We start from the raw sequence: 49,317 nt of genomic DNA on the forward strand, positions 1-49,317 counted from the left end.
GGCGCGGCGGGCGGGCGGTCCCGGCGCGCACGGCACCGGAGACCTCCCCCGAGGCGGGGGCGTCCGCGTCTCTCCGCCCGAGCGCGGACGCCGCTCTCCCGCCCCCCGGCACCCTGCGGCCGCGGCCGACCGCCTCCGACGCCTCGGCGGCACGCGAGGCCGCGCGCCCGGCCGGCGGGCGGCGCCGACCGCGCACCGGCGGGCGGACCGTCCACGTGCAGATCGGCCGACTGGAGGTCAACGCCGCGCCTCCGCCCGGCCCCGGCCGCGCCGACGGCGGCGGGCCGCGGCGGCCGACACGGCCCGCACCCACGCTGAGCCTCGCGGACTACCTGGCGAACAGCGAGCGGAGGAACTGAGGGGATGAGCAACGCACTCGCGATCGCCACGGTCACCAAGGCGCTCGCCCTGCTGATCGAGAGCAACCTGCAACCCGAGATCGACATGCACGTGACGGTGAAGACCGAGCGCCCACCGGCGGAGATCACCGACGACCCCACCATCACCGTCTTCCTCTACCAGGTCGCGCCGAACACCTCACAGCGCAACAACGACCTGCCCACGCGCGCCTCGGACGGCACCCTGCTCAGGCGGCCCGCGGCGGCCCTGGACCTCCACTACCTGATCAGCGCCTACGGGAACGAGGCCGAGCTGGTCGGACAGCGACTCATCGGCTGCGTGGTGCGCACCCTCCACGAGATCCCGGTGCTGCCGAAGGACGTGATCGAGACGGCCGCGCAGTTCCCGTACCTGGCGGGCAGCGACCTGGCGGAGGCCGTCCAGAAGGTGCGCTTCGCGCCCATCCAGATGGACGTCGACGAGACCTCGAAGCTGTGGGGGATGCTCCACCAGACGCCGTACTCGCTGTCGGTCGCCTACCAGGGCTCCCTGGTGCTGATCGACGGACGCGAGCGGCCCGTGCCGCCCAAGCCCGTGGAGCGGTACACGGTGCGCGTGGCGCCCTTCGGCGCCCCGGGCGCGCCGGAGAGGCCAGGGCTGCCGGGCGCCGCGGACCGGACGGCGCGGGCCTCCGGGGCGGGGGCGCCCGCCGCGGCCGAGCGGGCCTCCGGCGCCGCCGCACGGCAGGTGACCGCCCGGGCGAGCCGGACGAGCGGCATGGCCGCCAAGACGGCCGAACCGGCGCCCGCTTCGGCTTCCGGTTCGGCGCCGTCGGCGGAGACGGGCGCCGCGGCTCCCGCGAGGAGGACGACCGCGGGCAGACGGCGGACCACGGCCAAGTCCACCGCCTCACGGTCCCGCCCGCGCAAGGCGCCCGGCACCTCCGCGTCCGGCGGCGGCACATCGAGCGGCGGGGGCGGCAAGGGCGGCAAGGACGACGGGGAGGGCTGAGCCGCGGTGACCACGACGGGGGGAGGCGAGCGCATGGACGGCACGTCCGAGGAGACCGACACGGGCACGGGCACGGCCGAGGGGGCGGCGCTGACCGCCGCCATGCGGTCCGTCCTGGCGCGCGTCGACGCCCACGCCGCCCGCGCCCGCCTGGGAACCGGAGGAGCGGAGGAGCCCGCCGACACCCCCGGCACCGCGGACGCCCCCGAACCCGCCGCACTCGACGCGCTCGTCCGGTGCTTCGGGCTGAGCCCCTTCGAACGCGAACTGGTCCTGCTGCTGGCCGCCGCCGAGCTGGAGCCGACCACCAACAGCCGCTGCGCCGCGGCCGGCGGCGACCCGGAGCGGGCGTACCCCACCTTCTCGCTCGCGCTCGCCGCGCTGACCGAGCCCCACTGGAGCGCGCTCACCCCCGTCGCCCCGCTGCGCCGCTGGCGGCTGGTCGAACTCGACGACGAGACCCGGCTGACCACCACCCGCGTCCGCCTGGACGAGCGCATCCTCCACTTCCTCGTCGGCTCCCCGTACCTCGACGCGCGCCTGCACGGCATGCTGACCCGGGCTCCCGTACCGGAGAAGCTGCCGCCCTCGTACGACCGCGCCGCGGACCGGATCGCCGCGCGCTGGACGGAGGCGGAGCCCGGCACCCCGCCGCGGGTGGAGCTCGTCGGCGGCGACCGGCGCAGCCGCCACGACATCGCCGCCACCGCCGCCCACCGCACCGGGCTGGGCCTCTACGTCCTGAGGGCCGAGGACCTGCCCACCGACCACACCGAACGCGACCGGCTCACCCGGCTCTGGCAGCGCGAGGCGATCCTGCTGCCGGCCGCGCTCCTGCTGGAGATCGGCGACCCGGACCGCGAACAGAGCGCCGCGGCGGACGCCCTCGCCGCCGCCACCGCCGTGCCGCTGGTGGTCTCCGGCGCCGACCCCCGAAGCACCGAGGAGGCCGAGCGCGTCACCGTGCCGGCGCTGGGCGACGAGGAGCAGTTCGCCCTGTGGGCCGACGCCCTCGCCGGTGTACCGGGCATCGAAGGGAGGCAACTGCGCGGACTGGTCGCGCAGTTCACACTGCCGCCGCACGTCGTCCACGCCGCCGCGGCCACCGTGCGCCGCGGGGCCGGGGAAGGAACGGACGCCTCCGAGCTGGTCTGGCGGGCCGGACTGGCCGAGGCCCGCATCGGCCTGGACGAACTGGGCCGCCGCATCGAGCCGGAGGCCGGCTGGGACGATCTGGTCCTCCCCGAACGCCAGGCGCGCGTCCTGCGCGAGATCGTCGCCCACGTACGGCAGCGCGGCACCGTCCACCAGGAGTGGGGCTTCGCCCGCACCCTGCGTCGCGGCCTGGGCGTCACGGCCCTGTTCGCGGGGGGCTCCGGCACCGGCAAGACGCTGGCCGCCGAGGTGATGGCCCGCGAACTGGGGCTCGACCTGTTCGTCATCGACCTGTCGCAGGTGGTCTCCAAGTACATCGGCGAGACCGAGAAGAACCTGCGCAAGGTCTTCGACGCGGCCGAACGCGGCGGCGCCCTGCTGCTGTTCGACGAGGCCGACGCCCTGTTCGGCAAGCGCAGCGAGGTCAAGGACAGCCACGACCGCTACGCCAACCTCGAAGTCTCCTACCTGCTGATGCGGATGGAGGCGTACCGGGGCCTGGCGATCCTCACCACCAACATGAAGAAGGCCCTCGACACGGCCTTCCTGCGTCGCATCCGCTTCGTCGTCGACTTCCCCTTCCCGGGCGAGGCCGAACGCGCCGAGATCTGGCGCCGGGTGCTGCCCGAACGCGCCCCGACCAAGGGCGTCGACCCCGAGCGGCTGGCGCAACTGACGGTCGCGGGCGGCTCGATCCGCAACATCGCGCTCTCCGCCGCCTTCCTGGCCGCGGAGGAGGGCGACGCGTTGCAGATGAGGCACATGCTCGCCGCGGCGCGCACCGAGTACCTGAAGCTGGAACGCTCCCTGACGCCCTCGGAGGTCCGCGGATGGGTCTGAACGAGGCACCGCGCGACACGACGCGCGACACGACGGTCCGGGTGGACATCGGCGAGCTGGTGCTCGACGGTTTCGACGCCCGGATGGACCCCGAGCGGGTCACGGCGGCGTTCACGGCCGAGCTGACCCGGCTGGTGCGCGAGCGCGGCGTACCGCTCGCGGCGGACGGCGAGGGACACGCGCTGGAAACGCTGTCGGGTCTGCCGCCGCTGCCCGCCACCACCTCCCCGGCCCGTCTCGGCGAGGCGCTCGCGCGCGCGGTCCACGCGGGGCTGTCGGGGCGCGGCGAGTCGGGTCCCGCGGACGGTGGGAGGCGCCGATGAGCTCGCGCACCGCGTCACAGGACCCCCGCTCCACCCGGGACGCCCAGCGCCGCAAGCGCAAGGAGCGCTCGGCCAAGTCCCCCGTGCCGGAGCCGAAGGACATCGTCGGCGGCGCCGGCCAACCGCTCGACCCGAGCGTCCGCCGCGAACTGGAGGAGCGGCTCGGCCACGACCTCGGCCGCGTACGCCTCCACATCGACCGGGACGCCGCCGCCCTCACCGACATGCTCGGCGCGGACGCCGTCGCCGTCGGCCAGGACGTCTTCTTCCGCGAGGGCGCCTACCGTCCGCACACGGCCGACGGCATGCGCCTGCTCGCCCACGAACTGCTCCACACCGTCCAGAACCCCGAGGGCCTGGGCGCCCTCCGCGTCGGCCGCGACCTGGGCGCGGTGAGCCTGCCGCAGCAGGCGGTGGAGCGCGAGGCGGAGACGGCGGCGCAGGAGTCCGCACGCGAGGGCGAACCGGCCGCGGCGGCCGAGCGCGTCGAGGAGGGGCGGGCCACCCCGGGCTGGCTCCGCTACGCCACGGTCGACGCCGACCGCCGGCGGCTGGAACTGGTCGACCCGGCGACGCTGACGGACCGCCTGGCCAACGGCGTCCTGCGCTCGCTGCGCGGCGACCCGGAGGACCGCTCCAAGCGTGTGCGCACACACCTCGCCCGCTTCTCGGACCGGATGCGGGAAGCCGTTCTCGACAGGCTGGAACCGCGGCTGCTCTCCTCGGAGTTCGACCGGTTGATCGAACTGGTCGAGGAGGTCGAGGAGAGCGGACTGCCGGAACCGGGCGCCCTCGACGCCCCCGAGGCCGTCCCGGACGTCACGGAACGGCCGGCGGACGAACGGGAGGACGAACGCCCCCGCGACGATCGACGGACGGACGAGGAGCAGCGGGGCGAGGAACGGCCTCCCCGAGAGGAGGAGGCCGCGCCGGAGCCGCCGGATCGGCGACAGGACCGCGAGAACGGCGGCGCGGCACGGCCCGGAGCACGGCGACCCGCCGGGGGCCCGGGACGGCCCGCGGCGGACACGCGGACGTCGGAACCGAGCGGCGGACGGGACACGGCGGCCGGGGGCGGGGCCGCCCGGCCCCGGCAGACCCCACCATCCGCGCAGTCCGGGCAACAGGCCCGGAACGGCACCGGTGACCGCGCCGAGAGCCCCGACGTCGGCGGCGCCCCGGCGGCGAGCAAGGAGGAGTCCGCGGCGAAGAACCGCCCCGGAGCGGTGGAACCCCTGGTCACGGGGCAGCGGCCGGAACAGGCGGACAAGCGCGGGAAGGACGACGACAAGCGGGCCGGCGTGGAACCCGGTCCGCTGCTGAGGACCGCCGACCCCGGCGGCCGCAGCACGCTCGCGGAGAAGCGCCCCCAGGACGAGGCGGCACTCGCGGAGGACGAGCCGATCGGTCCGGAATCCGGCCCGGACGGCGAACTCGGGGCGCTCGACGGCGTGGAGGACGAACGGGCCGCCGACCGGGACAGCGCCTGGAACATCGAGCTCAAGCCCGAGGACTTCCTCCCCGGCACCGACCTCGACGTCTCCGGGGTGCCGACCGCCGACGAGATCGTGCCCGGCTCGGCCCCGGGCCGGCGGATGCCGAGCTTCCCCGAGCCGCCCGTCACCAAGGCGGAGCAGGTGCAGGCCCGACGTGACCAGGAGGACGAGGAGGAGGCCGCGTCGGAGGACGGCGAACCCGCCGAGTCGGCGCCCGCCGACGGCGCCGCCTCCGACTCCCCGGCCGCCCGTACCGAGGCGGAGAACCGGACACCGCGCGACCTCCGCACCGGGACGTCGGTCGAGCAGGAGGTCGGCTCGCGGCCCTCGTCCTCCGACACCGCCGCCGACCGCGTCGACGCGCCCGAGCCCGAGCCCGCGGCGGGCGACGGCGCGCGGCGGGAGGAGCGGCAGGCCGCACCGGAGGAGGCCGCGGAAAGCACCCCGGAAAACGCCCCGGAAGACACCGCCACCGACCGGGCGGCGGACCGGGAGCCGGAGACGGCCGGCACGGGCACCTCGGAGGGACGGGCACCGGCGTCCGGGGCCTCCGGCCCGTCCGGAACCGCCCCCGCCGACACCGCTCCCGCGTCCCCGTCCCCGGCGCCGAGCGCGGACACCTCCGGCCCGTCCCGGCAACCGGGCGGCGACACGGACACGGCCGGACCGGGACCGGCGACGGACATCCCGGCCGAGGCGTCCCCGGCCCGGGACACCCATGTCTCGGGCGCGGGAAGCCGGAACGACTCCACCGCCGGGAGCGGACCGGAAGGGGGGACGGGGTCCCGGCAGCGGCAGGGGGAACCGGCCTCCGCGCCCGCTCCCCGGCCCGCGTCCGCTCCCACGCCGTCGTCCGGCTCCCGCCCCTCACGCTCCGTCAAGGGCGGCGGCGGCACCCGGAGCGCCTCGGGAAGCGGCGGAGGGGGAGGCGGCGCACGTCCCGCCGCCTCGTCGCCGCCGAAGAACGAGCCGCCCGCCCCCAACCTCTCGCAGGTGACCCCGGAAGCCGGGCTGTCCACCGCGGCGAGGCTCAAACCGCACCGCGCCCTCGAAGCGCTCGGCGGGGTGAACGGCGCGGTCGACAGGACCGTCGGCGACGAGCACCGGACGCTCCAGGACGCGCCGCCGACGATGGAACGGCCCGCCGGCGCGCCGCAGACCCTCCACGGAGCGCCGAAGACCTCGGCCCCGGGGCGGTACTCCGGCGACCCGGCCGCCCAGGTCGACGCCCCGGAGAAGGAGAAGGCCGAGGTCACGGGCGACAAGGCCCCGGAGGGCGAGATCCCCGGGGAGAACATCGAGGAACCCGGCACCCTCCAGGGCCTGCTGGCGGGCGGAGCCCAACTCGTCGTGGGGGCGATCAACGGCGTCGCCGACTTCTTGGGGGCCGACGAGGACGTCATCGACTCCGAGGCCGTGACCCGGTGGATTCTCGACCTGCCCACCGAGGACGAGATGCTCGCCCAGGCGAACGTCGGCACGGCACCCGGAGTCGGCCTCCAGGGCGAGACGAACGGGCGCGCCGACGAGCAGGGCGGTGAACTCGACGGCAAGGGCAGGGAACTCCACGCGTCCGGCCGCGACGACGCCGGGCGTCCCCTGGGCGAGGACCAGATCTACCCCGACGTGCCCGGGGAGACGCTGAAGGCGAAGGTCCCGGGCGCCAAGGGACAGGGCGGTCCCGGCGGGGGCGGCGCCCCGTCCGTGGGCGGACGCATCCCACCGGAGGCCGTGTCCGCGGTGGCGGAACACGAGCGCGGACCGCAGATCCAGGCCGCGTTCGCCGACGGACAGAAGCAGATGTCCGACAAGCGGCAGGCCAAGGACCGGGACTTCCGGGAGTCCCAGGAGCGCCACCGGCAGCAGGTCCGCGGCGAGGTCGAGAGCAACACCCGCACCCAGGCCGCCGAACGCCGGAAGACCAAGGCCGAGGTGGAGGCCTCCCGCGAGCAGTGGCGCAAGGAACAGGACGACGAACTCGACTCCCTCGGCACGAAGAAGACCGAGAAGATCGAGAAGATCCGCAAGGACGTCAAGGACAAGGAGGAGCAGACCGACAAGGACGCCGAGGAGCACCGGAAGAAGAAGCAGGAGGACATCGGCAAGGAGAAGGACAAGGCCGAGAACGACGCCAGGCAGAAGCGCGACACGGCCAAGAACGACTCCGGCAACTGGCTCACCAAGGCGTTCAACTGGATCCGCGACAAGCTCATCGAGCTGAAGAACGCGATCGTCGGCTTCTTCCGAGCCGCCCGCGAGGCGGTCACCAGCCTGATCCGGGACTTCAAGGGCACCGTCATCCGCTGGATCGAGGCGGCCCGACAGTTCATCATCGACAAGTTCAAGGAGTTCACCGAGGCCCTGATCCAGCTGGGCAGGGCCTTCCTCGACGCGATCGTCGAGATCGCGGGCAGGCTGCGCGCCCTCATCATCCGCATCCGAGACGCCGCGATCGCCCTGGTCAACCGGCTCGCAGACGAGCTCAAGCGAATCGTCGGCGAACTCCTCGACCGGATCGGCAAGATCCTCAGCGGCATCCTCGACGCGCTGCGCGAAGGGCTGCGCAGGGCGGTGGAGGCGGTCAAGGGCCTGCTCAAGGGGATCATGGACTTCGCCATGGGCCTGCTCAACGCCCTGGGCGAGTGGGCGATGATCGCGGCCGACATCCTCTCCGACCCGGGGGGCTGGCTCAGCGGCGCCAAGGCATCGGCGGAGGACGGCGCCAAGAACCACCTGTTCCGGGAAGTCACCTCGGCGATCAAGAACTGGTTCAACGAGAAGATCCAGGAGATCCTCGGTCTTCCCAAGGCGATCTTCGACAAGCTGGTCAGCGGAGGCGTCAGCAGGGAGCAGATGGCCAAGGAGGCGTGGGACGCCGCGCTTCCCCAACTCCCGATCATCATCGGCGAGATCGTCGTCACCAAGATCATCGCCAAGCTCATCCCCGGCGCGGGCTGGGTGATGGCGATCATCGACGCGCTCAAGGCCGCCTGGGGCGCGCTGAGCGAGATCCTGCGGGCCTTCGGCGCCTTCATGGACTACCTCAAGGCCGTCAAGGGCGGCAACGCCGGCGTCCTCTTCGCCAAGGCCGTGGCCTCGGGCGTGGTGGCGTTGCTGGAACTGGCCTACCAGGCGCTGCTCAGCGGCATCGGCAAATACGTGAGCAAGGTCGGCGACCGGCTGAAGGGCCTCGCGGCCAACCTCGGGAAGAAGTCCGGCCCCAGGGACGAGAGCCCCAGGAACGAGAGGAAGCCGCAGCCGACGGACCGGCCCCGGGACGACCGGGGGGACCGACCGGACAAGAGGGAAGAGACAGAGAAGGCGCGACAGCAGGTACGCCGGGCGAACGCCGCCATGTCCCGGCGCCCGCGGGCGGCCCGTCCGCCCCGACCGTCCCGCCCGCAACCCCGCCCCACTCGGCGACGCGCCCCGGCCGCGCCGCAGCCCCGCCGCGACACCCGTGGCCCGGAGACGCGCCGCCCCGACGACCGCACGCGCACGGATCAGCCCGACCGCCGCACCCAGGACGCCGACCGGGACCAGGCCCGAACCCCCGCGCGCCGCGAGACGGAGGGCACCAGGCCCACCTCGCGCCCACGCCGCACGTCGCCGGAGAGCCGCGCCGCGAACCGCGCACGGCAGACGGTGAAGGCCGCCCAGAACCGCATCCGCAGGGCCAAGCGGGCCCTCGACCGCAAGGACCGCGACGGCCGCCTCGACCGCTCCCTGGACAACAACGCCCGCCGCATGCGCGACGCCTACCGCCGCCGCCGCGACCTCCTGCGCGACCAGCAGAAGCGCCGCCAGGAGCAGAAGCGCCAACTCCGCGACCAGCGCCGGAAGAAGGAGCAGTCCACATATGCGAAGAACGATCGACTGGACGAGGTCATCCCTCGTATTCGCCGAATCTTGAAGAGCCGACTGGAGCCCGGAATCGAAGAGGGAGCCCATCTTCGGCTTCTTTCCGGGCTTCGAAACTGGTATCGGCTCACCGACCTGGAGAAAGAGGGAGGGGAGGAATTCGAGATCTATGCCACCCTCAACCCCAGACGCAGTGTCATCAGAGGCGTGAACCAGGCGGTGAGGGACTACCTGAAGTTCCACAAGTTGCCGGTTCCGGTGGTCGATCCATTCCCTCTCAACGGGGTCAGGCCGGCTGTGGTCACCAGAGCGATGTACATCAACAAGAAGTATGCCGAAGAATATGGGAGGAAGCCCAGTAATCAGTATACCGAGGGGTGGGACTACCTGACGCAGAACAAGATGGTTCCCGGGGTTCCGCAATGGGATCGCATGCATCTGATACCGCGAGAGGTGGGTGGGGCGGCAAAGACGTCCAACTTCGTCCCCGCCTTGAATTCGGTCAATGCGCCCTTCTATCACGAAATCGAGAAGCATGCGGCAAATGCTTTTGGTCAGAACTCCACCGACAACCCTCCTGCTCTGGGGTGGTACACGGTCAGACTAAAGCGGTACAAGGGGGCAAGTAGTATCACCTATCCGCACGGGAATACGTATCCGGAGGGATTTCCGGAGCATTTGAACGCCGAATGGGGGATGTACCGGAGGAAGGGTAACGGAGGGACTGGCGAGAAGCATTCGGACTGGATCAAAGGCCCTGCGGTGATGAGTAGGTCGTTGAACTTCGCGCCGCCACCGCCGCCAAGTTTTGTCGGTCCTCTTGCGGCGCCGGTGCGGATCAACGTCGCTTCCCGGGCGGATGTCAGGGACGCCCTCGACAGGGCGGGGGTCTCCTACGTGAATGCGGTTATGAAGTTGAGGCCCTTTAAGGACTTTGACGACATGAAGAGGAAGATGGCGGGATTCAGGACGAAGGCCGGGAAGCCCTTGAACAGCTTTGAGGCGACGATGAGGAGACTGCGCCAGCGCGCCCTCTACGGCTACTTCGTTTTCTGAGATCTATATTCCGGTGGGATGGAGGAAGGCCCTCGCATGCAAGGTCTCAAACTCGGTGAGAAGCGACATGCGGAATCGCTCAGGGAAATCTGTCAAAGTCCTTTCTTTGATGTGGAATGCGGTAGTTCGGAGTACTTGGGAAAGGAGCCGTCGGAACTTCTTCCGCTGAGTCGTCACAACAGCAGGTGGGTCGGGGTTGTTTTTGATGAAAATCTTCTGGAGTGTGCACTGAGGTTCACTGATATGAGTGCCCGGTGGGAGACGATCGGCAGGGGCGGAAGTCCTCGGATCCGTGGCGAATTCAACCTGCTCCATCTGGAGGAGGTCCTCGGGCAGCCGGAAGGTCCCGCCGCGTTCCCGGGAGCCACGGAGTTTCAGAGGAGTTTCCTGTCGGAGTTGCGTGTCATCGACCACACGCCGCGGTCCGGGGCGGGAATGCTGACGTACATCAGATTGCAACCGGGTAAGTCTCCGTTGGAAATCTGGTACAGCGACATCGCGGATATCGGGGAAGAACCCTACCCGCCCGGTTTCGTCAAGATGGACATCACCTACTGCCAGTATCTCGATTCGTTGGTCGTCACCAAGGGGACTTACGGCTGGCAGTATCTGTACACAGACGTATCGCTGCGGAGAGGCGGCTTTCAGGAGACGGTGGATTATTTGCAGGGGATGCTTCAAGTGTTCCCGGAGCTTTTCCCTCGCTATGAATATGCACCGTTTCGCGCGCGCTTGGAGGCTCGCTTGTGACCCGGTACGCCGACATTCCCAAGCCCATCCGCTCCGGCATCGTCATCGTCGATCCCGAGCGCGGGACGCCGCAGCGCATCATCGTGCTGCAGTTCAACCCCGACACCCTCGAACGCAGCCTGAGCCCCCAGGCCGCGGGCGGGAGCGGTGACGCCGGGGGCGGGGGGAGCGGGGGAGACCGGAACGAGGCCCTGCGGCTCAAGGGGCCGGCGCAGGAGACGTGGAAGTTCACCGCCGAACTCGACGCCACCGACCAGTTCGAGGTGGCGGCGCCCGACGGCATCCACCCGCAACTCGCCACCCTCGAAATGCTGGTGCAGCCGACGACGGCGCAGCTGCGGGACGCCACGAAGCTGGCCAAGAAGGGCACCATCGAGATCTCGCCGATCGAAATGCCGCTGACCCTGTTCACCTGGGGCAGCAAGCGCGTGATGCCCGTGCGGCTGACCGAGCTGTCCATCAACGAGTCCGCCTTCGACGTGCATCTGAATCCGATACGGGCCTCTTTGAGCATCGGCATGAAGGTGCTGACGGTGAGCGATCTGCCCGCCGGACACCGCGGGGCCGAGCTGTACCTCGCGCACCTCGCGCAGAAGGAACGCCTCGCCGGCACCGCCCGGGCGGGGACCCTCGCGGCGCTCGGGCTCACCGGGGCCGACATCGGAACGGGGAGGGTGTAGTCGCCGCCATGACCGAGTCGTACGAGAGCCCGCTGGACGGAGCGCCGGGGTCGCACCCGTACCCGAGGACGAGTCGCTACCACGACGCCGAGATCGGGGTGCACCGCATGCCCGACGGCACCGAAGTGCGGTACGCCAAGCGGCGGTTGCTGCCCCCGCTGCCCGCGGACCCCGACGAGGACACCGTCGTCCACACCGTGAGCAGCGGCGAGCGTCCCGACCAGCTCGCCCAGCGCTACTTCGGCGACCCCTCCCAGTGGTGGCGGATCGCCGACGCCAACCCCGTCCTCGACCCGCGCGAGCTGACCGCCGAGCCGGGGCGGAAGATCGACATTCCGCTGCCCGGCGGCTACCCCCACGGTGGCGCACATGGCCGATGAGCACGTCGGCGGCGGGCCGATCCACTTCACCCTGCGCATGGGGCCCAAGCTCACCCGTCCCGTGCCCCAGGCGGTGAGCGAGGCGCTGCTGTCCGCGCAGATCACCAGCACCGCGGGCGAACGCTCCGGTTTCCAGTTGGCGTTCGACCTCACCAAGAAGGGCGAGATCACCAGGAACCTCTTACCGGAGGGGTTCTTCGACCCGCGCACCCGCGTCATCGTCACGACGACCGTCAAGGGCACGCCCACCGTCCTCCTCGACGGCCTGATCGTCCGGCAGGAGGTCGGGGCGAGCAACCAGCCCGGCCAGACGACGCTGACCGTCACCGGCGAGGACCTGTCGCTCCTCATGGACCTGGAGGAGCGGACGGACCGCTACCCCAACCTGCCGCCCAGCGACCGCGTCCGGCGCATCCTCGCCAAGTACGCCGACTACGGCATCCACCCGGACGTCAAGAACGAGCAGATCCTCCAACAACCCCGCGCGGAGCGCCGCGTGGACTACCAGACCGGCACGGACCTGGCCTACGTCAACGAACTGGCCCGCGCCAACGGCTACGTCTTCTACCTCGAACCCGGCCCGACCCCGGGCCACTCCATCGCCTACTGGGGACCGCAGCGCCGGGTCGGTCTGCCCCAGCACGCGCTCAACGTCAACATGGACGTCCACTCCACCGTCGACCAGCTCACCTTCGCCTACGACGGTGCCGCCCGCGAGGAGCCGCAGGCCCACTGGCAGGACCCGCGCACGCGCGAGTCGACCCTGATCCCCCAGCCCGACATCAGCCCGCTGCGTCCCCCGCTGGGAAAGCGCGCGAGTCCGGCGCTCAAGCGCCGTCGGCTGTCCGGCACCGCCAAGAAGGACGAGGCGCAGGCCAGGGCCGAGGCCCTCGCGCGGGCCGCGACGTCCGCCGACGCGGTCTCCGGCTCCGGGCACCTCGACGTCAACCGCCACGGCTACGTACTGCGCCCGCGCGAACTCGTCGGGGTGCGCGGCGCGGGCGTGACGTACGACGGCGAGTACTACGTCACCTCCGTCACCCACAACCTCACGCCCGGCTCGTACCAGCAGAACTTCACGCTCTCGCGCGAAGGACTGGTCGCGCGCCGCGACACCGTCCGCCCGTAGGAGCCACCCCGCGGCGGCCCCGGAAGACCGCCACGGAAGACCACAGAGATCGACAGAGATCGACCAGGAGCAGTCCGCATGGCGCCAGCACCGAACAACCGCTTCCTCGGCAAGTTCAGAGGCCGGGTGGCGGACAACGACGATCCGCTGCGGATCGGCCGGATCACCGCCCACGTTCCCGACGTGCTCGGCGACGAGGCGTCGACCTGGGCCATGCCCTGCTTCCCCTTCACGGGCACGCGGGCCGGCCAGTACGTGGTCCCGGCCGAAGGGGCGGGCGTGTGGATCGAGTTCGAGCAGGGCGACCCGAGCTTCCCGATCTGGACGGGCTGCTGGTACGGCGAGGAGCGGGAGCTGCCGGACCACGCCCGTGCCGGGGCCCGGGCGGGCGCCGAGCCGGTGGTGATCGAGACGCGGGGCCACCACAGGATCGTCCTCTCCGACGACCCGGAGACCGGAATCCTGCTCCAGGCGCCGGGCCCCGACGAGAACACGCCGGGTCCGCACATCCGGATCACCCGGGACGGGATCCACATCGACAACGGTCAGGGGGCGTCGATCTCGGTGGCCGGCGACCGGGTCGACGTCAACCGGGGCCGACTGATCGTGCCCACCAAACGCTGACCAGGACGGGGGAGAAGAGTCTTGTCCGGAAAAGTCGTCCACGCGGGCACCGCGATCGGCTGCCCGCACGGTGGACGGGCGAGCGCCGCCGGCGAGCCGACCACCGGCGCGCGCGGCGTGCTGGTCGACGGCCTGCCGGCCGCCACCGGCGCGTCCGTCCACACCGTCACCGGCTGCCGCCACACCGTCGACGGGGTGCCGGTGCCGTGCACCACCATCCGCTGGACACCGGCGCCCGGGGGAGTGCTCGTCGACGGCTCGCCGCTGCTGTCGGAGGGCACGCCGGGGCTGTGCTTCACGGCCGGTCTGGTGCCGCAGGGCCCCGCGGTCGTCACGCCCACGGCGATGGAAGGGGTGAGCTGCGGATGAGGACCAGGACGGTGCGCAGGGACATCGCCTTCCCGTTCCGCGTCGACCGGCGCGGGCGGACCGCGCACGCGGCGTACGACGAGCACGTGCGCGACCTGATCGAGCAACTGCTGTTCACCAGCCCCGGCGAGCGCGTGATGCGTCCCGACTTCGGCTGCGGGCTGCTCGACCTGGTGTTCACGCCCAACAGCCCCGAGGTGGCCTCCGCCGTGGAGCTGTCGGTGCAGGCGTCCCTCCAGCGGTGGCTGGGCGAACTGATCGAGGTGGAGGACCTGGACGTGGTGAGCGAGGAGAACGTCGTCCGCGTCCATCTGCGCTACGTGGTGCGGGCCACCGCGAGCCGGCGCGACGAGGTGTTCGAGGGGAGGGGCGCGGCATGAGCGGCGCCACGGAAGCGACGCCCCCGCGCGCGGGCGGCAGGCGTGACAGGGTGCGGGCGGCCCGGCTGAACGGCGTGGACGCGGTCGAGGTCGGCGACGACGGCCTCACCCTGACCGTCACCTTCCTCGGCAAGGCCCCGCACGGGCTGTGCCCGGAGAACGTCCGCATCGACGGCGGTCGGCGCGTCACCGGCATCGAGGCCGTCGCCGTGGAGGTCGAGCGCGAGGAGGACCCCGAACTCGACGACCGGCTGTACGTCACGTTGGACCGCACGGGGGACACCGGCCGCTACCGGCTGGCGATCGTCGACACCGACCCCTACGGGCGTCCCGGCACCGAGCCCTTCCCCGGTTTCGACCAGCGCTACCACGCGGCCGAGTTCACCTTCCACCCCGACTGCCCCTCGCCCTTCGACTGCGGGGGCGACTGCGGCGGGGGCTGCGGAGGCGACTGCGGGGACTGCGGAGGCGACGGGAGAGCGCACCTGCCCGAGACCTTCCGGCCCGCGCCCGTCGTCGACTACACCGCCCGCGACTACGACACCCTGCGCCGGCTCGTCCTGGACCGGCTGGCCCTGACGGCTCCCGACTGGGTCGAACGCAACCCGGCCGACCTGGGCACCACCCTGGTCGAACTGCTGGCGTACACCGCCGACCAGATCGGCCACCAGCAGGACGCGGTCGCCACCGAGGCGTACCTGGACACCGCGCGCCGCCGCGTCTCCGTGCGCCGCCACGTGCGGCTCGTCGACTATCCGATGCACGACGGCTGCAACGCCCGCGCGCTCGTCACCGTCGAGGTGACCCGACCGCTGACGCTGCCCGCCGGGACGTACCGCTTCGCCGCCGTCGACGTGCGCACCCTCGGCCCGCGCGACCGGCCCCGCACCGGCACCGTCGTCGACGACGGCGATCTGGCCGTGCTGGAGGAGCGCGGCTCGGTGGAGGTCTTCGAACCGGTCGGCGACGCGCCGCTGCGGCTGCGGCCCGAGCACAACACCATCCGCTTCTGGACCTGGGACGGCGAGCAGTGCCTGCTGCCCAAGGGGGTCACGTCCGCCACCCTGCGCGACGAGTGGGCCGACGAGAAGTGCGAGGAACGCGCCCTGGACCTGCGGCCCGGCGATCTGCTGGTGCTGGAGGAGGTCAAGGGGCGGCGCTCCGGAACCCCCGGGGACGCCGACCCCACCCGCCGGCAGGCCGTGCGCCTGACGTCCGTCACCCCGGCCGTCGACCGGCTGTGCGACCAGCCGGTGCTGGAGGTGACCTGGGACCGCGCGGACGCGCTCGCCTTCCCGCTGTGCCTGACCACGCTCGGCGGCCACGACTGCGCACCGGTGGAGGACGTCGGCGTGGCGCGCGGCAACGTGGTCCTCGTCGACCACGGCCGGTCCCTCACCTCCCGCGGTCGGCCGCCCGAGCGGATCACCGTGCCGCCGGAGCCCGCCACCGTCCCCGCCTGCGACCCGCCCGCCTTCGGCTGCCGGTCCACCGGGGACGCGGACGAGGGCAACCGGCCCGGCCGGCTCCTCCTGGACCGGATCGAACAGACCCGCCACGGGCGGCTGTTGACGCCCGGCCACGTCCGCGAGCTGTTCGCGGTCGTCGGCGAGGACGCGGTGCGACGCGCCGGGATCGGGGTCGAGACGTCCGGCAGGCGGCGGGAGAAGGTGGTCCCGGGCACGGCCTACGAGCAGACCGCCGCCCTGGAGACCCTGCTCGCCCGGTCCGTCTACCCCGGCATCGCCCCGCGCTTCCGTCCGCGGCTCCACCGCTTCCCCGTCACCCAGGCCGCGCCGTTCCCCGACCCGCGCCACGTCGCGGCCGGGCAGGCCGAACGGCTCGCCGCCATCCCCGGACGGGTGCGGCGGCGGCTGGTGGAGCTGTGGCGCGGCGCCCGCGACCGCGACGGGCTGGACGAGCGGGAGATCGCCGAACTGGCCGTGCTGTTCGGACTCGGGACGCTGGAGCGGCTGGAGCTGCGCCGCCACCCGGTGCGCGCCCTGCGCGAGCTGCTGCACCGCGGCGACCGGCTGCTCGCGGCCAAGCTCCGCCGCCTGGAGGTGCTGACGGCGCGGGCCCGCGCCGGGCGCGTCCTGGACGGGCGCACCGCCTGGGAGATCGCGCACGACTGGGGCCCGCCGTACGCGGCCGGACTGCACCCGGACGAGCCGGAGCTGTCCGGGCCCGCCGCCGCCCTCGCCCCCGACCCCCGCGCGGCGCTCCCGGCCGTACGGCTGGTCGGGCGCGGCGCCGGCGACGGTGACGAGGAGATGGACGAGGAGGTGTGGGAGCCGCGCCGCGACCTCCTCGACAGCGGCCCCCGCGACCGCCACTTCGTCGGCGAACTGGAGGACGACGGGCGGCTCGCGCTCCGCTTCGGCGACGGACACCACGGCGCCCGGCCCGAACCGGGCTCGGTCCTGGAGGTCCACTACCGACTGGGCGGCGGCCCGGCGGGCAACGTCGGCGCCGAGGCCATCAACCACCTGGTGCTCCGCCGGGACGGACGGGACGTCGACGCGGGAGAGCCGATGCCGGTGGCCGGGGTCCGCAACCCGCTGCCCGCCGTCGGCGGCACCGCACCGGAACCCGTCGAACGGGTGCGCCGCCTCGCCCCGCTCGACCTCCAACGGGTGCGGCTGCGCGCCGTCACCGCCGAGGACTACGCCGAGTTGGCCTCCGCGCTGCCGGGCGTGCGGCGCGCGGCGGCCGAGATCCGCTGGACGGGCAGCGTGCAGGAGGCGCACGTGGCCGTCGACGCCGACGGCACCGGCCGGGCGCCCGCCGAACTGCTCGACGCGGTGGCGCACGCGCTGGAGAAGTACCGGCGCGTCGGCCACGACCTGGTGGTCGGGCCCGCCCGGACGGTGCCGCTGGACATCGCGGTGGAGGTGTGCGCGGCGCCGGGCCGGCAGCACGGGCGGATCCTGGCCGAACTCCACGGGGCGCTGGGCAACCGACGCCTGCCCGGCGGCCGGCTCGGCTTCTTCCATCCGGACGCGCTCGGCTTCGGCGAACCGGTGCGGCTGAGCCGCCTGGTGGCGGTGGCGGCGGCCGTGCCGGGCGTGGAGAGCGTACGGGTCACCAGGCTGCGCCGCCTGTTCGCCGACGCCTCCACCGACGCCCCCACCGACGCCCCCGCCCACACGGACCCGCTCGACGACTCGGCACGGGAGGACGGCGTGCTGCGGCTCGGCCCGCTGGAGATCGCCCAATGCGACAACGACCCGGAGCGGCCCGAGAACGGGCGGCTCACCGTGACCCTCGGAGGCGTGCGATGACCGGCGAGCGGAACCGCGGCGGCTGCTCCTGCGGCTGCGGGGGCGGCCGATCCCACGACGAGCGCCGCGCCCCCCGCGCCCTCCACAATCCGCCGGGCCGGTCCGCGCTGGACTACCGGGTGGGCGAGTACGGCTCCTTCCTGGCGGCCATGCTCGACCGGCTGGCCTCGCCCGCCCACCCCGCCCTGCGCGGGCTGACGGCCCGGACCCCCGACGACCCGTCGATCGCGCTGCTGGACGCCTGGGCCGTCCTCGGCGACCTGCTGACCTTCCACTCCGAGCGGATCGCCGACGAGGGCTACCTGCGCACCGCCGACGACCACCGCTCGCTGGTGCGGCTGGGCCGGCTGGTCGGATACCGGCCGCGCCCCGGGATCGCCGCCGACACCCACCTGGCGTACACCGTCGACCGGGACCCGCGCAGCCGCGAGGACGTCCCGGTGACGATCCCGCGCGGCTCGCGCAGCCTCAGCGTGCCCGCGTCCTCCGAGGAGGAGGCGCAGACGTTCGAGACGACCGAGGACCTGACGGCCCGCTGGTCGTGGAACCACCTGGCGGTGCGCCGCCGCCGCCCGGCCCCGCTGACCTTCGAGGACCTGCGGGAGCGGTCCGAGGTGTACGTCGCCGGGACCGCCAACGCCCTCTCGGTGGGCGACCGGCTGCTGTTCGTCTTCTCCGGCGACGGCTCCGGCGCCCCCGGGCAGCGGCTGCTGCTCCCGGTGACCCGCGTCCGCATCGACCGCGACGACGACAGCACCGCCCTCGGGCTCCCCGTCTCGCCGCCCCCGACCCTGGCCGAGCTGATCGAGGAACTGGAGCGGTGGATCACCCCGGCCGCCGACGGCCCCCACCCGAGGCCGGTGGGCAGCCGGCTCGTCGAGGAGTTCGACGAGCAGGTCCTCACCCGGCTGCGGGCGGACCTCGACCTGCTGGACACGCCCGAGGCGTTCGCGCGGCGCCTGGCGGAGCCCCTGGAGCGGTTGGAGGAGGCGCGGGCGCTCGCGGAGCCGTACGCGAGCGTCGCCGCCTGGTTCGAGCGGCTGGCCGCCGTCCTCGTCGACCTCCGGGAGCGGGCGGCCCTGCTGGGGCCGCTGCTGCCGGACGGGACGGGCACCGCGGTCGGACACCGGGCGACGGAGTCCGGCCACCCGGCCACCCGCGCCCTGGCCGCCCTGCTGCCCGCGCTGCGCGGCCGGGGGACGCGCCGTCCGCCCGTCACCGGCGCCGCACCACCCGATCCGGCCCGGCTGTTCGGCCCGGACTCCGACCTCGGCGCACGGCTGCTGTCGGCCCTCGACCCTTCCGTGTCCGGTGAACTGCGCACCGCCTGGCGGCAGGTCGCCGCGCCGACCGCGCCCCCGGCGCTCACCGACCTGCTGGCGATGCGGGTGACCGCCGCGCCCTTCGGCTCGACGGCCCCGCTGAAACCGGTGCAGGACCAGTACGGGCGGGTGATCCGGCAGTCGGACTGGCCCCTCACCGGTGCCGTCCTGACCACGATGCGGGTCGTGTTCGACACCGCCGGCAAGGTGCCGGTGAGGGCCGAGTTCGTGCACGCGGAGCCCACCGCCACGGTGCAGCGCGGCGAGAACCTCCCGGCCGACACCGAGTTCGAGCTCGGCCCCGGCACGGTGGCGCTATCCACCCACACCGGGCAGGACGACGACCCGAGCCGGTTGAGGAGGCGGCCGATGGACTCGCGGGAACCGGGCGTGACCGCCGAGCTGGGTGCCGACCTGCCCCAACTGAGGCTGTTCGTCTCCCGGCCCGGCGCGGACGGCCGCGTCCGCGTGGTGGTGGAGGGCGGCGGGGACCCTCGGCAGTGGTCGCTCGGACCCGGCGACCGGGACCAGACCGCGTACGGGACGTACGAGGTGACCGTCGCCTACACCACCGGCGGCGAACCGACCAACGTCGAGATCGGCGTCGCCACCGTTCCCGGCCCCGTCCACCGCAACGTCCTCGCCCTGGACACCGTGCACGAGGCGATCACCGTCGGCAGTTGGGTCGCGATCGAACGCCCCCGCAAGGGCGCCGAGGGCGGCATCCCCGGCGACCGGGCGCTCGCGCTCGTCACCACCCGCGTGACGGCCGTGCGCACCGGCTCCCACACCCGCTACGGCATCACCGGCCGGGGCACCGAACTCACCCTCGCCGACCCCTGGTTGGACGAGCACGACGTCCTGCTCTCCCACATCCGGGACGCGACCGTGCACGCCGCCGGCGAGGCGCTGCGCCCCGCCGACGAGCCGCTGGCCGACGACGTGGGCGGCAACGAGATCGAACTGGCCGAGCTGTACGACGGACTGAGGCCCGGCCGGAGGCTGATCTTCTCCGGCGAGCGCACCGACATCCCGAACACGTCCGGGGTGCGGGGCACCGAACTCGCGGTGATCGCGGCCGTCGAGCAGAGGTTCGACCCCCGACTGCCCGGCGACCACGTCCACACCGTGCTCACCCTCACCGCCGACCTCGCCCACCGCTACCGGCGCGAGACGCTGACCGTCCACGGCAACGTGGTTCCGGCGACGCACGGCGAGAGTCGCGACGAGGCCATCGGCAGCGGCGACGCGAGCAGGCCCAACCAGACCTTCACGCTCTGGCACGCCCCGCTCACCTGGCTGCCCGCCGACCACCGTCCCCCGGTCTCCGGCCGGGGGCACCTCCACGGCGCCGAACCCGCCCTGGAGGTGAGGGTCGACGGGCTGCTGTGGCACCCCGTCGACAGCCTCGCCGGGCGCGGCCCCCACGAGCGGGTGTACGTCATCGGCACCGACGCCGACGGCCGCACCACCGTGACGTTCGGCGACGGCGTGCACGGCGCCCGGCTCCCCACCGGACACGAGAACGTGCGCGCCCGCTACCGCTTCGGCACCGGCGGCGCCGCCAACGTCGCGGCCGGCCGCGTCACCCAGGCCGTCACCCGGCCGCTGGGCGTCACCGCCGTCACCAATCCGCTGCCCGCCACCGGCGGTTCGGAGGCCGACGGGCCCGAGTCGACCCGCCGCGACATCCCGCTCGCCGTCTCCGCGCTGGACCGCCTGGTGTCCGTGCGGGACTACGAGGACTTCGCCCGTTCCCGCGCGGGCATCGGCCGGGCCTCGGCGCGCGAGGTGTACGACGGACGGCGGCGGGTGCTGCACGTGACGGTCGCCGGGGCGGACGACGTGCCCATCGACGAGGGCTCCGGCGCCCTGCGCTCCCTGCGCGCGTCGCTGGCCGCCCACGGCGACCCGCGGCTCCCGGTCCGCGTGGACGTGCGCGAACCGGTGCTGCTGCTCCTGGCGGCCCGGATCAAGCCGGCGCGCGACCACTCGTGGGCCGACGTCGAGCCCCGCGTGCGGCGGGCGCTGCTGCGCGAGATGGGCTTCGCGGGGCGGGAACTGGGACAGCCCGCCCGCCTGTCGGAGGTCCTTGCGACGGCGCACTCGGTGCCCGGTGTGGAGTACGTGGACGTGGACGTCTTCACCGGCGTGCCGGCGTCCGCCACCCCCTACGACCCGGAGCGCCTGCCGGCCGGGGCGGACGGGCCGCGGGCGGTGGTGCCGGCCCGGCTCGCCGAGTACGACGAGCGCGTCCACACCGTCATCGCCGACGAGGGCGAGACGCTCGGCGAGATCGCCGCCCGCCACGGCATCACGCTCGCCGAACTGCTGCGCCTCAACCCCGACATCACCGACACCCGGCCCCTCCCCAAGGGCCGCTCGGTGTTCGTCTTCCGCGGCATCAGGCCCGCGCAGCTCGTGCTGTTCGCGCCCGAGCCGGCGGACACGCTGATCCTCACGGAGGCCACCCGATGAGCCCGACCACCACGACCACCCCGACGCACGACGGAAGGACGCGGCGATGAGCAGGGAGCCGGACGGGCTCGCGGAGCTGCTGCCCCAGTGGCACCGGCTGCGGGACGGCGATCGCGGCGAGCCCCTGCGCGCGCTGCTCGCCGTGATCGCCGAGCAGGTCGACCTCGTCCGCACCGGGGTCGAACAGGGCTACGACGACTGGTTCGTGGAGACCGCCGCCGACTGGGTGCTGCCCTACCTCGGCGATCTGGTCGGCCACCGGCCGCTGCCCGGCTACGAACGGGTCCTGACCACCGGCCTGCGGGACGGCGGCCCGCCGGAGACCTCGCGGCAACGCCTGGCCCGAGCGCTCGCGCCGCGCCGGGACGTGGCGGCCACCGTCGCCCACAGACGCCGCAAGGGCACGCTGCACCTGCTGGAGGAGCTGGCGGAGTCGGTCGCCGACTGGCCCGCTCGGGCGGTGGAGTTCTCCCGGTTGGTCTCCCACCACCAGCCGGTCCGGCTGTACGGGACGGGGACGGAGGCCGCGAACGACAGGCGGCTCTCCCGCGGCCGGCTGGCCGACCTGCGCGACGGGGCGGCGCTGGACCTGGCGGGCGGGCCGTTCGCGACGACGGCGCGCTCGGTGGACGTGCGGCGCGCGGACTCCCGCCGCACGCCCGGCGGTCTCACCCCGGCCGGGGTCGGCCTGTACGTGTGGCGCCTCGGGGCGTACTCGGTGACGAACGCGCCCGCCTACTGCGTGGACCGGGCCCGCAACCTGTACACGTTCTCCATCCTCGGCAACGACACCCCGCTGGTGACCCGGCCCGAGCCGGAGCCGTCCCCCACCCACATCGCCACGATCGACAACGTCCCCGCGTACATCCGCCGCCGGCAGCTCCGGGACCGGCTCGCCGACTACTACGGGCCGGGCAAGAGCCTCGCCATCCGGCTGGACGGGCGGAAGGAGCCGGTACCGCCGTCGGACATCGTCGTCGCCGACCTCACCGACTGGCGCTACCGCCCGAAGCGCGGACAGGTCGCGGTCGACCCGGTGCTCGGCCGGATCGCCTTCGGCTCCCGCTCCGCGCCCCGCCAGGGCGTCTGGGTGGACTACCACCACGCCTTCTCCGACGACACCGGCGGCGGCGAGTACGCCCGCGACGACCGCGTCACCCCCGACGCCGCCACCGTCTACCGGGTCGGCCCCGGCCGCACCCACCGGCGGATCATGGACGCGTACGAGGCGTGGCGCGAGGACCGGCGGGCCGGGCGCTGTGGCCCCGAGGGCATCATCGAGATCGCCCACAGCGGCGCCCACCAGGAACAGCTCGACTTCGACCTCGAACCCGGCGACCGGCTCCGGTTGCGCGCCGCCGAGGGCACCCGCCCGGTGATCCGACTCCTGGACTGGTACAGCAACCGTCCGGACGCGCTCAACATCCGTGCTCGCGAGGACTGCGAACCGGGCAGCGCACCGCGCGTCGTGCTGGACGGCCTGCTGATCACCGGGCGCGGCGTGAACGTGACCGGGCCGGTCGGCTCGGTCGTCGTCCGGCACTGCACCCTGGTGCCGGGCTGGTCGCTGAAGCCGGAGTGCGAGCCGCACTCGCCGCAGGAGCCGAGCCTGGTCCTGGAACGCACCACCGCCTGTGTGCGGATCGAGCGGAGCATCCTGGGCACCATCCAGGTCCTCGGCGACGAGGTGGGCACCGACCCGCTGGAGATCCACATCCGTGACAGCGTCCTGGACGCCACCGCGCACGACCTGGAGGCGCTGTCCGCGCCGGACTGCCGGCACGCGCACGCCGTCCTGCACGCGCACCGCACCACGGTCATCGGCGAGGTGCACACCCACGCCGTCGCCATCGGCGAGAACAGCGTCTTCACCGGCCGGATGCACGTGGCCCGGCGCGGCACCGGCTGCCTGCGCTTCTCCTACGTGCCGCCCGGCTCCCGGACGCCGCGCCGCCACCGCTGCCAACCGGACCTCGCGGGCCGGGGGGAGGCCGGGCGGGTGCGGCCGCTGTTCACCAGCGAGCGCTACGGCACGCCCGCGTACGGCCAGTTGGCCCCCGACTGCGCCGAGGAGATCGTCCGGGGCGCGGAGGACGGCGCGTCGATGGGCGCCTTCCACGACCTCTACCTCCCGCAGCGCGAGGACAGCCTCCGCGCCCGCCTCGCCGAGTACACGCCCGCCGGCGCCGACGTGGGGGTCGTCTTCGTGACCTGACCACCGACAGGCCCGGGACACCGCCCGGAGCGACCCCGCCCACAGACCTCGCAGACCCACGGAACCTTCTCCAGGGGGACCCCTTCCATGCACGCTGACCTCTCCCGCATCACCTTCCGGCCGGAGCGGCACTACTCGGCGGTGCTCGCCCAGCAGGGCCGCGTCCAGCTCGACGCGGACGCCAACGAGCAGACGGCGATCCAGCTCCACCAACTCCGCACCCTCGCCGCCGACCTGATCGGCCCGCACGGCGGACCCGCCGGCGCCACCGGCTTCGCCATCCAACTCGACAGCCGCAGCCACGAACTGGACGACCTGATCATCGGCGGCGGCCGCTACTACGTCGACGGCATCCTGTGCGACGCCGACCGGCCCGCCCCCGGCGACGCCGTCGACGACGACCCCGACGGCAAGGACAAGGACGCCGACGGCAAGGACGCCTCCGCGCCCCGGGCCGCCGGACCCCGGACGCCCGCCCACTGGACGTACTGGGACCAGCCGGACGCCCACCGGGACCCCGAGCGGCCCGGTGACCGGCTGCCCACCGCCTTCCCTTACCTGGCCTACCTGAAGGTCTGGGAGCGCTCGGTGACCGCCGCCGAGGACCCGGCGCTGCGCGAGGTGGCCCTGGGCCCCGCGATGCCGGACACGGCGGCCCGCGTGAAGGTGGTCTGGCAGGTGCTGGCGCTGCCCGGTTCGGAACTGGACGTGGCGGAGGGGGAGACCGACAAGGACGCCCTGCGCGCCGCCTTCCGCCGCTGGGCCGACGAGCAGTCCGCGCCGAAGTCCCGCATGGCCGCGCGCAGCCGGCGACCGGAGCGCGCCGACGAGGACCCGTGCACGGTCCGGCCCGACGCCCGCTACCGGGGCCCGGAGAACCAGCTCTACCGGGTGGAGGTCCACGAGGGCGGGACGGCGGGCGAGGCCACCTTCAAGTGGTCGCGGGAGAACGGCTCCGTGGTCTTCCCCGTCGACGGCCTCGACGGCACCTGGGTCGAACTGGCCTCGCTCGGCGGCGACGGCAGGACGGACCTGGACGTCGGCGACCGGGTGGAGTTCGTCGACACCGCCTACACCGGCCGCGGCGAGCCGCTGCCGCTGCTGCGGGTGGAGGAGGTCGACCTGCCGGGGCGACGCGTGCGGCTGTCCGCCGAACCGGAGTCCGGCGTCGGCCGGCGCCCCGACCGCCACCCGTACCTGCGCCGCTGGGACCACCACGAGGCGCCGCGGCGCGGCCGGCACGGCGCGCACGGCGGGCTGAAGGGCGGGGCGGTCCGGATCGAGGAGGGCCGGTGGCTGCCGCTGGAGGACGGCGTCGAGGTGCACTTCGAACCCGGCGGCACCTACCGGCCCGGCGACCACTGGCTGATCCCGGCCCGCACCGTCACGGGAGAGGTGGAGTGGCCGGTGAACGCGGCCCGCAGGCCGCTGCTGCGGGCACCGGCCGGCATCCGGTTCCACTACGCGCCCCTGGCCTGGGTGATGGGCGAGGGCGTCCCCTCGGACCTGCGACTGTCCTTCGGGCCGCTGGCGACGGCCGTCCCGGTGGCGAGCGAGGCGGAACTGGCCGCGGAGGCGGAGGCGGAGGCCGAGGCCAGGGCGCTGGCCGAACGGGAGGCGGCACCGGAGGAGGCGCCGGCGGAGCCGGACGCCGAGGCGCCGCGGACCTGACCCGGCCACCGCGCACGACCCGCAGGACACCGAGCACACCGCCCGGCGCATCCCGGGCACATCCGAGAGGAGCAACCGACGCATGGCCACACCCTTGAGCGCCTCCCGTCTGGTCAAGGCGCTGCGGGACGAGGGCCTGGAGGTCCGCGAGTACCGCAACTGGCGTTCGCACAGCCGCAACCACAAGGGCCCGTGGGGCCCGGTGCACGGCGTCATGATCCACCACACCGTCACCCGGGGCACCGGCCACACCGTCGAGCTGTGCTACGAGGGGCACTCCACGCTGCCCGGCCCACTGTGCCACGGAGTGATCGACAAGGAGGGCGTGGTGCACATGGTCGGCAACGGCCGCGCCAACCACGCCGGTCTGGGCGACGGCGACGTGCTCCGGGCCGTCATCGCCGAGCGGCCGCTGCCCGACGACAACGAGGCCGACACCGACGGCAACCGCTACTTCTACGGCTTCGAGTGCGTCAACCTCGGCGACGGCAAGGACCCGTGGCCCGAGGCCCAGAAACTGGCGATCGAGAAGGCGTCGGCCGCCATCTGCCGCGCGCACGGCTGGAACGAGAAGTCCGTGATCGGACACCGGGAGTGGCAGCCCGGCAAGGTCGATCCGCGGGGCTTCTCGATGGACACCATGCGGAGCCGGGTCGCCAAGCGGCTGGGCAGGAAGCCGGACGGCCCCGCCGAACCGGCGCCCAAGCCCCCGGCCCGGTACGAGCCGTTCCCCGGAGCGGACTTCTTCCGCCCCGGACGCACCAGCAGGATCATCACGGCGATGGGCGAACGGCTCGTCGCCGAGGGCTGCGGGCGCTACGAGGTGGGCCCCGGCCCCGAGTGGACCGAGGCCGACCGGAAGTCGTACGCCGCCTGGCAGCGCAAGCTGGGCTACTCCGGCAAGGACGCGGACGGCATCCCCGGCCGCACCAGTTGGGAGAAGCTGCGCGTGCCCAACGTCTGACGCCTGCCGTCCGGGCGGCTCCCGGCGAGGGCCCGCCCGGACGGCAGGCGCGGGCACGGGCGGGCATGGGGCGGTGCGGCTCGGGCACGCGGTTCTCCATGGGTGCATTGAACCGATGGGAACGGAAGGTCGAACGCTGGGAGCAGGCGCTGCTCTCCAAGGTCTTCGGCGACGAACCGGTGGAGCTGCTCGACGCCCTGCGGCACGAGTGCGACAGCCATGCCGTGGTGTGCAGCCACAGCCGTGTGGTGGTCCCCAATGCCTACGAGGTCGAACTGCCCGGCGAGGTCTACGAGGAGCTGGAGCGGCGCGGCGGCCGGATCGGCCAGGAGCTGACGGACAGTCTGGCACGCCACGGCGAGAGCAAGGGGTACGAGTGGGCCGGGCCGCTCGCCGTCCGCGTCACCGCCTCGGACCACGTGCCCAACGGGCGCTACCGCGTGACCAGCAGCCCCGCCCCCCAGGTCCGCGTCGACGCGTTCGCCGCCCCGGAGGGGGAGACGGAGGAGAGGACGACGGAGGAGGGGACGGAGGCGGAGGAGGCCGCTTCTTCCTCCGCACGGTCCTGAGAGGCCCGGCCCCGGAAGCCTCCCGCGAGGCTCCCGGAGGGCACCGGAAGGCGGGGAGTCGGTGGCCCCGCCGCCGGGAACGGCCCGCTCGGCCCGGCATCCCGCGCCGCCGGCCCGACGGGCCCGGCACGCGGGGTCAACGGACCGGCTCCGCGCCGTCCCCGCCGCTCACGGCCGGCTCCGCGGGGGTCGTCGCGTCCCACGCGGCCTCGATCGCCGGGCCCGTGCGGTACAGCTCGACGAGCAGGGGACGTACGGCCCGCCCGGCCGGGGTGAGGCGGTAGCGGGTCCGGACGGGGAAAGCGCGCAGCCGGTCGCGGGCCACCAGGCCGCGCCGCTCCAGCGTGCGCAGCCGCTCGGCGAGCACCTTGGCGCTGATCTCCGGCAGCCGTTCGCCCAGGTCGCCGAAGGAGTGCGGCCCGTGCGCCAACTCGCGCAGGACGAGGGTGGCCCAACGGCCGACGTCATGAGCGACGAGTCGAACATCGGGCGCCATGCCCCCACTGTTTCCCCGACCGGCGATCCGGAGCAACACCCGGCGGTGTTCGCCGCCTCCTTCAACACCGGCAGCGCGGACGCGCCGAGGCGGGTGTACGAGTCCGGCGCCGTCTTCGTCCCCCGCCCCGGCCGGCAGGTGACGGGAGACGCGGTGATCGAGGCACGGGCCGACCTGTTCGGCCTCGGCCTGCCGATCACCGTCCGCCCACGGCACACCCATGTCGCCGACGACATCGCCCTGCTGATCGTCGACCGGACGATCGAGGGCACGGGGTCGGACGGCGAACACGTGCGCGTGGAGGGCACCGCGACGGACGTGGCGCGGCGCGGAGCGGACGGTCTGTGGCGTTACGTCATCGACACCCCCTTCGGCACCGCGCGCCCGGACCCCCGGTGACACGGCCGGACGGCGGAAGCCGGTGAGGGGCGCCGACGCCCCTCACCCTCCGCTCGGGTGGCGCGGGCGGTCACTGCCGCTCGTCGTCCTCGCTCTCGTAGGAGCGGCGGACGGTGTCCGAGGCCTTGTCGGTCTGGGCGTCGTAGCGCCCCCCGGTGCGCTCGTCGACCGTGCGCTCGGCGCGCTCGACGCCCTTGTCCACCTTGTCCGAGTGGCCCTTGGCCATCTTCTTGGCCTTGTTCGCCATGTCGCTCAGCCTGCCCATGACGGTCTCCTCGCGATGGTGCCTGCCGTCTTGCAGGGAGCGCCTAACCGCCGACAAGTCGGGCAAAACATCGTCGGTGCGCCCGGTTCGGGCGGTTCCGTCACCGACGGCGAACGGAACGTGAGCAGAGCCGGTTCCGTGTTTTTCCGTCCTCCGGGCCGGGCACGCGGCCGGGTGCCGGTCCGGCGGCACCGCCCCTCGTCCCGAGGTTCCGCTTCGCCGGGCGTGCCCACGCCGGACGGCACACGATCCCGAGGAGCGAACGCTGTATGACCGTCCCGTTCGAGCTGCCCAACCTCGCGTCCCTCGACGAGCTGGCCCGTCTGGTGGAGAACGGCAGGCACCTGTACGTCCGCTGGTCCCGCGGTCCCCAGGCCGATCTGGGCACCGCGGAGAGCACGGACGACCTGACCGGCATCCCGCTGCCGGGCCTGTCCGTCAACGCCCTGGACGTCGAGCCGTGGTGGGCGGAGCGGCCGGTCCGGCTGTGGGTCGCCCGACGCCTGTACGACTACTGCCACCTGCGCCGGGAGAAGGGTCCGGGAGTGCGGCCCTGGGTGCTGCGGGGTCGGGAGGTGGGGCGCGGGCCCGACAACGAGCCGCTGGTCCAGGACGCTCAGCCGGTCGCCTGGATCGACGCCCGGGTGATCGCCGAGGCCGAGGAGGAGGTCGACCGGCAGCAGGGGAACTGGGGTCCGCTGGACCGGAACGCCGCCAACGGCACGGCCTCGTCCCGGTGACCACCCCCTCGGCCGGGCCGCCCCGGCCGAGGGGTCGGAGCGGCGCCGGGTCACTCCCGCGCGGTCACCGGTTCTCCGCCTCCGGGACCCGGTGCCGCCCGGGCGGCGGGGCCGCCGCGTACGACGGCGGGGTGGACGGGTCCCGCGCGTACGGCGCGTACGCGGGCGGCAGCGCGTCCTGGCGCGGGCTCTGCTGCGCCCGCTCCAGGAACCGCAGCAGCTCGACGGGGAAGGGCAGGACCAGCGTGGAGTTCTTCTCGGCCGCGACCGCCACGACCGTCTGCAGGAGACGCAGTTGCAGCGCCGAGGGCGTGTCGGCCATCTGCTGCGCCGCCTCCGCGAGCTTCTTCGACGCCTGTAGCTCCGCGTCGGCGTTGATGACGCGGGCCCGCCGGTCACGGGCGGCCTCCGCCTGGCGGGCCATCGACCGCTTCATCGTCTCCGGCAGGGAGACGTCCTTGATCTCGACCCGGTCGACGTGGACGCCCCAGCCCACGGCCGGGCTGTCGATCATCAGTTCCAGGCCCTGGTTCAGCTTCTCGCGATTGGACAGCAGATCGTCCAGGTCGCTCTTGCCGATGATGGAGCGCAGCGAGGTCTGCGCCATCTGCGAGACCGCGAAGCGGTAGTCCTCCACCCGGATGATCGCGTCGGTGGGATCCACGACCTTGAAGTAGACGACCGCGTCGACGCGGACCGTGACGTTGTCCCTCGTGATCCCCTCCTGCGCCGGTACGGGCAGGGTCACGATCTGCATGTTGACCTTGCGCATCCGGTCGATGATCGGAACGATCATCGTGAACCCCGGCGGGCGTACGGCCTCCCTCACCCGTCCGAGCCGGAAGATCACTCCGCGTTCGTACTGCTTGACCACCCGGGCCGCCGCCACGAAGTAGACGGCTCCGGCGGAGAGTGCCGCGATCCCCGCCGTCATGAGTTCCTGGACCATCACGGACACCTGCCGTCCGTATCGGGAGTAATAAACCTTTTGGGTGATATTTACGATAGTCCGATACGAGAGGGGCGGGGAGACCGTGCGGCCCGGCCCCCGCGCGGGGGCCGGGCCGCACGGGGCCGGGGAACGGTCAGGCGGGCAGGTGGGCCTCGATGGCGGCGGTGATCTCCTCCGCCTCCGGCTCGGTGCGGGGGCGGAACCGGGCGACGGGGGCGCCGTCCGGGGCGACGAGGAACTTCTCGAAGTTCCACTGGACGTCGCCGGCCTGCCCGTCGGCGTCCGCCAGCCGGGTCAGCTCGGCGTAGAGCGGGTGCCTGCCGTCCCCGTTGACCTCGGTCTTCTCCAGCAGCGGGAAGGTGACGCCGTAGGTGGTCGAGCAGAACGTCTCGATCTCCTCGGGGGTGCCCGGCTCCTGGCCCATGAACTGGTTGCAGGGCACGCCCAGCACGGTGAACCCGCGGTCGGCGTACCGCTTGTGCAGCCGCTCCAGGCCCTCGTACTGCGGGGTCAGCCCGCACTTGGAGGCGACGTTGACGATCAGCAGCACCTTGCCCCGGTACGCGCCGAGGGAGGTGGGCTCGCCCGAGAGGGTGCGCAGGGGAATGTCGTGGAGGCTCATGCCCCCTGCCTATCAGAAACCGGCCCCGTCCCTCCCGACACCCCGGTGTACGGCCGGGCGGGAACCCGTCTCAGCGGTCGCGCACCTCGATGCCGAGCACGTGGGCGAGCGCGGGGGCGAGGTCCAGCAGTTGCGCGCTGCCGATCACCGCCCCCCTCAGCGCGTCGTGGCCCGCCGTGATCCTCAGCCCGGCGACGTCGCGCAGGTCCACCTTCTCCATGCGGGCCTTCTCCAGCCGCACTCCGTCCAGGGTGGAGCCGGGGAACGCGACGTTGGTCAGGGTCGCGCCGCCGAGGTCCACGTCGCGCAGCAGACAGTCCACGAAGGAGACGTCCCGCAGCGCCGCGGCGCGAACGTTGACCGAGTCGAACTTGCAGTTGAAGAACGTCACCCGGCGCATCCGCGCGCCGAACGCCTCCACCCCGGCGAACGCGCCGGAGACGATCTCGGCGTCCAGCCAGTCGGTCTCGGCCAGATCCGCGCCCACCCACCGCACGGTGTGCAGCCACACGTCGTTGAACCGCGCCCGCCGGTAGCGTCCGCCGACGAAGCCCACCGAGGAGAACGCGCACTCGGTGAAGCGGGCGAGGCCGGCGTCCGCGTCCTCGAACTCCACCCCTTCGACGTGGACGGTGTCGTGGAGCCGCTCCCGCTCCAGTCGTCCGTCGAACGGTTCGAGGTACTCGGCGTACGGCAGGTCGGCGAGTTCACGAGGAGCCGGCATGGGGAGCCTTTCGGAGTGGGGCCGTCGCGCGTACCCTACGCGCGCCCACCGACAGCGGCGGTTCGCGTCGGACGACGTGCCGGCGGACCGGCCGACGACCATACTGATCGAAGCGTGCGGCTTCGCGAACAGGAGCGCCGATGACGGACGAACCACTCGCTGCGGACGGTGGGCGGACCGGGATCGACAGGTCCGTGCCGAACTCGGCGCGGATCTGGAACTACTGGCTGGGGGGCCAGGACTACTACGAGGTCGACCGGGTGGCCGGCGACGCCTACCGCGAGATGTTCCCCGGGATCGAACTCCTGGCGCGCGCCTCCCGGGGGTTCCTGGTCCGCTCCGTCCGCTATCTGGCGGAGGAGGCGGGCATCCGGCAGTTCCTGGACATCGGCACCGGTCTGCCGACGGCCGACAACACCCACCAGGTCGCCCAGCGCGCCGCTCCCGAGAGCCGCGTCGTCTACGTCGACAACGACCCCCTGGTGCTGGCCCACGCCCGCGCCCTGCTCACCTCCACCCCCGAGGGCGCCACCGACTACGTCGACGCCGACCTGCGCAACCCCGACACCATCCTGGCCGAGGCCGCCAGGACCCTGGACCTCGACCGGCCGGTGGGCGTGATCCTCAGCGGGACGCTGGGGCACATCCCCGACTACGGCGAGGCACGCTCGATCGTGCGCCGCCTGATGGACGCCCTCCCGTCGGGCAGCCACCTGTCCCTCAACGACGGCGCGGACACCCAGCCCGCCGCCAACGAGGCCCAGGAGCGCTACAACGCCAGCGGGGCGGTCCCCTACGTCCTGCGCCCCGTGGAGTGGATCGCCGGTTTCTTCGACGGTCTGGAGCTGGTGGAACCCGGCCTGGTGCCGTGCCCGCGCTGGCGGCCCGACCGCGAGCCGAGCGGCGACCCGGCGGAGGAGGTCAACTTCGGCGCGGTCGGTCGCAAACCGTAGGACCGCCGCCCCCGGCGCGCCCCGGCGGTCGACGCGGCCGATCGGGAGGGGGCCGCGGCCCGGCCGGGACCGGACGACCGGCTCCCGCGAGAACCCGCTGCCGCGGACTCCGGGGCGGCCGGGGGCGATCATGGTGGCCCGTGCGCCCGGAGGTCGGGCGCGGACCGCCCGCACCACCGACGGAGAGAACGAGACGAGACTTCGCTGCGCCGTGCTCGACGACCACCGGTCCGTCGCCACCACCGTCGCCGACTGGTCGCCCGTCGCCGACCGCGTCGAGGTCGTCGCCTTCCCCGAGCACGTCGGCACCGAGGACGAACTCGCCGCCGTACTCGCCGACTTCGACATCGTCGTCACCCTGCGCGAACGCGTCCCCTTCCCCGCGAGCCCGACCGCCCGGCTGCCCCGGCTGAAGCTGCTCGTCGCCTCCGCATGCGCAACTCCGTCATCGACTTCGCCGCCGCCGAACGCCACGGCGTCACCGTGTGCGGCACCGCCGGTTCCCCCACCCCGCCCGTCGAGCTGACCTGGGCCCTGCTGCTGGGCCTGGCGCGTGGGATCGTCCCCGAGGCCACCGCCCTGCGCGAGGGCACGATCGCCGGAGCCGGCGTCGACGTGTTCGACACCGAACCCCTTCCGGCGGACCACCCGATGCGGACCGCGCCGCGCCTGCCGGCCACCCCGCACCCGGGCTGCGTCTCCCGCGCCACCCACGAGACCTACTACGGCCAGGCGGTCGAGGACATCCGGGCGTTCCTCGCGGGCTCGCCCGTCCGCCGACTCGGCTGACACCGGATCGGGGCCACCGCCGCCATCACCGACCTGGACCTGTGCCGGCAGGCGGCGTACGCCGTCGACCACCGCATCCAGGTCTCCGACGACAACCGGGCCCGGCGCACGGTGCGGCAGCCCTCGGCGGCGGAGGTCGCCGCCCGCCGGGCCGACGTGCAGTCGCCCGGCGACGCGATCGGACGGCACGACCGCATCCGACTGCCCACGCCCGCCACCGGACGGTACGTGCGGATGCTCGGCGTCGAACGCCGCTCGTTCCACAACCCCGCCCCCGCCCCCGCCACGGCCCGGTTCGGCCACTCTCTCTACGAGTTCCAGGTGTGGGGGACGGGCGGCAGCGCCTCGGCCGCCCGCCCCGCGCTCCCCGCCGACCAGGACGGCTCCCACCGGACCGTCTTCCAGGACGACTTCGACGGCACCGCCCTGGATCGCGGCAAAGGGCGGGTGGTGAAGACCGGGGGGACCGTGGGAGTGGTCAACGGCGAGTCCCGGGCGTACGTCGACTCCCCCGACGCCATCGCCGTGGGCGGCGGCACCCTGAAGCTGAGAGCGCGCCACCGCAAGGGCTGCGCGGCGTGCGGTTGGAGATCGACCGGGTCAAGGTCGAGCAGAAGGGCCGACGGACGGGACAGGCCGTACCCTCCCCGTGCGGCTCGGCGGCCGCCGCCGAGCCGCACGGGGAGGCCCGCGGCGCCCGCCCCTCAGCCCAGCAGTGCCGCGATGACCACGAGCACCGGCACGGACGCCATGGTGGACAGCAGGATGGACTCGCGGGCCAGGTTCTCGGCGATCCGGTAGCGGGACGCGTAGGTGAACAGGTTCTGCGCCGCGGGGAGGGCCGAGGTCACCACGGTGTCGAGCACGGCGGACCCGCGGAGTCCGAAGACCCCCACCGCCAGCGCCCACGCCACCAGCGGCTGCACGAAGGACTTGAGGAACGCCGACAGCGCCACCGCGTACCGGTCGCCGCCCCGGCAGGGCAGACTGCCGCCGCACAGGGAGATGCCGAAGGCCAGCAGGACGGCGGGCACGGCCATGTTGCCGAGCAGGGTCAGCGGTGCCATGACCGGCCCGGGCACCGTCCAGCCGGTCGCCGCCACGGCCACCCCGGACAGGGAACCGACCGCCATCGGATTGCGCAGCGGTGTGGTCAGGCGCCGCAGGAGCGGGACCCGGTCGCCCTGCCCGGACAGGTCCAGCACGGTCAGCGCGATCGGCGTGACGACGATCTGCTGGAAGAGCAGGACGGGTGCCACGAGGGAGGCGTCCCCGAGCACGTACACCGCGATCGGGATGCCGAGGTTGCCGGCGTTGACGTAGCCGGAGCACAGCGCTCCGATGGTGGTGCGCCCCACTCCCCAGCGGAGAGCGGCGCCCACCGCGACGAAGATCCCGGCGGCGACGGCCATGCTCAGGGCGGTGACCAGCAGCCGGCCGGAGAGGATCACCGACAGGTCGGCCCGGGAGAGGGTGGTGAACAGCAGGGCGGGGCCGGCCACGTGGAAGGCGAGCCTGGTCAACACCTGGCGGCCGTCGGGTCCGAGGTGCCCGCGACGTCCGATGACGTATCCGGTGGCGATGACCGCCGCGATCACCGCGAAGCCCGTCAGCACCCCCCGCACCGCGTCCCCCGGTTTCTCGTACGGATTCCCCCGGCACGGACCGTGACGGGGGACGGCCGGAGCGGGCGGCTCGTCGAGGTGTCGCGCGCGGGCGGGCGGGGGCCGTGCACGTGCCGATCGGCGGGCGGTGGCGGCACGAGGGCGTACAGGAAGGTCATGTCGTCCCGGCTGTCGAACCAGATGGTCAATGCATTGATTATCCGATCGGTTCGTCGGCCGGACGGCGCCGGACGGCGGTCGGGCTACGCGACGGGGGAGCGCAGGGCGATGAGGGCGATGTCGTCACGCCCCCCGACGGTGGCGGCCACCAGGTCGTCGCACAGGACCTCGACGGGCTCGCGGGCCAGCGCGGCGGTCCGACGCCGCAGACGCTCCAGGCCCGCGTCGAGGGACTCGCCGGGACACTCCACCAGACCGTCGGTGTAGAGCAACAGGGTGCCGCCGGGCGGCAGGTCCTCGGTGGCGCTGCCGCGGGGGACGTCCGGAGGCAGGACGCCGAGCAGGGGGCTGTGGGCGTCCTCCAGGAAACGGGCGTCGCCGTCCTCGGTGATCAGCAGGGGCGGGGGGTGGCCGGCGACGGTGTACGCCACGCGCCACGGCCCCTCCGCGCCCCCGCCCTCTCCGGCGTTCCGGACGCGGGCCACCACGCAGGTGGTCGTGCCCACGGCCGGGTCGAGGGCCTGCGCGGCGGCGTCCAGACGCCGTACGACGTCCCCGGGGGGCCGGTCGGCGTGGTCGGCGGCGAGCGCGCGGAGCATGTTGCGCATCTTGCCCATGGCGACGGCCGCCCGCAGATCGTGCCCGGCCACGTCGCCGATGATCAGCAGGACGGAACCGTCGGGCAGCCGGAAGGAGTCGTACCAGTCCCCGCCCACCTCGTCGGCCGACAGGCTGGGCAGGTACCGTGCCGCGATCCGCAGGTCCGGGAGGTCGGGAGGCTCGGTGAGCAGGCTGCGCTGCATGGCCAGCGCGACCTGTTGGGTGCGCTGCAACCGCAGTGCGTGGCTGAGCGCGTCATGGGCCTGCTCGACCACCTCCCGCAGCAGGGTCCGGTCCGCCGCGCCGATCGGCTCGCGGGTTCCGCAGACGAAGGCCGCCGCCACGGCGGCCACGGTCCCGTCGACCAGGACCGGCAGGATCACCCCGCTGTGCGCCCCGACGCGGTTCAGCCACGGCAGCGCGCTCTGCGGGGCGATGTCGGCGGGGACGTCGCCCGGCGGGAAGGAGGCGTGGATCGGGCGCCGCTCGCGGACGGCGCGGGCGAGGGCGTGGCCGGGGTCGAGGTGCTCCTTGCGGAGCGGTGGCAGCCCGGACGGAAGCCCCTCGCGGGCGGTGGCCGAGACCCGCTCCACCACCAGGAGGGTGTTCTCGGAGGGCGACTCGGAGGAATCGGGCAGCAGGTAGATGCCGCACTCGTCGGCCAGGTCCGGAACGACCACCCGGCCCAGGGCGGCGAAGGCGCCCGGCACGCTCCCGGACTCCGTCGCCGCGGCGGCGGCACGGGCGAGGATCCCGTTGCGCCGGTCCTGCCGCCACCGTTCCTCGATGTCGGTGCAGGTGGCCATCCACTCCAGCACGGTCCCGGCGTCGCGCACGGGCACGGCGCGCAGCGCGCAGTGCCGGTAGGTCCCGTCGGCGTGCCGCAACCGGTAGACGTACTCGAACGAGTCGGGCACCTCGTCGACGGCCCGCGACCACGCCTCGGTCAGGGCCCCGCGGTCGTCGGGATGGGCGGTGTCGAGCCATCCGGCGCCGCGGAGCTCCTCCCAGGGGCGCCCCGTCACCAGTTCCCACTCCCGGCTTCCCTCGACGAGGCGCCCCTCGGGGTCGGCCACCCAGATCTTCTCGGTGGTGGTGGCGACCAGGCTCCGGTAGCGCAGCAGGGCCCGGCGCCGTTCCTCGGCCAGGGTCCGCGCCCGTTGCGCGGCGGTGACCTCCCCGGTGACCTCCGCGGCGACGATCAGCACCCCCGACTCGTCCCCGACCGATGCGATCCTCGACATGCTGAACGAGAAGTACCGCTGCTCGAAGCCGCCGTGCGCGTAGCGGACGGTGACGGGCGCGGCGGCGACCCGGACCGGTTTCCCGTCCCGGAACACCAGGTCGAGCAGGTCCAGGTAACCCTGCTCGGTGAGGTCGGCGAACGCCTGACGGATGGGTGTGCCCAGGGGCCGATCCCCGAAGGCCGCCCGGTAGGCGGCGTTCATGTACGTCAGGATGTGCTCTTCGCCCCGGCAGACCAGGACTCCGACCGGCGCGGGGTCGAACACCTCCAGGGGCAGCCCGCTGGGCTCCTCGAGGTCCGAGAGCATCAGGAAATCGGACATATAGAACATTATTCCTGAGTGGGTGCCGAGGGGATGTCCCCGGAGCGTCGAACCCGGGCGCGCATCGGGAAACGGGAGCACTCGACGCGCTCCCGCGCCGGCGACTCTGCTTCGGAGCGTGCGGAGCGCGACGGCATGTCCGGCGGAGACCCGGGGCACGAGCACTCCATGCGTCTGGCGGTGGTGGATGTGGGGTCCAATACGGTGCGGCTGGCCGTGGCCGACGGCGACGGAGACATACCGTTGCCGGTGCACACGGCCAAGAGGCGGCTGCGTCTCGCCGAGCACGTCGAGCCGGACGGGCGGCTCGGCGAACAGGCGGTGGCCAGGCTGGTGGCGGCGGTGGCCTCGGCGAAGGAGGAGGCCGGTCGCTGGGGGGTGAGAGACCCCTTCGCCTTCGGTACCGCGATCATCCGGGACGCGCCCAACCGCCACCAGGTCCTGCAGGCCGTCCACGGCGAGACCGGGGTGCCCCTCTACGTCATGTCGGGCACGACGGAGGGCGCGCTGACCTTCCTGGCGGCCCGCCAGTGGATGGGCTGGCGGGCCGGGCCGATGGTGCTGCTGGACATCGGCGGAGGGTCGATGGAAGTGGCCTTCGGCCGCAGCAGGGTCCCCGACTACGTGGCCTCGCTGCCCCTGGGCGCGGGCCGTATGACCCGCGAGTACCTCGGTGCGGCCGACCCCCCGCCGGCCCGCGCGGTGCGGGAACTGCGCCGCCGCGTACGCCATGAACTGCGGGACGTGGCGGCCCGGATCCGCTGGGAGGGGCCGCGCACGGCCGTCGCCACCTCCCGCACGTTCCAGCAACTGGCCCGTCTGTGCGGGGCCCCGCCGGGGAAGCGGGGGCCCTTCGTCACGCGCCGTATCGCCCGCGAGGACCTGGCGGCGGCGGTGGACACGCTCGCGGCCCTGCCCGCCGCGGAACGCGCCTCCCTGCCCGGCATCTCCGCCTCCCGCGCCCGGCAGTCCCTGGCCGGGGCCGTGATCGCCCACACCGCCATGCGGTGCATGGAGATCGAGACCGTCACCCTCTCCCCGTGGGCGCTGCGCGAGGGCGTCATGCTCAAGCACCTCCAGGAGCGGTCACCGCTTCGGAGCGGGGCGGTGACCGAGACGCAGCGCGCGGCGACCGTCGAGTTGCGGCCGGTACCGCAGTCCGCGGACTGACCTCGCCCCGGAGTCTCCGGGGCGAGAGCGGTCCGCGGATCTCCGCGGGCGGCTCCGAGCGTTTCCGTTCCGGGGACCTGCCGAGAAGCCGCGGGCGCCCGCCCACCGCGAGCGGGTGACCGCGGGACCCGCGCGTCCCCCGCGAGAGGAACGGGACGGCGTGCGGTGACGCACGCCGCCGCAGCGGCGGAACGCCGGCCTCCGTCAGGACCGGACGGGCTTGAGCGGATCGTGCCCCAACGTCATCAGGCGGTGACGCCAGTTGGGCTGGCCCGCGGTGGGTTCCATGTCGACGCCCCGCTCGGAGGTGACGGTGTCGACGACCTTGCGCATGACGCGGACGTCGTCGTCGGTGAGGTCCACGCGACGCTTGCCCAGGATCTCCAGCACCCGGCGCCCGTTCGCCGTACCGGCCTGGTCGGGCAGCTCTTCGGTGTCCTGCCCCGCGGACCGGGTCATGAGCCACTCGTTCAGCTCCCGAGAGGTCATGTTCACCACCGAGTGGAACTCCTCCCACAGCGTGGTCAGCTCCTGCTCCGGAATCTCGGCCATTTCCGCATCGTCCTTCCGTTGTTCGGCGTTTCCGGTCATGTCGGGTTTCCCGTGGCGACCATGGGAAACGGGGCGCCGCCGAGGCCGTCCGACGTCGGGAAGGGGCGACCACGGAGGGGTTTCCGCCGGCCGAAGGGCACCGGCGCGCCCGACCGTCCCCCGACCGTCTCGGGGGCGCGTTCAGTGGCCGCGCGCCGCGGGGTCCGCGTGTCGGGCGCCGGGGCGAGGAACGTCTACAGGCTTCTGTGTGACGGCAGTTGACGGTGTGTCAAATAACCGGAACACGGCAACTGCCGGAAATTATCTGATTCGGTGTGAATGTCCGTGAGTCGACGGGGCACCAGCACCTTCGTAAGGCACTGGCACGACGCGAGTGAAAGGAGCAGTCATGGCCACGGCCAACAACTCCAACAACTCCGGCAACTTCGCCAACGACCGTGAGCGCGCCGCCGAGGCGGGCCGCAAGGGCGGTCACGAGAGCGGTGGCAACTTCGCCAACGACCGTCAGCGGGCGGCCGAGGCCGGTCGCAAGGGCGGCCAGAACAGCGGCGGGAACAACCGGTAAGGCTCGCGACCCGCGATCGCACGCACGGCACCGCAGGCGTGCCCCATGGCACGGGCCCGGCTCCTCCGATCCGTCGGAGGAGCCGGGCCCGACCCGTGGTTCCGACGGACGCGCCGTACCGCGGGGCGACGTTCAGGATTGACCCAACCTCGGACCAAAGAAGAACAAAGCCGAGCACAGGCGATCCGGGCGGACGTACGTTCCCGGTGTGAGATCGCATCCGGACGACATACCCACGTCCCGACCCGACCGGGCGGCCCGCCGCGCCCTGCTGCGCACGGCGCTCGGCGGCGGCGTGGGCCTCGCACTGGGCGCTCGACCGGCCGAGGCGGCGACCACGGTCGACGATCCTCGGCCGACGACTCCGGACGCCGCGCTGCGCGAACTGGCCAGGGGCAACCGACGCTGGCGCACGCGGCACCAGACCCATCCGCACGAGACCACGGCCGACCGCAGGGCGGCCGTCCTGGGGCAGCGCCCCTTCGCCCTCGTCCTCGGCTGCATCGACTCGCGAGTCCCGCCCGAGCTCGTCTTCGACCAGGGGCTGGGGGACCTGATGACCGTCCGGTCGGCGGGCGAGGTGCTGGACGAGGCCGTCCTCGGCAGCATCGCCTACGGCGTTCTGGAACTCGGCATACCGCTCGTCGTGGTTCTCGGCCACCAGTCCTGCGGCGCGGTGAGCGCGGCGGTGCACGCGGACGAGACGGGGGAGCGACCGCCCGCGCACATCGACTACCTCACCGAACGGATCCGGCCGGCGATCAACCGGAACCAGAGCGGCTCGGCCCGTATCGACGCGACGATCACGGCCAACGTACGGCTCGTCCGATCACGGCTCGCCGCGGAACCCGACCTGGCCGCCGAGGTGGAGGCCGGTCGTCTGGCGATCGTCGGCGCGCGGTACGAACTCGACAGCCAACTCGTCCACCGGATCGCCTGAACCCGAACACCGGGAGGGCGCCGGATCGTCGGGGCGGACCGTCGCACGTCCGCCGCCTTGGACGACCCGGCTCGCGCACTCCGCACGCTCCGGCCGACGCGGCGTCACCGCGCGCCCCACCCCCGGCACGGTGAACGCGCCGGGGCGTCGCGCCCGGACGCTCCCGCGAGCGACCGGTTCCCGACCGAGCCCTTCGAGACCCAGAGGAGGCCACGGGGACGCGCCTCCGGGATCAATGGGGAAAGCGCTTTCAGGCAAAGGGGACACCTCGCATCGGCGTCACCCCGCACCCGCCGTCCCCCGGCCTCCGGGCGTATGCGGGTAAACCGCCTCCCGTGAGAGGGATTGAGGTGCGGCGCGTTCAACGCCGCGGGCTCGTCGCGCCCTCGGGTCGGGCTCGACGGCTTGCGGGTGGGCTACGCTGGGGCAGAATCAGTAAGGGCTTACTGTCGGTGAACGGTCATAGACCTCGTCGCCGTGTCCCTCGGGAGAAAGGGTCGCCGCCGTGGCGTCGTTCGAAGGCTCGCTCGACCGTCGCTATCGGGGGGAACACCCCGTCCGCACCCTCCTCTACCTGTTCCGGAAGGACCGTTGGCGGCTGGCGGCGGCGCTCGTGGTCTTCACGGTCAAGCACAGTCCGATCTGGCTGCTGCCCCTGGTCACCGCCGCCATCGTCGACACGGTCGTGATGCACCTGCCGCTCGAACGGCTGTGGAGCAGCGTCGGGCTGACGATGCTCATCCTGATCGTCAACACCCCCCTGCACCTGCTGTGGGTCCGCCTCCTCCACGGCAGCGTGCGCCGCACCGGCACCGCCCTGCGCTCGGCGCTGTGCACCCGCATGCAGCAGTTGTCCATCGGCTACCACACGCGGACGAGCGCGGGCGTGCTCCAGACCAAGGTCGTCCGCGACGTGGAGACCGTCGAGCAGATGGTCCAACAGACCGCGGAGATCGGGCTGGGAGCCGTCACCGTGCTCATCGGCGGCCTGGCCATCATCGCCGTGCGGACCCCGGAGTTCCTGCCGGTCTTCTTCCTCGTGGTGCCGGTCGCCGCGCTGCTGGTGGCCCGGTTGCGCGGCCGTCTGCGCACGCACAACGAGGACTTCCGGCAGGAGGTGGAGCACCTCTCCTCGCGGGTGAGCGAGATGACCCGCCTCATCACCATCACCCGCGCCCACGGCCTGGAGCGCGACGCCCTGCGGCGCATGGACGACACCCTGCGCCGCGTGCTCGACTCCGGCCGGCGCCTGGACCTGCTCAACGGCCGCTTCGCCTCGCTGTCCTGGGTCTTCCTCAACCTGCTCGGCATCTGCTTCCTCAGCGGAGCCGCCCTGATCGCGTACTTCGAGATATGGGCCATCACCCCCGGCGACGTGGTGATGCTCAGCGCGTTCCTCACCACCCTGACCAACTCCACCAGCACGCTGATGGGACTGGCCCCGGTCGTCACCAAGGGCCTGGAGTCCGTGCGGTCCATCGGAGAGGTCCTCCAGGCCCCGGAACTCGAGTACAACGCGGGCAAGACCGAAGTGACCGAGGTGCGCGGCGCCGTGGAGTTCCAAGGGGTCCACTACGCCTACCGGAACGCCGGCGCGCCCGCGGTGCGCGACTTCACCCTCTCCGTCGCCCCCGGCGAGACCGTCGCCCTCGTCGGCGCGTCCGGGGCCGGGAAGTCGACCGTGCTGAACCTCGTCATCGGGTTCATCCGCCCCACCTCCGGCCGGATCCTCCTCGACGGCACCGACATGAACGACCTCGACCTGAGGACGTACCGGCACTTCGTCTCGGTCGTGCCCCAGGAGTCCATCCTCTTCGAGGGCACGGTCCGCGAGAACGTCGCCTACGGCATGGAACACGCCGACGACGACGCCGTGCGCCAAGCGCTGCGCGACGCCAACGCCCTGGAGTTCGTCGAACGCCTGCCGCAGGGACTGGAGACCGTGGTCGGCGACAACGGGGCACGCCTGTCCGGGGGACAGCGCCAGCGACTGGCCATCGCGCGGGCCCTGATACGCGACCCCCGGGTGCTGATCCTGGACGAGGCCACATCCGCCCTGGACACCCGCTCCGAGGCGCTCGTCCAACAGGCCCTGGGCCGGTTGCTCCACGGCCGCACCACCTTCGTCGTCGCGCACCGCCTGTCCACCGTCCGCAACGCCGACCGCATCGTCGTCATGCGGGACGGCGCCATCCAGGAGATCGGCTCCCACGAGGAACTGCTGCGCCGCGGCGGGGCCTACGCCGCCCTGCAGAGCGCGCAACTCGCCTGAGACCCCGACGGCACCGACCGCACCGACGGCGCCGCCGCACGTGCCGCCGCGTCCGTCGAGGACGGATGCCACCGGGTCGCGGGCGCCGGGACGCCGTGTGATCATGAGGGGCGAGGACGCCGACCGCATGGCGAACGGCAACGCGTCGAGGAGAGCCGCACATGTCGAAACCCCCGCTTCCCGAAGCGGCAGTCTCCATGGTGGAGAAGGCCAACCCGGCCGTGATCACGACCCTGCGGTCGGACGGCCAGCCGGTCTCCACCGCCACCTGGTACCTGTGGGAGGACGGCCGGGTGCTGGTCAACATGGACGAGAGCCGCAAACGGCTCCAGCACGTGCGCAACGACCCCCGGGTCACGCTGACCGTGCTCGACGAGAGCGACTGGTACACACACGTCACCCTCATCGGCCGCGTCGTCGAACTGCGCGAGGACGAGGGGCTGGTCGACATCGACCGACTGGCCCAGCACTACCTCGGGAAGCGGTACCCCCAGCGGGACCGTCGCCGATTCAGCGCCCGCATCGAGGTCGACCGCTGGCACGGTTGGGGGTCCCTGAAGGACAACGACCAGCCCGGCTGAGGCCGGCCCGGCCGCGGCGGTCAGGCGCGGGCGGCGGACCGCTCGGCCTCGACCTGTTCCAGGGACTTCCCCGTGGTGTCCGGCAGGAAGAGCCCGATCACCGCGCAGACGGCCAGGGACGCGGTGAGGAAGGCCGCGACGGTGGATATGCCGGTCGCCGCGAGGGTCGGCACGAAGAACGACCAGACGCCCAGGACGACGCGGGACGTGCCGAAGGTGATGCCCTGGGCGGTGCCGCGCAGCATGGTCGGGAAGAGCTCCTGGCTGTACGTCTTGTAGACCGCCTCTCCGGCCAGGGCCTGGCCGACGCCGAAGAGGACCACGTTGAAGACGATCACCGGGATGGTGAAGTCCGCGAAGAGGAACACCGCGTACGCGGCGACCTGCATCACGGAGCCGACGATCCACATCACCTGACGGTGCCGGTGGCTGCGGTCGGACAGCCGCATGTAGAACGCGACCGACCCCACGATGACCAGGGCGAAGCTCGCGCAGGAGAGCAGCACGCCGGTGGCCTGGCCGCCCGCGCCGAGAGTCTTGATCATGTACGGGGTGAACGCGCCGTTGGTGCCGGCCGCGAGGTTCCAGAACAGGTAGATCCCGCCGGTGAGCAGCATCGCCTGGAGGTTCGGGCCGCTGAACAGGTCGCGCACCCGGACCCGGGCCGCCGCCCCCGAGCGCGCGGCGGCCTGCCACGTGGCCGACTCGACCATGCCCCTGCGCAGGGCGTAGGTGAGGATCGCCACCGCGAACAGCGACAGGAAGACGATGCGGATGCCCAGCAGCCCGAAGTCCGACAGCGCCCAGGCCAGGAGCAGGACGACCACCGGGCCCAGGCTCCAGCTCACCTGGGTGAAGCCGAGCAGCCTGCCGCGCGCTCCGGCGGGGGAGAACTCGCCGACCAGGGCCAGGGAAGTGGGCACGTCCGCGCCGACGGCGAGGCCGACGACGAAGGTGCCCGCGAAGAGCATCACGGGGCCCGTCGCGAAGGCGATGAGCAGGATGGCCGCCGCGTACACCAGCAGGTCGTACTGGTAGATGCGCTTGCGTCCGAGCCTGTCGCCGAGCCGTCCGCCGACGAAGGCGCCGATGGCCGCGCCGATGGCGTTGGGGCCGATGGCGGACAGCGCGCCGGTGAGGTTGTCGGACAGGCCGTACTCGGCCTGGAACAGCGCCAGGCCGGAGCTGATCGCGACGATCGAGCCCGCGTCGAGGTAGGAGGCCATCCCGGCCAGGACCGTCCACTTCCACTGCCGACGGGTGATCTTCCCGTCGTCGGTCGGGGGGCCGCCGGTGGTCGGCTGCGTGTTCTGCGCGGATGTCACGCGGACTCCTTCGTCCTGTGCGGAGGGGGTGCCCGGGGTGCGCCGCCCCGCCTGCCGCCGGGGAGCGCGCGCCACACCGGTGACCTGAAGGGACACCGGGCTTCTGACAGTGATTGAAACGAATCAAAGATGACTGCCCCACCGGAGACCGTCAAGACGTCGTCGGCAACCATCCGGTCGATCGCGTTCGTGACGGCGGACGACAAGTGGGCGTTGGGCAAGGGAAGACGAGGGACGACGCGGGTCGGCGCCCGAACGAACCCCCGCGACCGGAGCGACGGCCGGCGGGGTGCGGGCTCGCGCCTCCGATTGAATTCTTTCAATCCCTCGGGGTCGGGGTCGGGGTCGGCCGGGCGCGGCGAAGTTCGTCGCTCGGGGCCCACCCCCGGAGAAGTCCGCCGCCCGAGCGGGGGCGCGCGACGATCGCGCGGATCGACACGGGAGCGCCGCCCGCGCCCCGGGAGATCCCGTGGGAGGGGTGCCCCGCGATCGTGCGGCGGCGTCCCGTCCGCCCCGGCTCAGCCGACGGCCCGCCCGCCCGTGCCGTAGTACTGGTTGCGACCGCAGCCGGGAACGTCGCTGTACTCGAACAGCACGTGCAGTCGGGCGACGTACTCGCGGACCCACTGCCGGTAGACGGCCGCGGCCTCTTCGATGGTGTCGGCGACGCAGGCGCGACCGCGGTCCCCGGTGGCCTCGATGACCACCCAGCCTCCCGTGTCGTCCTCTCGGCCCACCCAGATCTGCTCCAAGGGCTGCGCCGGCCCGCCTCCGGTGGAGGAATGCAGCAGGTCTCCCTCCGGGCCGACCTCCGGCCAGGCGGCGGCTCCGGCCAGGCGGTCGCGGTGCCGCCGGGCGAGATGGTCCAGGTCGGACGCGGTGTCGTACAGCAGACGCACGGTGACCCCCGAATCCCTGTGACACCCCTCGTGGCACTCCCGCCACCAGTGTGCTCCACACCCATCGATGCCCCGCGGGACCTCCGGGAACACCTCGGACACGCGCATGGACGACCCCCCGAAGGACCGTCCCGCCGCACGCTCCGACGCCTTCCGGAGCCGCCCCGACCTCCGCGCGACGGAAGGAGGCGCGGCTCCGCGGGCCCGTCCGACGGCTCGTCCGGTGGCCCGGACGGAGGCGTAGAGTGGCGAGCGTGGAAACCGGCATACCGAACATTCCCGGCCTCGGTGTGGTGCGGCGCCGACTGGGCACGGAACTGTTCGCCCGGGTCGCGGGGCCGCGGGGACAGGCCACCCGGACCCGCATCCACGACACCCCCGGACCCCGGTGGTTCGGGCCCGACCGGCCGATCCGAACGGTGCACGGCGACGCGTCCATGTTCGTGGGCGGCCTGCGAGCGCTGTTGCTGCAGTCCCTGCACCCCCTGGCCATGGCCGCGGTCGCGGGACACTCGGGCTACCGCGGCGATCCCTGGGGCCGGTTGCAGCGCACCAGCACCTTCCTGGCGGTGACGACGTTCGGCACCGCCGAGGACGCGCGGCGGGCGGTCGAGCGGGTCAGGGCGGTCCACCGGCGGGTGCACGGCACCACCCCGGACGGCGAGGAGTACGCCGCGTCCGATCCCCACCTGCTCGGCTGGGTGCACGCCGCCGAGGTCGACAGCTTCCTGCGCGCCCACCGGCGTTACGGAGCCCGACGGTTGGACGACGCCGCGTACGACGGATACGTCGCGGACGCCGCCCGGGTGGCCGAGGCGCTCGGCGTGCACGACCCGCCCCGGGACCAGGCCGAACTCGCCGCGCGGCTCGACGGCTACCGCCCCGAACTGCGGGCCACCCCGCAGGCCCGGGACGCCGCCCGGTTCCTGCTCCTCCACCCTCCGCTGCCCTGGGTCGCCCGCCCGCCGTACGCCGTGCTCACCGCCGCCGCCGTGGCCCTGCTGCCCCGCTGGGCCCGCGAGCCGTTGCGGCTGCCGCACCTCCCGGTGATCGAGGAGATCGCCGTCCCGCCGGCCGGTCAGGTGCTGACCCGGACGATCCGCTGGGCGATGGCGCCCCCGCCGCCCGCCGTCGAGTCGACGCGTCCGGACGGGTGACGGATGCCGCGCGCCGGGCGACGCCGCTCCGCGCGAGGCCGGCCGGGCGGACATGGCACCGGGCCCGACCGGTCACCCGTTCCGTCATGAACGATTCCGCACGCACGCCCGCCACCGCCTCGGCGGATGAGCGGGTTGTCGAACGCCTGGTACCGGTGTGGCTGGAGGAGGCGGCCGGTTACGACGCACGGGCGGCCGGGCGGGCCAGGCAGGAGTGGGAGCGTCGCCGTCTGTCGCCCGACACCGCCCGGGAGCTGGCGGACTGGGTCACGGCCCGGGTCACCGACACCGGCTTCAACGAGGACGAGGGGCCCGCCCCCGACGGCCCGGTGCGCGTCAGCGTCGCCGACAAGGCGGCGGTCCACCGATGGCTCGCCGCCCACGGGCACGACGTGTAGACACCGCTTCGACCGTGCCGCCGGCCGCGGCTTCGGCCGCCCGGGGGCGCGAGGCGGAGCACCGGCCACCGGACGCAGGGAATACTTATGCATCCCGCAGGCATGGGATGCCACCCTGTGTGGCCGACAGGTGGCCAACTAGCCGCTCCGGCCGGATATTTGTCCCGTGACGCCTCACCGCAGGTTTCCCTGTGGAGAAAACATGTACGGAGATCCGCATTGTCATGCAGTATGGGCAAGGCCGGCCCGGTGACCGGGGCCGCCGTCCGACCGAGGGAGGAACCTCGCCCATGCACACGGGAGACATGGCTCCGCAGGGCTTTCGCAGCGTGTCGAAGAACATGGGACTCAAGGACGTCGAGGACGACTTCACGGCCGTCGTCTCCGAGGTGCCCGCCCGCTCCGCGGCCGTCTTCACCCGGTCCCGGTTCGCCGGCCCCAGCGTCGTCCTCAGCCGTGAGGCCGCGTCCCGCCGCAGCGGTCGCGGCATGGTCGTCCTGTCCCGCAACGCGAACGTCGCGACCGGACGCGCCGGAGCCGAGCACGCCGCGGAGGTGCGCCGCCGGGTCGCCGAGATCGTGGGCATCGAACCCGAGGACCTGGTCATCGCCTCCACCGGCGTGATCGGCCGCCCCTACCCGATGGACGGCATCCGGGCCGGGCTCGACGCCCTGGCCTGGCCGTTCCCCGAGGCGGACTTCGACGCGGCGGCCAAGGCCATGATGACGACCGACACCCGGCCCAAGCGCTTCTCGGTCCGGTGCGGCCGGGCCGTCCTCACCGGCATCGCCAAGGGCGTGGGCATGATCGAGCCGAACATGGCCACGCTGCTGGCGTTCTTCTTCACCGACGCGGACCTCCCGGCCGACGACCTGGACGCCGTGTTCCGGCGCGTGGTGGACCGGACCTTCAACGCGCTCAGCATCGACACGGACACCTCCACCAGCGACACCGCGGCGATCTTCGCCAACGGCCTGGCCGGTGCCGTCGACCCGGCCGCCTTCGAGCGGGCGCTGTACGAGTGCGCCCTGCACCTCGTGCGGGACATCGCCGCGGACGGCGAGGGCGCCGGAAAGCCGATCGAGGTCCAGGTCACCGGCGCGCGCGACGACGCCCAGGCCAAGCGGGTGGGCAAGAGCGTGGTCAACTCCCCCCTCGTCAAGACCGCCGTGCACGGCGGCGACCCGAACTGGGGCCGCGTGGCCATGGCCATCGGCAAGCTCGACCAGGAGACCGACATCGAACCGGAAAGGGTCCGCATCCGGTTCGGCGACTTCGCCATGTACCCCGAGGAGCCCGACGACGCCCTGCTCGAAGAGACCGCCGCGTACCTCTCCGGAGACGGAGTGATCATCCGGATCGACCTGGGCATCGCCGACGGCGCGTTCACCGTCTACGGCTGCGACCTCACCGAGGACTATGTGAAGCTCAACGCCGACTACACCACCTGACGAGCGCGACCGCGGCCGGCCCGTTCCGCGCGCGGGCGGGGGAGTGTTCCGCACGCTGCCGGAAGGGACGCACCGTTCCGGAGACACGGCGAGGCGGACCTCGGGGCGCCCGGAGTCCGTCAGCCGTCCGTACCGGTGACGTTCCCGACGAGCACGGGGCGCCCGTCGGGTCCGCGTTCGACGAGGGCGAGCGCGGCCGGTCCGTTCCGGATGTGGCCCAGACAGACGACTTCCGTCGGCCCGACGGTCGCCCGGCGGCGGTGGTGCATGTGGCCGCAGAAGTGCCACCGCGGCCTGACGCGCTCGCACAGCGTCCGCAGTTCGGGGCGGCCCACATGGCCACGGCCGGGTCCGGCGATGCCGGAGGGCCGGTCGTGGGTCAGCAGCATGTCGACCGGCCCCGCCCGGTGCGCCTCCCGCGCCACCCGTTCCACCTCCTCGGCCGTGTAGTACGTGCGGTCCTTGGCCGTCTTCCGCGGGGCGCCCGGGACGTCGGTGACACGGGCCGCGTGGATGCCCGACAGGAACGCCACCCGGAAGCCCGCGACGTCGGCGACGCCCGCGCGGCCGAGGAAGCGCGCCGCGTCGCTCCACCGGCCGGGCCCCGCCGCGTCCAGGGAGGGCCAGGGATCGTGGTTGCCGCCGATGAAGTACAGCGGGGCGCCCAACTCCAGTCGCCCGTCGGCGACCAGGGGGAACTCGCCGCCTCCGCGGGCCTTGGGGTTGTGCACCCCCGCCGCGTCGGCCTCGTCGCGGTTGGCCTCGGCGTCGCCGACGGCGAGGACGGCGCCCAGCGGGCCGTGGTGCCGCCGGACGGCGGCCGACCACGCGGCGAGCCTTCCGAACTCGCCGTGCACGTCCCCGACCACCAGGACCCGAGCGGGGCGGGGACCGGTCCCCCCGGCGTGCGCCACAACCGGACACCTCCCTTGCCGCTTCCCCGGACCGTCGCACAAGAGCATGGAACCACCCGAGCGGGGGAGCGGCCACACCGACGCGGAGCGCCGATGCCGCTCGACGGGTCCGCCGCCCGGGCACCGCAGGGAGTTCCCCGGGATCCGGGCGGCCGAACTCCTCGAAGGGGGACGAGGAGACCGTTTCCGCCGGATCGTCACCACCGAGCGGCTGGGTGTGGGGGTCAGGGGAGGTGGAGGAGGGTGGTGAGGACGTGGTGGAGGGTGGTGTCGGGGTCGGGGGTGGGGTGGGGGGTGCGCCAGGC

General features: G+C 73.3%; 39 protein-coding genes and 3 pseudogenes. 31 read left to right on the plus strand and 11 right to left on the minus strand.

Translation table 11 applies throughout. The features are described 5' to 3' along the window. From ABD335_RS06345 to ABD335_RS06430, 18 genes and pseudogenes are all read left to right on the plus strand, one after another. Positions 1-359 (plus strand): annotated as a pseudogene (locus tag ABD335_RS06345) (hypothetical protein); the annotation flags it as partial. Between the two features lie 4 nt (positions 360-363). After that, the gene (locus ABD335_RS06350; RefSeq protein WP_344321104.1) at positions 364-1,350 is read left to right on the plus strand and encodes a Pvc16 family protein; all 987 of its coding nucleotides are present in this window, start codon (positions 364-366) and stop codon (positions 1,348-1,350) included. 33 nt (positions 1,351-1,383) lie between these two features. After that, the gene (locus ABD335_RS06355) at positions 1,384-3,345 is read left to right on the plus strand and encodes an ATP-binding protein (protein WP_344321105.1); all 1,962 of its coding nucleotides are present in this window, start codon (positions 1,384-1,386) and stop codon (positions 3,343-3,345) included. Continuing rightward, on the plus strand, positions 3,336-3,668 hold the full coding sequence (locus ABD335_RS06360; RefSeq protein WP_344321106.1) for a hypothetical protein: 333 nt from the start codon (positions 3,336-3,338) through the stop codon (positions 3,666-3,668). Before ABD335_RS06355 ends, ABD335_RS06360 begins: the two co-directional genes overlap by 10 nt. Then, complete coding sequence (locus tag ABD335_RS06365; protein ID WP_344321107.1) at positions 3,665-10,081, plus strand: eCIS core domain-containing protein; 6,417 nt, start codon at positions 3,665-3,667, stop codon at positions 10,079-10,081. Before ABD335_RS06360 ends, ABD335_RS06365 begins: the two co-directional genes overlap by 4 nt. A gap of 36 nt (positions 10,082-10,117) precedes the next feature. Next, on the plus strand, positions 10,118-10,831 hold the full coding sequence (locus ABD335_RS06370; RefSeq protein ID WP_344321108.1) for a hypothetical protein: 714 nt from the start codon (positions 10,118-10,120) through the stop codon (positions 10,829-10,831). After that, positions 10,828-11,511 carry a hypothetical protein gene (locus ABD335_RS06375; RefSeq protein WP_344321109.1) on the plus strand — a complete coding sequence of 228 codons (684 nt, stop codon included), beginning with the start codon at positions 10,828-10,830 and terminating at the stop codon, positions 11,509-11,511. Before ABD335_RS06370 ends, ABD335_RS06375 begins: the two co-directional genes overlap by 4 nt. Before the next feature lie 8 nt (positions 11,512-11,519). Further along, positions 11,520-11,891 carry a LysM peptidoglycan-binding domain-containing protein gene (locus tag ABD335_RS06380; protein ID WP_344321110.1) on the plus strand — a complete coding sequence of 124 codons (372 nt, stop codon included), beginning with the start codon at positions 11,520-11,522 and terminating at the stop codon, positions 11,889-11,891. Continuing rightward, the gene (locus tag ABD335_RS06385) at positions 11,881-13,020 is read left to right on the plus strand and encodes a hypothetical protein (protein ID WP_344321111.1); all 1,140 of its coding nucleotides are present in this window, start codon (positions 11,881-11,883) and stop codon (positions 13,018-13,020) included. The genes ABD335_RS06380 and ABD335_RS06385 overlap by 11 nt, the downstream gene beginning before the upstream one ends. Positions 13,021-13,098: 78 nt before the next feature. Next, the gene (locus ABD335_RS06390; protein ID WP_344321112.1) at positions 13,099-13,644 is read left to right on the plus strand and encodes a phage baseplate assembly protein V; all 546 of its coding nucleotides are present in this window, start codon (positions 13,099-13,101) and stop codon (positions 13,642-13,644) included. Between the two features lie 21 nt (positions 13,645-13,665). Next, on the plus strand, positions 13,666-14,013 hold the full coding sequence (locus tag ABD335_RS06395; RefSeq protein WP_344321113.1) for a hypothetical protein: 348 nt from the start codon (positions 13,666-13,668) through the stop codon (positions 14,011-14,013). Further along, complete coding sequence (locus ABD335_RS06400; protein WP_344321114.1) at positions 14,010-14,393, plus strand: GPW/gp25 family protein; 384 nt, start codon at positions 14,010-14,012, stop codon at positions 14,391-14,393. Before ABD335_RS06395 ends, ABD335_RS06400 begins: the two co-directional genes overlap by 4 nt. Then, on the plus strand, positions 14,390-17,677 hold the full coding sequence (locus ABD335_RS06405) for a putative baseplate assembly protein (protein ID WP_344321115.1): 3,288 nt from the start codon (positions 14,390-14,392) through the stop codon (positions 17,675-17,677). Before ABD335_RS06400 ends, ABD335_RS06405 begins: the two co-directional genes overlap by 4 nt. After that, the gene (locus ABD335_RS06410) at positions 17,674-21,477 is read left to right on the plus strand and encodes a putative baseplate assembly protein (protein ID WP_344321116.1); all 3,804 of its coding nucleotides are present in this window, start codon (positions 17,674-17,676) and stop codon (positions 21,475-21,477) included. Before ABD335_RS06405 ends, ABD335_RS06410 begins: the two co-directional genes overlap by 4 nt. Before the next feature lie 46 nt (positions 21,478-21,523). Beyond that, positions 21,524-23,692 carry a hypothetical protein gene (locus ABD335_RS06415; protein ID WP_344321117.1) on the plus strand — a complete coding sequence of 723 codons (2,169 nt, stop codon included), beginning with the start codon at positions 21,524-21,526 and terminating at the stop codon, positions 23,690-23,692. Between the two features lie 87 nt (positions 23,693-23,779). Then, on the plus strand, positions 23,780-25,363 hold the full coding sequence (locus ABD335_RS06420) for a DUF6519 domain-containing protein (RefSeq protein WP_344321118.1): 1,584 nt from the start codon (positions 23,780-23,782) through the stop codon (positions 25,361-25,363). A gap of 82 nt (positions 25,364-25,445) precedes the next feature. Further along, positions 25,446-26,327 (plus strand): peptidoglycan-binding protein, encoded by an 882-nt coding sequence (locus tag ABD335_RS06425; RefSeq protein WP_344321119.1) that lies wholly within the window; start codon positions 25,446-25,448, stop codon positions 26,325-26,327. Positions 26,328-26,425: 98 nt separating this feature from the next. Next, positions 26,426-26,896 carry a DUF3662 domain-containing protein gene (locus ABD335_RS06430; RefSeq protein WP_344321120.1) on the plus strand — a complete coding sequence of 157 codons (471 nt, stop codon included), beginning with the start codon at positions 26,426-26,428 and terminating at the stop codon, positions 26,894-26,896. A 136-nt stretch (positions 26,897-27,032) separates the two neighbouring features. Here the strand turns inward: ABD335_RS06430 and ABD335_RS06435 are convergent, their stop codons facing one another. Continuing rightward, a complete protein-coding gene (locus tag ABD335_RS06435) occupies positions 27,033-27,392 on the minus strand; it encodes a winged helix-turn-helix transcriptional regulator (protein WP_344321121.1) in 360 nt (119 codons plus the stop codon). Between ABD335_RS06435 and ABD335_RS06440 the strand changes: the two genes are divergently transcribed. After that, on the plus strand, positions 27,363-27,791 hold the full coding sequence (locus ABD335_RS06440; protein ID WP_344321122.1) for a YybH family protein: 429 nt from the start codon (positions 27,363-27,365) through the stop codon (positions 27,789-27,791). The genes ABD335_RS06435 and ABD335_RS06440 overlap by 30 nt on opposite strands. A gap of 70 nt (positions 27,792-27,861) precedes the next feature. Here the strand turns inward: ABD335_RS06440 and ABD335_RS06445 are convergent, their stop codons facing one another. Then, positions 27,862-28,056: an antitoxin gene (locus tag ABD335_RS06445; protein WP_344321123.1), complete on the minus strand. Its 195-nt coding sequence runs from the start codon at positions 28,054-28,056 to the stop codon at positions 27,862-27,864. Between the two features lie 269 nt (positions 28,057-28,325). Here ABD335_RS06445 and ABD335_RS06450 point away from each other — a divergent pair, with 269 nt between their 5' ends. Further along, entirely contained in the window at positions 28,326-28,796 is a 471-nt protein-coding gene (locus ABD335_RS06450; RefSeq protein ID WP_344321124.1) for a DUF6098 family protein, read from the plus strand. A 64-nt stretch (positions 28,797-28,860) separates the two neighbouring features. Here ABD335_RS06450 and ABD335_RS06455 read toward each other — a convergent pair whose 3' ends face one another. The 3 genes from ABD335_RS06455 to ABD335_RS06465 all read right to left on the minus strand — a co-directional run bounded on the left by ABD335_RS06455 (position 28,861) and on the right by ABD335_RS06465 (position 31,094). After that, on the minus strand, positions 28,861-29,745 hold the full coding sequence (locus tag ABD335_RS06455) for a slipin family protein (protein WP_344321125.1): 885 nt from the start codon (positions 29,743-29,745) through the stop codon (positions 28,861-28,863). Between the two features lie 136 nt (positions 29,746-29,881). Next, positions 29,882-30,370, minus strand: a complete 489-nt coding sequence (locus tag ABD335_RS06460) for a glutathione peroxidase (protein ID WP_344321126.1) — start codon at positions 30,368-30,370, stop codon at positions 29,882-29,884. Between the two features lie 70 nt (positions 30,371-30,440). After that, positions 30,441-31,094 (minus strand): pentapeptide repeat-containing protein, encoded by a 654-nt coding sequence (locus tag ABD335_RS06465; RefSeq protein ID WP_344321127.1) that lies wholly within the window; start codon positions 31,092-31,094, stop codon positions 30,441-30,443. Positions 31,095-31,234: 140 nt separating this feature from the next. Between ABD335_RS06465 and ABD335_RS06470 the strand changes: the two genes are divergently transcribed. The 3 genes and pseudogenes from ABD335_RS06470 to ABD335_RS06480 form a co-directional block, all read left to right on the plus strand. After that, complete coding sequence (locus tag ABD335_RS06470; protein ID WP_344321128.1) at positions 31,235-32,047, plus strand: SAM-dependent methyltransferase; 813 nt, start codon at positions 31,235-31,237, stop codon at positions 32,045-32,047. Between the two features lie 130 nt (positions 32,048-32,177). Further along, positions 32,178-32,836: pseudogene (locus ABD335_RS06475) on the plus strand (NAD(P)-dependent oxidoreductase). A 6-nt stretch (positions 32,837-32,842) separates the two neighbouring features. Next, positions 32,843-33,409 (plus strand): annotated as a pseudogene (locus ABD335_RS06480) (discoidin domain-containing protein); the annotation flags it as partial. A 131-nt stretch (positions 33,410-33,540) separates the two neighbouring features. Here the strand turns inward: ABD335_RS06480 and ABD335_RS06485 are convergent. Together ABD335_RS06485 and ABD335_RS06490 are read right to left on the minus strand one after the other, a co-directional pair. Continuing rightward, a complete protein-coding gene (locus tag ABD335_RS06485) occupies positions 33,541-34,461 on the minus strand; it encodes an AEC family transporter (protein ID WP_344321129.1) in 921 nt (306 codons plus the stop codon). A gap of 242 nt (positions 34,462-34,703) precedes the next feature. After that, on the minus strand, positions 34,704-36,788 hold the full coding sequence (locus tag ABD335_RS06490) for a SpoIIE family protein phosphatase (RefSeq protein WP_344321130.1): 2,085 nt from the start codon (positions 36,786-36,788) through the stop codon (positions 34,704-34,706). A 168-nt stretch (positions 36,789-36,956) separates the two neighbouring features. Here ABD335_RS06490 and ABD335_RS06495 point away from each other — a divergent pair, with 168 nt between their 5' ends. Further along, positions 36,957-37,958, plus strand: a complete 1,002-nt coding sequence (locus ABD335_RS06495) for a Ppx/GppA family phosphatase (protein ID WP_344321142.1) — start codon at positions 36,957-36,959, stop codon at positions 37,956-37,958. Positions 37,959-38,162: 204 nt separating this feature from the next. On the opposite strand, the gene ABD335_RS06500 is transcribed toward ABD335_RS06495, so the two are convergent. Then, positions 38,163-38,510, minus strand: coding sequence for a DUF3140 domain-containing protein (locus tag ABD335_RS06500; RefSeq protein WP_344321131.1), 348 nt, complete (start codon positions 38,508-38,510; stop codon positions 38,163-38,165). 388 nt (positions 38,511-38,898) lie between these two features. On the opposite strand from ABD335_RS06500, the gene ABD335_RS06505 reads away from it, so the two are divergent. From ABD335_RS06505 to ABD335_RS06520, 4 genes are all read left to right on the plus strand, one after another. Next, positions 38,899-39,075, plus strand: a complete 177-nt coding sequence (locus tag ABD335_RS06505; RefSeq protein ID WP_344321132.1) for a con-10 family general stress protein — start codon at positions 38,899-38,901, stop codon at positions 39,073-39,075. Positions 39,076-39,283: 208 nt separating this feature from the next. Continuing rightward, entirely contained in the window at positions 39,284-40,015 is a 732-nt protein-coding gene (locus ABD335_RS06510; RefSeq protein ID WP_344321133.1) for a carbonic anhydrase, read from the plus strand. A gap of 505 nt (positions 40,016-40,520) precedes the next feature. Continuing rightward, complete coding sequence (locus ABD335_RS06515; RefSeq protein ID WP_344321134.1) at positions 40,521-42,287, plus strand: ABC transporter ATP-binding protein; 1,767 nt, start codon at positions 40,521-40,523, stop codon at positions 42,285-42,287. A 161-nt stretch (positions 42,288-42,448) separates the two neighbouring features. Next, positions 42,449-42,868 carry a PPOX class F420-dependent oxidoreductase gene (locus ABD335_RS06520; protein WP_344321135.1) on the plus strand — a complete coding sequence of 140 codons (420 nt, stop codon included), beginning with the start codon at positions 42,449-42,451 and terminating at the stop codon, positions 42,866-42,868. Positions 42,869-42,888: 20 nt separating this feature from the next. On the opposite strand, the gene ABD335_RS06525 is transcribed toward ABD335_RS06520, so the two are convergent. After that, positions 42,889-44,193 carry an MFS transporter gene (locus ABD335_RS06525; RefSeq protein WP_344321136.1) on the minus strand — a complete coding sequence of 435 codons (1,305 nt, stop codon included), beginning with the start codon at positions 44,191-44,193 and terminating at the stop codon, positions 42,889-42,891. Between the two features lie 518 nt (positions 44,194-44,711). Continuing rightward, positions 44,712-45,092, minus strand: a complete 381-nt coding sequence (locus ABD335_RS06530; RefSeq protein WP_344321137.1) for a hypothetical protein — start codon at positions 45,090-45,092, stop codon at positions 44,712-44,714. 254 nt (positions 45,093-45,346) lie between these two features. Here ABD335_RS06530 and ABD335_RS06535 point away from each other — a divergent pair, with 254 nt between their 5' ends. The 3 genes from ABD335_RS06535 to argJ all read left to right on the plus strand — a co-directional run bounded on the left by ABD335_RS06535 (position 45,347) and on the right by argJ (position 48,098). Further along, positions 45,347-46,249 (plus strand): oxygenase MpaB family protein, encoded by a 903-nt coding sequence (locus tag ABD335_RS06535; RefSeq protein WP_344321138.1) that lies wholly within the window; start codon positions 45,347-45,349, stop codon positions 46,247-46,249. Between the two features lie 86 nt (positions 46,250-46,335). After that, positions 46,336-46,647 carry a hypothetical protein gene (locus tag ABD335_RS06540; RefSeq protein ID WP_344321139.1) on the plus strand — a complete coding sequence of 104 codons (312 nt, stop codon included), beginning with the start codon at positions 46,336-46,338 and terminating at the stop codon, positions 46,645-46,647. Between the two features lie 290 nt (positions 46,648-46,937). Further along, on the plus strand, positions 46,938-48,098 hold the full coding sequence (gene argJ / locus ABD335_RS06545) for a bifunctional glutamate N-acetyltransferase/amino-acid acetyltransferase ArgJ (protein WP_344321140.1): 1,161 nt from the start codon (positions 46,938-46,940) through the stop codon (positions 48,096-48,098). A 119-nt stretch (positions 48,099-48,217) separates the two neighbouring features. Here argJ and ABD335_RS06550 read toward each other — a convergent pair whose 3' ends face one another. Further along, positions 48,218-49,012 (minus strand): metallophosphoesterase family protein, encoded by a 795-nt coding sequence (locus ABD335_RS06550; protein ID WP_344321141.1) that lies wholly within the window; start codon positions 49,010-49,012, stop codon positions 48,218-48,220. Between the last annotated feature and the right edge of the window lie 305 nt (positions 49,013-49,317).

This window comes from Streptomyces macrosporus (assembly GCF_039533145.1).
In the GTDB taxonomy this organism is placed as follows: Bacteria; Actinomycetota; Actinomycetes; order Streptomycetales; family Streptomycetaceae; genus Streptomyces; species Streptomyces macrosporus.

Excerpts from the sequence above, each read along its gene's own strand:
- ABD335_RS06350 (WP_344321104.1), top strand. The coding sequence starts at position 364 with ATGAGCAACGCACTCGCGATCGCCACGGTCACCAAGGCGCTCGCCCTG.
- ABD335_RS06355 (WP_344321105.1), top strand. The coding sequence starts at position 1,384 with ATGGACGGCACGTCCGAGGAGACCGACACGGGCACGGGCACGGCCGAG.
- ABD335_RS06360 (WP_344321106.1), top strand. The coding sequence starts at position 3,336 with ATGGGTCTGAACGAGGCACCGCGCGACACGACGCGCGACACGACGGTC.
- ABD335_RS06365 (WP_344321107.1), top strand. The coding sequence starts at position 3,665 with ATGAGCTCGCGCACCGCGTCACAGGACCCCCGCTCCACCCGGGACGCC.
- ABD335_RS06370 (WP_344321108.1), top strand. The coding sequence starts at position 10,118 with ATGCAAGGTCTCAAACTCGGTGAGAAGCGACATGCGGAATCGCTCAGG.
- ABD335_RS06380 (WP_344321110.1), top strand. The coding sequence starts at position 11,520 with ATGACCGAGTCGTACGAGAGCCCGCTGGACGGAGCGCCGGGGTCGCAC.
- ABD335_RS06385 (WP_344321111.1), top strand. The coding sequence starts at position 11,881 with ATGGCCGATGAGCACGTCGGCGGCGGGCCGATCCACTTCACCCTGCGC.
- ABD335_RS06390 (WP_344321112.1), top strand. The coding sequence starts at position 13,099 with ATGGCGCCAGCACCGAACAACCGCTTCCTCGGCAAGTTCAGAGGCCGG.
- ABD335_RS06400 (WP_344321114.1), top strand. The coding sequence starts at position 14,010 with ATGAGGACCAGGACGGTGCGCAGGGACATCGCCTTCCCGTTCCGCGTC.
- ABD335_RS06405 (WP_344321115.1), top strand. The coding sequence starts at position 14,390 with ATGAGCGGCGCCACGGAAGCGACGCCCCCGCGCGCGGGCGGCAGGCGT.
- ABD335_RS06410 (WP_344321116.1), top strand. The coding sequence starts at position 17,674 with ATGACCGGCGAGCGGAACCGCGGCGGCTGCTCCTGCGGCTGCGGGGGC.
- ABD335_RS06415 (WP_344321117.1), top strand. The coding sequence starts at position 21,524 with ATGAGCAGGGAGCCGGACGGGCTCGCGGAGCTGCTGCCCCAGTGGCAC.
- ABD335_RS06420 (WP_344321118.1), top strand. The coding sequence starts at position 23,780 with ATGCACGCTGACCTCTCCCGCATCACCTTCCGGCCGGAGCGGCACTAC.
- ABD335_RS06425 (WP_344321119.1), top strand. The coding sequence starts at position 25,446 with ATGGCCACACCCTTGAGCGCCTCCCGTCTGGTCAAGGCGCTGCGGGAC.
- ABD335_RS06430 (WP_344321120.1), top strand. The coding sequence starts at position 26,426 with ATGGGTGCATTGAACCGATGGGAACGGAAGGTCGAACGCTGGGAGCAG.
- ABD335_RS06440 (WP_344321122.1), top strand. The coding sequence starts at position 27,363 with ATGAGCGACGAGTCGAACATCGGGCGCCATGCCCCCACTGTTTCCCCG.
- ABD335_RS06435 (WP_344321121.1), bottom strand. The coding sequence starts at position 27,392 with ATGGCGCCCGATGTTCGACTCGTCGCTCATGACGTCGGCCGTTGGGCC.
- ABD335_RS06445 (WP_344321123.1), bottom strand. The coding sequence starts at position 28,056 with ATGGGCAGGCTGAGCGACATGGCGAACAAGGCCAAGAAGATGGCCAAG.
- ABD335_RS06450 (WP_344321124.1), top strand. The coding sequence starts at position 28,326 with ATGACCGTCCCGTTCGAGCTGCCCAACCTCGCGTCCCTCGACGAGCTG.
- ABD335_RS06455 (WP_344321125.1), bottom strand. The coding sequence starts at position 29,745 with ATGGTCCAGGAACTCATGACGGCGGGGATCGCGGCACTCTCCGCCGGA.
- ABD335_RS06460 (WP_344321126.1), bottom strand. The coding sequence starts at position 30,370 with ATGAGCCTCCACGACATTCCCCTGCGCACCCTCTCGGGCGAGCCCACC.
- ABD335_RS06465 (WP_344321127.1), bottom strand. The coding sequence starts at position 31,094 with ATGCCGGCTCCTCGTGAACTCGCCGACCTGCCGTACGCCGAGTACCTC.
- ABD335_RS06470 (WP_344321128.1), top strand. The coding sequence starts at position 31,235 with ATGACGGACGAACCACTCGCTGCGGACGGTGGGCGGACCGGGATCGAC.
- ABD335_RS06490 (WP_344321130.1), bottom strand. The coding sequence starts at position 36,788 with ATGTCCGATTTCCTGATGCTCTCGGACCTCGAGGAGCCCAGCGGGCTG.
- ABD335_RS06495 (WP_344321142.1), top strand. The coding sequence starts at position 36,957 with ATGCGTCTGGCGGTGGTGGATGTGGGGTCCAATACGGTGCGGCTGGCC.
- ABD335_RS06500 (WP_344321131.1), bottom strand. The coding sequence starts at position 38,510 with ATGGCCGAGATTCCGGAGCAGGAGCTGACCACGCTGTGGGAGGAGTTC.
- ABD335_RS06505 (WP_344321132.1), top strand. The coding sequence starts at position 38,899 with ATGGCCACGGCCAACAACTCCAACAACTCCGGCAACTTCGCCAACGAC.
- ABD335_RS06520 (WP_344321135.1), top strand. The coding sequence starts at position 42,449 with ATGTCGAAACCCCCGCTTCCCGAAGCGGCAGTCTCCATGGTGGAGAAG.
- ABD335_RS06540 (WP_344321139.1), top strand. The coding sequence starts at position 46,336 with ATGAACGATTCCGCACGCACGCCCGCCACCGCCTCGGCGGATGAGCGG.
- argJ (WP_344321140.1), top strand. The coding sequence starts at position 46,938 with ATGCACACGGGAGACATGGCTCCGCAGGGCTTTCGCAGCGTGTCGAAG.